The organism is Pseudogemmobacter sp. W21_MBD1_M6, assembly GCF_052119585.1.
Lineage (GTDB): Bacteria > Pseudomonadota > Alphaproteobacteria > Rhodobacterales > Rhodobacteraceae > JBGQOJ01.
Genome location: NZ_JBGQOJ010000011.1, coordinates 55,331 through 110,770, shown reverse-complemented (window position 1 = coordinate 110,770; position 55,440 = coordinate 55,331). Strand labels below are relative to the sequence as shown.

The window sequence follows — 55,440 nt, the reverse complement described above, 5'->3', positions numbered from 1 at the left end:
ATTATGAGTTGTATAGGGTGATCGACGGCTTCGGATTCCTGCGGTCTGCCGCGAGGTGGGCGGAATGGGGCGCGGCTTTGGCCGGGAACGCGGGCGATGTGATGTGTCCGGTTTCGAGGCTGGCGTCGGTTTATCATATGATTCAGTTATAAGGTATCAATGTCACATAGAAATAATAGCCTGGACATGCGGCACGGTTTTACCTGTTGTATGGGGCGGTCGGTTCCTTTCGCCCCTTCGGTCCGCATATGATATCCTGCCTTGTGATCGACCTTATGGACCCCGTGATTGTCGCGGTTTCGGCTGTGTGGCTGGGGCTGGTGTTTCTCACCGTCTGGGTGTGGGGGCAGCATGACTTTCCGGGAAAAGCGACCTTTCTGATCACCCATCTTGCAATGCTGTGGTGGCTATTGGCCGCCCTGCTGGAACTTGGGTCCAGCGGGGTGGAATGCAAGGTTTTCTGGGCGCAGGCCGCCTGGCCCGGTATCGTGCTTATGGTCACCGCCTGGACCCTGTTCCTGTTCGACTATGCCCTTGGACAAGAGCGGAAATTCAAGCGGTGGCGGCACGCCATCTTGTTCGCGGGGCCTGCCGTCATTGCCGGAAGCGCCATCAGCAATGGCTGGCATCATGCCTTCTACGGCCCGCAAACGCGGCTTGTCGATCTGTCGGGGCGGATGTCGGTGGTCTATGATCACGGGCCGCTGTTCTATGGCGCGATTGTCTATAACTACCTGTTGATCATGGCACCGGTCATAATCGCATCCCTTGCCGCGCGGCGCGCCCTGCCGGGGGTGCGGGGGTTCTTCGGCATGCTGTTGCTGATCACCCTTGTTCCGATTGCCGGCAATCTGGCCTATGTCATTGGCGGGTTCACGATCGCCGGGTTCGATCCGACGCCGTTCACCTTTACCTTTGTTCTGGCGGCATTCAGCTGGATGTTGGCCAACAACCGGATGATGGACATCCACGCCATCGCCCGCGATCTTTTGTTCTACAACACGAAAAATCCGATCATAATTATGGATTCTGACGGCTCGGTTGCCGGATACAATCCCGCAGCGCGGGGGGTCTTTGACCTGCATCTGCCGTTGCCGTTCACGGTATCGGCACGGCTGAAGGGAATTGGCCCGGTTGTCACCCAGCTTTTCACCACCGGACATCTTGTGCAGAACGAGCCGATGATGTGGAACGGTCGCTGGTTCGCCCCGCAGGCCAAAGTCATCTATAGCCCGCTCAGCCCGTCCAGGATTTCGATGGGCTGGGTCGTGACCTTTGTCGATGTCTCGACGCAACAGCGCGATGCCGCCGCATTGCGACAGGCGGCAGAGCAGGCCAGAGCGGCAGACAGGGCAAAATCGCAGTTCCTGTCCACTGTCAGCCACGAACTGCGCACCCCTTTGACCTCGATAAAGGGTTCTCTTGATCTGCTGGATGCCGGTGTGGTGGGCGAGGTTCCGCAAGAGATGAAGCGCCTTCTGACCATTGCCAGAAGCAACAGTAACCGCCTGGCCGCGTTGATCGACGATTTGCTTGATCTGCAAAAAATCGAGACAGGGGAACTGACCGTCGATCTGGTTGCCGTTGATATGGCACAGCTTGTTCAGGACTCGGTCGAGGCCTGCGAGGGCTTTGCCAGTTCAATGAACGTCACGATTGTCACCACAGGGACAGAGCAGCCGCTGTATGTGAAGGGCGATCATGGCAGGTTGATGCAGGTTTTGGGAAATGTATTGTCCAACGCGTTCAAGTTTTCCAACAGCGGCGGATCGGTCGCGGTGTCTTTGCAATCGCACGATGCCGGGCTTTGTCTTTCGGTGCGCGACAACGGGATCGGGATGCCGGACAACGTCGAGGACAAGGTCTTTGGCCCCTTTTCGCAGGTGGACGCGTCGGACACGCGGAAAAAGGGCGGGTCGGGGCTTGGGTTGAACATCACCCGCCGCATTCTGGAAAAGCATCACGGCACCATCGACTATGTCAGTGAACTGGGCGTGGGGACGACATTCTTCATCACTCTTCCGACGATTTCGCCCGACGCGCTTTGATCCGGGGCGCAACAGTCGGGCGGGACGCGGTGCCTGTTCGGGCACCTTTGTCCAATAGTTTTTTTCAGCGCTTCTTGACCATTATTGTCAGGTGGAATATGCACATATTGCCCGAGCGGGCGTTGTGTAATGGTAAGACCTTAGCCTTCCAAGCTAAAGACACGGGTTCGATTCCCGTCGCCCGCTCCAATTTCATAAATGTTCTGGAAACGATGCCCTGCGATGCGTTGAACTGCCGGATTGCGCCTTTGGCCCCGTCGAAATCCAGGCGCGATTGCCCCCGCGACGATCCTGCGCTTGCCGCTTGCGTCGCGCGTCTTTATGTCTGACCCAAATATTCAAAGGACAAACCTTATGGCCGCGAAACCGGGCACCAGTGAAGAAGAGCGCGCGAAGTCAAAGAAGATCGGCGCGTTGCAGGGGTTGATGCCCTACATAAAGCCCTATCGAAAGCTGGTTGCGCTGGCGGGAATGGCGCTGGTTCTGACGGCGTTTGTCTCGCTTTCGCTGCCGCTTGCGGTGCGGCGGGTGATCGACGGATTCGACACCAAAGAGGCCGGCCTGCTGGATCAGTATTTCGGCGCGGCCCTTGCGCTTGCCGCGCTGTTGGCGGTCGGCACCGGCCTGCGGTATTATCTGGTGACCCGTCTGGGCGAACGTGTGGTTGCCGATATCCGCACCTCTGTCTTTGATCGCGTGATCGGGATGAGCCCGACGTTCTACGAAAAAATCATGACGGGCGAGGTGCTGAGCCGGATCACAACTGATACGACGCTGCTGTTGTCGGTGATCGGGTCCAGCGTGTCTGTCGCCCTGCGCAACGTGCTGATCTTTTTCGGCGGTATTGTTCTGATGCTTCTGACCAGCGCCAAGCTGACGGGGCTGGTGCTGTTGATCGTGCCTGCGGTTGTCGTGCCGATCATCGTTCTGGGGCGACGGTTGCGGGTGTTGAGCCGTGAAAATCAGGATTGGATCGCGAATTCGTCCGGTAACGCATCAGAGGCGCTGTCCTCGGTCCAGACCGTCCAGGCGTTCACCCACGAGGCGCAGAACCGCAAATCATTCTGGGACGTGACCGAGAAATCTTACATTGCCGCGCAAAAGCGGATCGGGACGCGGGCGATCATGACCGTCATCGTGATCTTTCTGATTTTCACCGGTGTTGTCGGTGTTCTATGGATCGGCGCGCGCGATGTGCGGGCTGGCGTGATGAGTTCGGGCGAGCTGGTGCAGTTCCTGATTTACGCGATCATGGTGGCGGGCGGCGTTGCCGCGCTGACAGAGATCTGGGGCGAATTGCAGCGCGCCGCCGGCGCGACGGAACGTCTGGTCGAGCTGTTGACCGTCGAGGATACCGTCGATGATCCCGATCACCCCGTGGCGGTTCCCGACATCCGGCAGGGCACGATAGAGTTCGACAACGTGGTCTTTCGCTATCCTGCGCGCCCGACGCAGGCGGCCTTGAACGGCATCAGCGTTACGATCCAGCCGGGCGAAACGGTCGCCCTTGTCGGGCCTTCGGGCGCGGGGAAAACGACGATCATCCAGCTTTTGTTGCGGTTCTATGACCCGACAACGGGGGCGATCCGGTTGAACGGTGTCGATCTGCGCGACATGGCGCGGGCGGAATTCCGCAAGCATATCGCGCTGGTGCCGCAGGACCCGGTGATCTTTGCCGCAAGTGCGCGGGACAACATCCGCTTCGGTCGCCCCGAGGCCAGTGACACCGAGGTCGAAGAGGCCGCCAAGGCCGCTGCGGCGCATGATTTCCTCAGCGCCTTGCCCGAGGGCTACAACACCTATGTCGGAGAGCGCGGCGTGATGCTGTCGGGGGGGCAAAAGCAACGGATCGCCATCGCGCGGGCCATTCTGCGCGATGCCCCGATCCTGTTGCTGGACGAGGCGACATCGGCGCTGGACGCCGAAAGCGAACGCGCGGTGCAGACCGCAGTCGAGGCAATGGCCCGCGACCGCACGACGCTGATCGTCGCGCACCGTTTGGCGACGGTCAAGAAGGCCGACCGCATTCTGGTGTTCGAGGCGGGGCAGATCGTGGCCGAGGGCACGCATGACGCGCTTGTGGCCGAAGGCGGGCTTTATGCACGGCTGGCGCGGCTTCAGTTCACAGAGGGGCTTGCAGCGGAATAACGGCTGTTTCGCTGCGTCACGCTTGATCGGCGTCGGGTTTCCCCGCATTTTCCCCATAACAAGAATGCCTCAAGGGCAGTGGGGAGGAGACCCGAATGACCAATTTTGCCACCCGAGCCGAGGTTGCGGCCTATGAAAGCGCGTTGTCCTGGAAGGATCGCGCACCCGCCGTCACGTTGTATGAGTACCTGACCAAGACCGCGACGGCCCATGCGGACCGGAACGCGATCACCTTCCAGTTGTTCTCGGGTCCGAAAGACAAGGCGGAAACGCTGAACTGGCGCGGGTTCCACGGCAAGGTCACGCAGGCCGCGAACCTGTTCCGCGGTCTGGGGATAGAGAAGGGCGATGTGGTCGCCTATCTTTTGCCGAACTGTCTGGAAACGGCGATCACCCTGCTTGGTGGGGCCACGGCGGGAATTGTGAACCCGATCAACCCCTTGCTGGACGCCGAACAGATCGCCGCAATCCTGCGCGAAACCAACGCCAAGGTTCTGGTCACCCTTCGCGCCTTTCCGAAAACCGATGTGGCGCAAAAGGCGGCCGAAGCGGTCGCCATGGCGCCGAATGTACGGACGGTGCTGGAAGTCGATCTTTTGCGCTATCTGACGCCGCCGAAATCGTGGATCGTGCCGCTTGTGCGCCCGAAAAACCCGGTCGCGCATACCGCCAGAGTGCGCGATTTCAACGCTGAACTTGGCAAGCAGAAGACCGCGCTGACCTTCGAGGATACGCCCGAAGACCGCGTCTGCGCCTATTTTCACACCGGCGGCACCACGGGGATGCCAAAGGTCGCACAGCACCGTTTTTCGGGGATGATTTATAACGGTTGGCTGGGCAAAACGCTGCTGTTCAAAGAGACGGATACGATCATCTGCCCCTTGCCGCTGTTCCATGTGTTTGCCGCCTATCCGGTCATGATGTCCTCTGTCGCGTCGGGGGCGCATGTGGTGTTTCCGACCCCTGCGGGCTACCGCGGCGACGGGGTGTTCGATAATTTCTGGAAGCTGATAGAGCGTTGGAAGGTGACATTCGTCATCACGGTTCCCACGGCGATGTCGGCCCTGATGCAGCGACCGGTGGATGCGGATATCTCGTCTTTGAAAACCGCGTTTTCGGGGTCGTCGCCTTTGCCGGTCGAGCTGTTCCGCCGGTTCGAGGCCGCAACGGGCGTGACGCTGGTCGAGGGGTACGGGATGACAGAGGCGACCTGCCTTGTGTCGATCAACCCCTATCACGGGGAAAAGAAGATCGGGTCGGTTGGCCTTCGCTTTCCCTATACGGATATCAGGATCCTGCATTGCGATAGCGGTGGCGCGATCATCCACGAGTGTGGGGTGGACGAGGTCGGCGAAATCTGCGTTTCGAATCCCGGCGTTTATGACGGGCACACCTATACAGAGGCAGACAAGAATATCGGGCTTTTTGCCGATGGCAAATGGCTGCGCACCGGCGATCTGGGGCGGATGGACGCAGAGGGGTATCTGTATATCACCGGCCGCGCCAAGGATCTGATCATTCGCGGCGGCCACAATATCGACCCCGCCGAAATCGAAGAGGCCCTGATGGGGCATGCCGCCGTTGCCTTTGTCGGTGCGATCGGGCAGCCCGATATCCACGCGGGCGAGGTGCCCTGCGCCTATGTCGAACTTGTGGCGGGGGCCGAGGTGACGCTGGAGGAGTTGATGGAATACGCCAACGCCCATGTGCACGAACGGGCCGCGCAACCCAAGTACATCGAGATCCTGCCGGAACTGCCAAAGACCGCTGTGGGCAAGGTGTTCAAGCCGGATCTGCGCAAGATGGCAATGACCCGCACCTACAACGAGGCGCTGGCGCGGGCAGGGATTGCCGGGCATGTGAGCACGGTCGTAGAGGATAAAAAGCGTGGGCTGGTGGTGAAAATCGCAAGAACCGGCGCGGTGTCCGATGCGGAGATGGCCGGTGCCCTGGGCAGTTTCACGCGGCCATGGGATTGGGTGTGAGGTAACGGCGGCGCCTTCGGCGCCATTCCTTCTGGCACTTCGTGCGGTTTCGCGCTCCGCGCGGGGATATTTTTTCCAAAAAGAGACAAGCGGGGGCGGCTAGTAGAGCCCCGCGCTGCGTGCCCTGAGCCGGACGAGAGCCAGAACGGTGTCGATGGTCGGGGTCGGTGTTTCGGTCAGCCGCCCCAGTTCCGCGACGGCGGCGACCAGCGCGTCGATCTCCATCGGGCGGCCTGCGTCAAGGTCTTGCAGCATCGAGGTGCGGTGCGCCCCGACTGCGGCACCGCCATCGATCCGCCGGTCCACGTCGATGGGGAATTTTACGCCTAGAGTCTCGGCGATCTGTTGGGCCTCGATCATCATGCTGCGGGCGACCGCGCGGGTTCCGGGATCGGTGCACAGGACGTCGAGCGTGGCGTGGGTCAGCGCCGAGATCGGGTTGAATGACAGGTTCCCCCAAAGCTTTACCCAGATTTCGTCGCGGATGCGCGGGCGGACGGGGGCCTTTAGCCCTGCGGCGGTCAAGACCTGTGACAGGGCAACGGCGCGGTCGGATCTGGAGCCGTCCGGTTCGCCAAGGGAAAAGCGGTTGCCCTCGATGTGGTGGATCACGCCGGGGGCCGGCACTTCGGCAGCCGGATAGACGACACAGCCCAGCACCCTATCGGGACCAAAGCCGTTCCACTGGGCATCGCCCGGATCGACAGAGGCGAGGCGCGTGCCGTCGAGCGGGCCGCCGATGCGATGGAAATACCACCATGGCACGCCGTTCACCCCGCTGACGATTGTGGTGGTGTCGTCGATCAGCGGTTGCATTGCAGGCACCAGCGGCGGAACGGAATGTGCCTTGAGCGTGACGATGACATAGTCCTGCGGGCCAAGGTCGGCCGGGGTGCCGGAGACATTGACCTTGTGGGTCGTGCGCACGCCGTCCTCGATCAGGGTCAGGCCATTGGCCTGCATGGCGGCCAGATGCGGGCCGCGCGCGACAAGGCTGACATCTGCGCCCGCCTGTGCCAGTTTCGCGCCCATATAGCCGCCGATTGCGCCTGCGCCGAAGATGCAGATTTTCATGGTCTTCCCCCTTATCAGGCTACGCCGACCAGCCCGAGTTTTTCCGCAAGGCCGATGCGTTGCATCTTTCCCGTCGCCCCTTTGGGGATCTCGTCAAGGATGACGATCCGGCTTGGCACCTTGAACGCGGCAAGTCTGGTGGCGGCGAAATCGCGGATGTCGCGTTCTGTCGCCTGCATCCCGTCACGCAGGACAACGGCGGCTGCGACCTCCTCTCCCAGTTTGGGGTGGGGCAGGGCAAAGGTCACGACCTGTTGCACGGCGGGGTGGTCCATCAGGGTGGCGTCCACCTCTAGCGGGCTGATCTTTTCGCCGCCCCGGTTGATGATCTCTTTCAGGCGGCCTGTCAGGCCAAGGTAGCCCTGCGCATCGAAGGCGCCCTGATCGCCGGTGCGGAACCAGCGCGCACCCTCTGCCATGAAAAACGCCTTTGCGTTGGCCTCTGGGTTGCCCTCATAGCCGGGGGTGACATTGAGGCCGGAAATGACGATCTCTCCCGTTTCGCTTTCGGTTAGCAGGCGGTCGTCGGCTTCATGTGCGATGCGCACCATCGGGCCGGCTGCAACCCCGACCGACCCCGGTTTCTGCATGCGCGGCGGCAGCGGGTTCGACGCCATCTGGTGTGTGGCCTCGGTCATGCCGTAGCCCTCGATCACGGGGGCGCCAAAGGTGTCCTGCAGGGCGATCATGACCTGCGGCGGCAGCGAGGCGGACGACGAGCGCAGGAACCGCAGATTGGCCTGCGCGATCGTTTCCGCGTTACGCCCCGCGCGGGTCAGGATCGCCTGATGCATTGTCGGCACGGCGGTGAACCATGTCGGTTGCGACACATCCAGCCAGCCAAAGAATTTCAGCGCGTCAAAGCCGGGGGCGCACCAGACCTGCCCGCCGGATGACAGCGTGGCGCTGACGGCGGCGATAAGCCCGTGGATGTGGAACAGCGGCATGACATTCAGGCAGCGGTCTGCTGAAGTCAGGGCAAGCGAGGCGGTGATGTTCGCGGCAGAGGCGGCGACGTTGGAGTGCAGCAGCGGCACGATCTTGGGGCGCGAGGTGGTGCCGGATGTGTGCAGGATCAGCGCGATGTCGTCATGGGCGGCGGGCGCGGTATCGGGTGCGCCACCTGTGGCGACCGCATCGGTGCCTTCGGCGGTCAGGGAAAAGCTGCCGGCGGGTGCGCTGGCATCGAAGGACAGTCGCAAAATGATCAGGCCATGGGTTCTGGCCGCAGGCAGGGCGGGGCCGTCATAACCTTTGGGGATCACAATCGCCTTTGCCTTCAGATCGGACAGGTAGAAATCGTATTCCTCTTGCGTATAGGCGGGATTCAGTGGCGCGGTTGTGGCGCTGGCAGCAATGGTCACAAAGGCTGATGCCATCTCTGGCCCGTTCGGCAGGACGATCGCGACGCGGTCCCCCCGGCCCACGCCCGCAGCATGAAGCGCCGCAGCCGTCGCCGCCACCTGCGCCCGAAGCCCCGCATAGGTCAGCCATGGGCGGCCCGGCGCACCGATCGCAAAATCCGCGTCGGGATGTCCCGCAAAAAGAGAGGTCAACGTCTGAGTCATGCGCAGGGTCCATCCTTTGTCGTTCAGGGCGCGGGGTATTTGCTTTGTCACTGGTGCAATTGAGCAGGGGAAGTTGGTGAAAAACAAGACTTAGTTGAGTCTTGGTTCCGTCGGGCCACGCCTGAAGACGGCTGGCAAGGGAGTGGGCTGTATGGATCTGGCCATTGGAACGGCACGGCCCGCGGCATTTTCCGGGCAGATCCTGTGTGGTCGCGAGGGGGGCTCGGACCCGGTTTAGGGCTTTTTGCTTCTTTCCACGGCATATATCCGTCTGTGCGTATATGCACACGAGGGCTGCGAATGCCCGTTTTCCCTATTCAATCACATATAAGGACAGTGGATCGTGATGCACTGTAACAGGCCCCGAACCCTTTGGATGTGAATTCCCCTTATTTGCGGGGGTTTTGATCCAGTTCCGGATAAAAGCGAAAAGTTTCATGCACATAGCCCCAAGATTGCGTGAGCGGCCGCGATCCAAGCGTGATTTTCATTCTGACTGCGGAAAGACCAGATTGAACTCATCGGGCCAAACGACGGACCCGACGAAAGACAGAAACCTTGAAAGGACTATATTATGAAACGCTTTATCATCGCTTCCCTGATCACCTTGGGTGCCGCAACTGCCGCTTCGGCCATGACGGCCAATAATGAGCTGTCGCAGGGTCAACTTCTTGAAGTGCGGATGATCGCACCGACTGCGGATGTGTCGAACCTGACGCTGTCGCAGGCGTTCCAGATCGAGACAATTCTGGCCAACGACAAAGACAACGACGTTGCCAAGAACGGCGCGATCCACGCGGTCCTGAACCGTAGCTGATCAGCCGGTGCACATCAGGCGGCCCTTCGGGGCCGTCTCAAATACCGACAAAAGCGGGTGCTGTGATGGCGCCTGCTTTTTTCTGCGTTGAGCGGCGCACGCAACAGCCCGTCGACAATCTGTATGTCGGTCGTTCTTGCGGTTAGGGGGGGGGTGGTGCTGTAGGGGAGGATTGAACTCCCGACCTCGTCATTACCAATGACGCGCTCTACCACTGAGCTACTACAGCATCGTCTGTGTGGCGGGTGATTAGACGGAATTGACTTATCGTGCAAGGGCAATCTGGACCCTTTTTGCACCCTGCGCTACAGAGTGTGCTATGGAAAAGAAAACAGCGAAACCATCCGGCCCAAAAGCGCCCCCCACCCGCGACGAGCGGCTGAAAGCGGCGTTGAAAGCCAATATGGCAAAGCGTAAGGCACAGGCTCGGGCGCGAAAACCCGACAGTAAAGAGCAAGGGTAGGGCAGGTTCATGGATTCGATCATCGTTAAAGGCGGCGGAGAGCTGCGCGGCCAGATCCCGATTGCGGGGGCCAAGAACGCCTGTCTGACCCTGATGCCTGCGACACTTTTGTCGCACGAGCCGCTGACCCTGACCAATGCGCCGCGCTTGTCCGACATCGCGACGATGACGCAATTGCTGCAATCGCTGGGTGCCGAGGTGACAAGTATGCAGGGCGGTCAGGTGCTGGCCATGTCCAGCCATGACATCCACAATCACACGGCGGACTATGATATCGTGCGCAAAATGCGCGCGTCGATCCTTGTTCTGGGGCCGATGCTGGCCCGCGACGGTCACGCGATTGTGTCGCTGCCGGGGGGCTGCGCCATTGGCGCGCGCCCGGTCGATTTGCACCTGAAGGGGCTAGAGGCGCTGGGCGCGGTTCTGGACCTGAAGGACGGCTATGTTCATGCCGAGGCGCGGGGCGGGCTAAAGGGGGCGACGTTCGAGTTTCCCGTCGTGTCTGTCGGCGCGACCGAGAATGTGCTGATGGCGGCGACGCTGGCCAAGGGCACCACCGTGCTGAAAAACGCCGCCCGTGAACCCGAGATCGTCGATCTGGCGGAATGCCTGATCAAGATGGGCGCGCAGATCGAGGGGCATGGCACCTCTACCATCACCATTCAGGGCGTCGACAGCTTGGGCGGCGCGACGCATCCCGTTGTGACCGACCGGATCGAGCTGGGTACCTATATGCTGGCCCCTGCGTTCTGCGGTGGCGAGGTCGAATTGCTGGGGGGGCGCATCAATCTGGTGGGCGCGTTCTGCGAGAAACTGGATGCCGCCGGGGTCGATGTCACGGAAACCCCGCTGGGCCTGAAGGTAAAGCGCAGCAATGGCCGCGTAAATGCGGTTGACGTGGTGACCGAACCTTTCCCCGGCTTCCCGACCGATTTGCAGGCGCAGATGATGGCGCTGCTGTGCACCGCCGAGGGCACGTCTGTTCTGGAAGAAAAGATATTTGAAAACCGCTTTATGCATGCGCCGGAATTGATACGCATGGGGGCCAGAATCGACGTTCATGGCGGACATGCGACAGTCACCGGCGTGGACAAGCTGAAGGGGGCGCCGGTTATGGCGACAGACCTGCGGGCCTCGGTCTCGTTGATCCTTGCCGGGCTTGCGGCAGAGGGCGAGACGATTGTGAACCGCGTCTACCATCTTGATCGCGGCTACGAGCGGGTCGAGGAAAAGCTGCGCGCTGTCGGCGCGCATATCGAACGGGTGAAAAGCCAATGACCGAAGATGCACGGTTCGAGGACGGACGCGAGGCACCGCTGAACCTCAAGGCGCTGGACCCAGAGGATCTGGTGATCCTGTCCAGCCTTGCGCAGGATGCGGTGTTCCCCGGATTTGAAATGACATGGCAGCGCGGGCCGCGCCGCTTTGCCATCCTGCTGAACCGGTTCCGCTGGGAAGATGCGCCAGCGGCAGAGCGTCGCAAGCGCCCGTTCGAGCGGGTGCAATCGGTTCTGATGATCGAAGACGTGCTAAAGGTCGTGACCCAAGGCGTTGATCCAAAAGACAAAGACACAGTTCTGTCGCTTCTCGATATCTCGTTCGAGCCGGGCGAGGACGCCGCAGGCCGCATTGTTCTGACGCTGGCGGGCGACGGGGCCATCGGGCTGGATGTCGAATGTCTGGATGTGACGTTGAAAGACGTGACGCGGCCCTATGTTGCCCCGTCGAAACACGCGCCAGAGCACCCGGAGTAACCACATATGCCGCAGTTTCTGAATGTGACCGCCCCCGGTTTCGACGAAGCCTTTGCCGCACTTTTGACGATGAAGCGCGAGGATAGTCCCGATGTCGATGATGTCGTGGCCGGAATCATCGCGGATGTCCGGGCGCGGGGGGATGCGGCCGTTATCGAACTGACGGAAAAGTTCGACCGACTGGCCCTGACGCCGGAAACGATGGCGTTTTCCGCCGGGGAAATAGAAGCCGAATGCGCCAAGGTCGGGCCAGAGGATCGCGCCGCCCTGCAAATGGCCGCCGACCGCATTCGTGCCTATCACGACCGCCAGATGCCAGAGGACCAGTCGTGGACCGACGACACCGGCGCGATGCTGGGCTGGCGCTGGACGCCGGTTTCTGCCGCCGGTCTTTATGTGCCGGGTGGTTTGGCCAGCTACCCCAGTTCGGTCCTGATGAACGCGATACCGGCCAAGGTGGCAGGCGTGCAGCGTCTGGCGATTGTGGTGCCGACGCCGGATGGCATCTGCAACCCGCTGGTTCTGCTTGCGGCACGGATCGCGGGCGTTGACGAAATTTACCGCATCGGCGGCGCACAGGCGATTGCGGCGCTGGCCTATGGCACCGAAACCATCGCGCCGGTGGACAAGATCACCGGCCCCGGCAACGCCTTTGTGGCGGCGGCAAAGCGGCGGGTGTTCGGCAAGGTGGGCATCGACATGATCGCGGGACCGTCGGAAATTCTGGTGATCGCGGACCGGCACAATGACCCCGACTGGATCGCCGTTGACCTGTTGTCACAGGCGGAACACGACGAAAGCGCGCAATCGGTCCTGATCACCGATGATGCGGGTTTCGGTCAGGCCGTCGCGGCGGCGGTCGAAAAGCGGCTTGAAACCCTGGAACGGCGCAAGATCGCGGGGGCAAGCTGGCGCGATTTCGGCGCGGTGATCGTGGTGCGCGATCTGGACGAGGCGGCGATGCTGTCGAACCGCATGGCCCCTGAACATCTGGAACTGTGCGTCGAAGACCCCGATGCGCTATCGCTGAAAATCACCCATGCCGGCGCGATCTTTCTTGGCGCGTGGACCCCCGAGGCGATCGGCGACTACATCGGCGGGCCGAACCATGTGTTGCCCACGGCGCGGTCGGCGCGGTTCTCCAGCGGGCTGTCGGTGATGGATTTCATCAAACGCACGACGCTGGCCAAAATGACCCCCGAAGCCCTGCGTGCCATCGGCCCTTCGGCCGAACGTCTGGCGATATCCGAAAGCCTCGAGGCGCATGGCCTGTCCGTTCGTGCCCGCCTGAACCGATTGAACGAGGGCACCTGATGACGTCACGTCTTTGCCATATCGAGATAGATGACCGCGGCCTTGGCCGCCCCACGCCCGAAATCGAGCAGGAGCGCAAAGTCGCGATTTTCGATCTGCTGGAGGAAAACGCGTTCGAACTGCCATCGCGCGAGGACCGGATTGCACCCAAAGGGCCGTATCGGCTGAATCTGGCAATCCGCGAGGGGCGGCTGGTGTTCGACATCACCACGGGGACCGGCGAAAAGGCGGCAGAATTCCATCTGTCGCTGGGACCGTTCCGGCAGGTGGTAAAGGACTACTTCCAGATCTGCGAAAGCTATTTCGACGCGGTGAAAAAGCTGCCGCCCAGCCAGATAGAGGCGATCGACATGGCGCGGCGCGGCATCCACAACGAAGGCGCGCGCGTCTTGCAGGAACGGCTGGAGGGGAAGGCGGATATTGACATGCCCACCGCCCGCCGCCTGTTCACCCTGATCTGTGTTCTGCATTTCGGGGGTTGATGTGACAGACGCGCCGCTTCCCTCTTCGGTGTTGTTTTGTTGCGACCACAACGCTGCCCGTTCGCCCATGGCCGAGGGGATCATGAAAAAGTTCTACGGCCAGAAGACCTATGTGCAATCCGCCGGCGTCAAGAATGACCTGGAGATCGACGGCTTTTCGGTTTCCGTCTGCGCCGAGATCGGCGTGGAATTGTCGCGCCACAGGTCACGGTCCTTTGACGAGATGCAGCAATGGGGCGATGACCTGTCGGGGTTCGATCTGATCATTGCACTGTCCCCCGCCAGTCAGCGCTGCGCGCTGGACATGACACGTCTGGCGCATATCGAGGTGGAATACTGGCCGATTCTGGACCCCACGGGCCTTGGCGAGGGGCGCGAAAGCCGTCTTTCGTCCTACAGGCAGTCTCGCGACCAGATCATTAACCGTATTCTGGCGCGCTTTGGCCCGCCTCTGGAAGATGCAGGCGCGGCCTGAGGGGCGGGCGATTCTGATGCCTTTGCGGCGGATCGGGTCTGAAACCGGTCAACTTGGGCGCTATTCGCGTCACAAAGGCGAAATTGCCCGTAACTATGCCTTGAAAACCGGCGACTTCCGGCGCATTTAGACATTCGTTCGCAGACAGCGGACATCGCAACAACGGAGTGAACATGGCCAAGGAAGACACGCTCGAATTTCCTGGTGTCGTGAAGGAACTCCTGCCGAACGCGACATTTCGGGTCGAGCTTGAAAACGGCCATGAAATTATCGCTCATACGGCAGGCAAGATGCGCAAAAACCGCATCCGTGTTCTGGCTGGCGACAAGGTACAGGTCGAGATGACCCCCTATGATCTGACCAAGGGTCGGATCAACTATCGTTTCAAGTAGCGCAGTGCGTCTTGTACTGGGCTCTGCAAGCCCGCGCCGGAAGGATCTTCTGGCGCAGCTTGGGCTATTGCCCGATGACATCCGCGCCCCCGACATCGACGAAGACCCGACAAAAGGCGAACTGCCGCGCCCCTATTGCGCGCGCATGGCCCGTGAAAAGGTAAAGGCCATCGTGGCCGCCCCCGACGAGGTGGTGATCTGCGCCGATACAACCGTGGCTTTGGGGCGGCGCATTCTTGGGAAACCCAAAGATGCGGGGCAGGCGGCAGAGTTTTTGCTGATGCTGGCCGGTCGGCGCCACCGTGTGATCACGGCTGTGGCGGTCAAGCATGGCGAACGGGTCTGGGAACGCGATGTCGTGACCACGGTCAAAATGAAGAACATCAGTGATGCGGAACTGAACGCCTATCTTCTGTCCGGCGAATGGCAGGGCAAGGCGGGCGCGTATGGCATCCAGGGCGCCGCAGGTGCCTTTATTCCGTGGATCAGCGGATCCTTTACCGGCGTTGTGGGCTTGCCCCTTGCCGAAACTGCCACACTGCTTGCCGCAGCAGGCTACCCCATCACCGGAGATCGCCCATGATAGGCCGCGTTGTCGCCCTAGACCAGATCGGTGGCCGCACCGCCGCCGCCTTGATCCACGAGGGGCGCCTGGACGACCTTCTGATCGACGGCCCCGAGGATGGCGCGCCATCCCCCGGCTCTATCTTTCGCGGCATTGTCGATCGCCCCCTGAAAGGGCAGGGTGGGATTTTTCTGCGTCTACCCGATGGCGAAAGCGCGTTTCTGCGCAATTCCAAGGGCCTGACACCCGGTCAGCGCCTTCTGGTGCAGGTCACGGGGTATTCCGAGGCCGGCAAGGCCGTGCCGGTCACCGACCGCCTGCTGTTCAAAAGCCGCTACGCGATTGTCACACCCGATGCGCCGGGTCTGAACATCAGCCGCGTGATCAAGGACGAGGACAAGCGCGAGGAGCTGCTCGGGCTGGCCCATGACGTTATTCCCGAGGGCAATACCTTCGGTCTGATCCTGCGCTCGTCCTGCGAGTTCGGCGACGAGGACGAGATTGCCACCGATATTGCCGAAATGATGGATCTGGCCGCAGCCGTTCTGGCCGATGCCGAAGGGGACGCCGAACTGCTGCTGGACGGGGCCGACCCGCTTATGCTGGCCTGGCGCGAATGGTCCGACCCGAAACCGGCAGAGATTGCCACAAAGGCCGGAAGCTTTGCCGATCTGGGTGTGCTTGACGCGATCGACGCGCTGTCCAGCCCGCGTGTCGAACTGGCGAACGGTGCCTATATGTATGTCGAACCGACCCGCGCGCTTGTGGCGGTTGACGTGAACACCGGCGGCGACACTTCGCCTGCCGCCGGGTTGAAGGCCAATCTTGCCGCCTCGCGCGAATTGCCACGTCAGCTTCGGCTGCGCGGTCTTGGCGGTCAGGTGACGGTGGATTTCGCACCGATGACCAAGAATGACCGCAAACAGCTGGAACAATCCCTGCGCGGCACGTTCCGCAACGACCCGATAGAGACAGCCCTTGTCGGCTGGACTCCGATCGGGCATTTTGAGCTGCAACGCAAACGCGAACGCCTGCCCCTGACGGATATTCTGCCCCTATGACCTGCCCGATCTGCGCCAAGGATACAGATCCGAAATACCGGCCTTTCTGTTCGAAACGCTGTGCGGATATTGATTTGGGTAAATGGCTGACCGGATCTTATGCCATCCCTGCGGACAGCCCCGAGGATGTCGAGGAGGCCGAACAGGCCATGCAGAACGTCCCTCAGAAACCCCACTGAACCCCTTGATTCACCGGCGGATAAAAAGCCGGTGAAAATCTGCAAATGCCTCTGGACAGCCCCGCCATCACCGCCTAAAACACGCGCACCCTGAACGAGTATCGTTCTCCCGTGCCCGGGTAGCTCAGGGGTAGAGCAGTGGATTGAAAATCCTCGTGTCGGTGGTTCAAATCCGCCCCTGGGCACCATTTTACTTTACAGAATGTCGCATCTCGCGTCGCACTAGGTGCCGGCGCGTGGAATGACGTCTACCGCCTGTTCGCTGCGCTGGCCGCCTGCCGCGCGCAGAATTCCCTTTACCGGAGAGACATCGTGGTAGTCCCGTCCGCGGGCAACGACGATATGGTTCTGGCCTGCGGTCACGGCATTGGTGGGGTCGAACTCCACCCATCCTGCCCCTGATCCGCACCATGCCCGCACCCAGGCGTGCATCGCGTCCGCGCCCTCTAGCCGGGCCTGACCGGGGGGCGGTTGCGTGCGCAGGAATCCGCTGACATAGCCCGCCGGAATACCAAGCCCGCGCAGGCAGGCGATCATCACATGCGAAAAGTCCTGACAGACGCCGTGCCTGTTGGCAAAGGCCTCGGTCATCGGGGTTTCGACCGTGGTGGCCTTCGGATCAAAGCGCATGTCGCGGTGCAGCGCCGTGCCGACGGCCAGAACCGCGTCCAGCGTTGTCATGTCGGGGGCAAGCTGTGCGCGGGCATAAGCGGTCGTTTCGTCCAGCAGGGGCACCCGCGCCGAAGGTGCAAGGTAATGCACAGGGGCATCGGGGCCAAGATCGCGGCAGGCGGCAGTGTCGGTGGCCAGATCGCGCAGGCGGCAGGACTGCGTGGGCAGGGCCCCCGTTGCCAGCCGGTCAACGCGGGCATGCAGGTTCAGAACGATGTCTTTGTGCGGCGTGCGAAACGCGAATTCCACCGCGTTGTTGCCGAAGAAATCGGTTCGGTCCAGGCGCTCTGACGGTTCGGGCGAAATGTTCAGGTGACCCAGGACAAGGCGTTGTTCCGCAGGAAGATCAAGCGGCAGCAACCGTGCAAGGTGACGCCCGCCGCTGGCCACGCCGGCGTAGACATAGCTGATGCGCAGAATGGTATCATAGATCATCGCACCGCTCCTTTATTGCAGGTATGCCAGTGTCAGCGCGTCCGACAGGCCCAGAATATCGGCCCGCACCGCGCGCAATGCAGAACTGTCCATCGTTTGGGGTGCCTGAAGCGTGACAAAGGATTGCACGGCAAGCACCTTGCGCCCGAAATCGCTAAGCTGGCCAAGGTCGTCGCCCGCGCCCAGTCGTTCCGCCTGCGCCAGAATTTCGGTCAGGTTGTAAAGAACCGACCGCGGGTTTCTGGCATCAAGGCCCAGCAGGTCCACGACGCTGTCGCGTTGGGTCGTGACGCCATAGCGCTGGCGGTGGGTCATCGAGATATCGCCAAGCTCGACCGCAAGATCAAGCGCGCCATCGGGCGCCAGAGGGTCGCCAAACCGCACAAGGATGTCGGCAAGGTTGGCGGCCCGTTCCAATGCGCGGCCAATACCAAGAAACCGCCAGCCTTTTGCATGATACATGTTTTCATGGACGAGGCCGGAAAATCCGGTGATCTTGCGCAGCAGAACCCCCATGGCAAGGGCCGCATCATTGCCGGTGGTGGCGGTTTGCACCATCGCGCCCATTGTCTTGTCCAGATCCTGCAGTGCGGCCCAGCCATCGACAGAAAACCGGTCGCGGATCTGGCTGGCGCTGTTCACGGCGGCCGCCATTGTCTTGCGCAGCCCGTCGGGGATCGGGTCTGCCGGATCGACGCCGTTGTCCCGCAGGCAGGCGCGCATGGCAACCAAAAGGGCGGTGTCGTCGCTCAACGCCTCGTCCAGCCGCGCATTATAGGCGCGGGTCAGGCGCAAAAGGCCCTCGGTGCGCTCGATGTAACGGCCAAGCCAGAACAGGTTGTCGGCGGCGCGGCTGGGCAGCCGGATCGACGGCGCGCGGACAAAGGGTTTCTGCGGGTCGTCCAGCATCGACGCATCATTGACCCGCTGATCGCTGACAACCCAGACATCCGCGACAGAGCTGCCGTTCCGCATGGCGATGGCGCTGGTGTCATGCGAGGTGCCGATACGGGCGAACCCGCCCGACATCACGGTCCAGCCCGTAGCCGTGCGGGCCAGAAACACGCGGATCGACATGGGGCGCGGCACAAGGGCGCCGTTCTCATAGACCGGCGTTGTCGACAGCGTCACCAGTTCCTGCCCGACCAGCGATGCCCCGTCACGGGCCAGCCAGTCATCCACGCTCAGCCCGCCCGTTCCGTGGGTTTTGCCGCCAAGGGCATAGGCCCCGTCGGATTCAAACGGCAGGCGTGTCGATAGCGCCGGCCCCACCATCATTCTGGCGGCATTGGCGCGGACATGAGCCAACTCTTTGGCCTGACCGCACCACCATGTCGCGATATTGGGGATTTTCAGCGCCTCGCCGGTCAGCGCGCGGCTGATGAGCGGCAGAAAGGCCATCATCGCCTGCATTTCCAGCACGCCAACGCCCAAGGCATTGACCATGGTGACATTGCCCTGCCGGATTGCCGACATCAGGCCGGGGGTGCCCAGTTGCGATTGTTCCTCCAGTTCCAGCGGATCGGACCAGATCGCGTCCATCCGCCGCCAAAGCACATCCACAGGCGCAAGACCCGAGACGGTGCGCAGCTTCAGCTTGCCGTCCTCGACGGTCAGATCCTCGCCTTCCATCAGGGTCAGGCCAAGGTATCGCGCGATATAGGCCTGTTCGTAATAGGTGTCGGTCAAGGGGCCCGGCGTCAGGATGCCCAGTTCACTGGTGGGATCGGTGTGCAGCCCGTGCAGCGCCTTGCGCAGGGATTTGAAGAACCCGGCAAGCCGGTGAACATTGGCCCCGCGATAAAGGTCGCGAAAGATGCGCGTGCTTGCCACACGGTTTTCCAGCGCGAACCCCGCGCCCGACGGTGCCTCTGTCCGGTCGCCCAGCACCCACCAACGCCCGTCAGGACCGCGCCCGATTTCGAACGCGATAAAGTGCAGAAACTTGCCCGATTGCGGCGTCACCCCCACCATAGGCCGCAGCCATTGCGGGTTTTCCGCGATGACCTTGGCGGGCAGGTGCCCCTCGGCCACCAGCCGATTGGGGCCGTAAAGATCGGCGGCGACCATCTCCAGCAGATCGGCGCGCTGGGTCAGGCCTTCGGCGATCTGCTGCCATTCGGTGTCGGGCAGGATGATCGGCAGCGGGCTAAGGGGCCAGTCGCGGGTGGCGATGTTCTTGTCGCCGTATTTGCGAAAGAACACACCCGCGTCGCGCAGATACTGGTCGCCCCGCCCGAAGTCGCGCAGGATGGCTTCGGGATCCCGCGCGGACAGGTGGTTGATCAACCCGGCCCATGCGGGGCGCATATTCCCCGCAGAATCCACAAGCTCGTCCGGCACACCGTCAAGGGTGCGATACGCCGCCAGCAGGCGGGGCACCGTGCCGGGACGCGCCCGATCCTGCATCACAGGCCGGGCGCACGCCGCAGATCCAGCGTCATCGGGAATTCCGGATGCGGTGTCTCTGGCACGGGCTCGAACGGGCCGGTAGTATGGCCCAAAGGTTCGAACCGCGCCAGCCTGCGCGCCTCTGCCTCGTTGCCGTTCACCGGGAAGGTTTCGTAGTTGCGACCGCCCGGATGGGCGACGTGATAGACACAGCCGCCCAGCGATTTTCCGGTCCATGTGTCGTAGATGTCGAACGTCAGCGGCGCGTTGACCGGCAGAGCCGGATGCAAGGACGACGCAGGCTGCCACGCCTTGTAACGCACACCGGCAACGGCGACGCCTGCGGTGCCGGTCTTTTGCAACGGCACGCGGCGAGTGTTGCAGGTGACGATATAGCGGTCGGGGTCCGCGCCGGTCAGTTTGACCTGCAACCGTTCGACGGAACTGTCGGTATAGCGCACCGTGCCGCCGATCGCACCGGTCTCGCCCAGCACATGCCAGGGCTCCAGCGCCTGACGCAGCTCCAGCTTGACGCCCTCGTATTCGACCTCGCCGCAGAAGGGGAACCGGAATTCCGCCTGCGCCTCGAACCATTCGGCCTGCATGTCGAACCCGTGCTGGCGCAGGTCACGCAGGACTTCGCTGAAATCCTCCCAGACGTAATGCGGCAGCATGAAACGGTCCTGCAACGTGGTGCCCCAGCGGGTCAGATTGCCGACCATCGGCGTTTTCCACATCCGTGCGATGATGGCGCGGATCAGCAGTTGCTGCGCAAGGCTCATGCGCGGGTTTGGCGGCATTTCGAAGCCGCGGAATTCGACCAGACCCAGACGCCCTGTGGGGCCATCGGGTGAATACAGCTTGTCTATGCAGATCTCGGCGCGGTGGGTGTTTCCGGTCACATCGACCAGAAGGTTGCGCAACAGGCGGTCCACCAGCCATGGCATCGGCGGCGTCCCCGTGTCGGGATGCGGGATCTGGTCCAGCGCGATTTCCAGCTCGTACAGGCTGTCGTGCCGCGCCTCGTCGATGCGGGGGGCCTGCGACGTCGGGCCGATAAACATCCCCGAGAACAGATAGGACATCGCCGGATGGCGCTGCCAGAACAGGATCAGGCTGCGCAGCAGATCGGGGCGTCGCAGAAACGGGCTGTCGATCGCGGTCGCGCCGCCGACAACCACATGGTTGCCGCCGCCGGTTCCGGTGTGCCGTCCGTCGATCATGAACTTGTCGGCGCCCAGACGGATCTGGCGGGCTTCCTCATAGACGGCCTCGGTGGTGGCAACGCAATCCTGCCAGTTCGACGCGGGGTGGATGTTCACCTCGATCACGCCGGGGTCGGGCGCCACGCGGATCACGTTCAGGCGTGGGTCGTTCGGGGGGCCGTAGCCCTCGATATGGACCGGCATCCCCAGCTTTTTCGCGGCGGCCTCTGCGGCGGCGACCAGTTCAAGATAGTCTTCGACCTTTTCCACCGGCGGCATGAAGATGCACAACCGCCCGTCGCGGGGTTCGACCGAAATCGCGGTGCGCACCGCGCCGCCCAGATCGCTGATCTTTTGCTCGATCCGGTCCTGCACCGGTTCCGACGCGGTAAAGCTGGCACGGTCCTGCGTATGCTGGGCCAGCGGTTCGGGTCGGGCGAAATCGGGCAGGGCACCGCGTTCGTCGAAGGGGTCGGCGGGGTTGATATAGGGGTAATCGGACGCGCCGACATGCGGCAGCGACCCCAAAGGCAGGCGGTAGCCCACGGGGCTGTCCCCCGGCACAAGATAAAGGTTGCCGCGCCGCAGGTTCCATTTCTCGGATTTCCAGCCATGGCCCGCCGCGCGGGACTGCCAGCGCTGCACCGGCAGCACAAAGCCCGACGGTTCGGTCAGGCCGCGCCCGAAGACCCGCGCGATTCGGTGGCGTTCTTCGGGGTCTTTCAGTTCGGAATTCTGCGGGGTGACGTTTTCGGGCAGGTTGCCCTCTTTCAGGATCCATTCGGCGGGGTCTTCATAGGCGGGCACAACGTTTTCCGCAGGCACGCCCAGTTCTTCGGCGATCGACCCCAACAGCGTGTTCGCGTTTTCGGGGGTGACATTGCCGTCAGCACCTTCTGTCGCGATCAGATCAGGGTTGGACCAGACCGGTTTGCCGTCGCCCCGCCAATACAGCGAAAAGGTCCAGCGCGGCAGGGTTTCCCCCGGATACCACTTGCCCTGACCGTAATGCAGGAACCCGCCGGGCGCGAAGCGGTCGCGCAGACGGCGGATCATCTGGTCGGCAAAGACGCGTTTGGTCGGGCCGACGGCGTCGGTGTTCCACTCGCCCGCCTCGAAGTCGTCGATCGACACGAATGTCGGCTCTCCGCCCATTGTCAGGCGCACGTCGCCCTCGGCAAGGGCCTGATCGACCTTGTGCCCAAGGGCGTTCAGCGCATCCCATGACGCATCCGAGAACGGTTTGGTGATGCGCGGATGCTCGGCCATGCGGGTGACCTGCATGTCAAAGTCAAAGCTGACCTCGGCGTAGCTGGCCATGCCCGAAATCGGCGCGGCCGTGCAGTAATGTGGGGTGGCGGCCACGGGAATATGGCTTTCTCCGGTCAACAGGCCAGAGGTGGGGTCAAGCCCGATCCAACCGGCGCCGGGCAGGTAAACCTCGCACCAGGCGTGCAGATCGGTGAAGTCATGCGTTGCCCCGGCGGGGCCGTCGATGGCCACCAGATCGGGTTTCAACTGGATCAGATAGCCCGATACGAACCGCGCGGCAAAGCCCAGATTGCGCAGGATCTGCACCAGCAGCCAGCTTGTGTCGCGGCACGATCCACAGCCGGTTCCAAAGGTTTCCTCGGGGGTTTGCACACCGGGTTCCATGCGGATGACATAGCCGATGTCGGCGGACAGCTTGGCATTCAGCCCGACCACGAAATCCACAGTGCCGGTCGGGGTGCGCGGGATCTTTGCCAGATACCCGGCCAGATGCGGGCCAACGGGTTCGGGCGTTTTGTAGATCACCAGATCGGGGTCGATGTCCTCGGGGTAGGTGAACGGCCACTGCTGCGCGCTTTCCTCGACGAAAAAGTCGAAGGGGTTGTAGACCGTCATATCGGCAACAACATCCACCTCGATCTTGAACTCTGTCACGGGGTTCGGGAACACATAGCGCGCAAGCCAGTTGCCGTAGGGGTCCTGCTGGTAATTCACAAAGTGGTCGGACGGGCTGACCTTGACCGAATGCGACACGACCCGCGTGCGACTGTGCGGCGCGGGCCGCAATCGCACGATCTGGGGGCCCAGCGTGACGGGGCGGTCATATTTGTAGTGGGTAAGGTGGTAAATGCTTGCAAGGACGGACATAGGCACCGATCGCTAAAGGGTTGCTGTTGATTTTGTCTCACAGATCGCCGGTGTCCACCATCGTTTATTGGCGGGACCGGTGCATTGCGCAGGTCCGGTCACCCTAGCGGGCTTCGCCGATTGTTTTGCCAGCTATGTTCGTGTAATGAGCGCGTGTTGGAAAATTTGCCTGAATTATAGGCGCCTTGTCCGCCCCTGCGCATCTTATTGGCATGCGCCCGATCCGAGCCTTTGAAAGGGTATGTAATGTCTTTGGAATCCGATCTGACAGGCCGCAGCGGCGGCGCCTGTGAACTTTGCGGCATGCAAAATGCCCGCAGCGCCTGTGATGTGCCCCCGGATGCCGACGGTTCGGCAGACACGGCGATCCTTTTGTGCCGCACCTGCCTGAAAGGCGTCACCGGAGAGATCAGCGACGACCCGCATTGGCGCTGTCTGACCGAAGCAATATGGAGCACGATCGCCCCCGTTCAGGTCACGGCCTACCGCCTGTTGCAGCGCCTTGCCGCAGAGCCATGGGCGCGGGACACACTGGAAATCGCCTATCTCGACCCCGAGGTTCTGGCTTGGGCCGAGAAAAGTGCGGCCAGCGACCTGCCAGAGGTCGAGCATCGCGATGCGAACGGTGTTTTGCTGGCTGCCGGCGATACGGTGACCCTGATCAAGGATCTTCCGGTCAAGGGCGGCGGTTTTACCGCCAAGCGCGGCACGGCTGTGCGCGGGATCGCGCTTGTTCCCGACAACGCCGCCCATATCGAAGGCCGCGTGAATGGGCAACATATCGTCATTCTGACCGAGTTTGTGAAAAAGTCTGGTTAAGATTCTTCGGATAGTGTCTGTTTTACACACTGGACACGAAACATAAGGATTACGGATGAGACTGCTCAGGATAATCGGTGCGGGCGCACTGGCACTTGCCATGTTTTGCGCCGCACCGACCTATGCCGCCAGCTGCAAGGTGGACACCTCGAATGCGACGATGGCGCAGGCACAATCGCAGTTGAATGCGCTTCGCAAGGCGAATGGCCTGCGCCCGCTGGGGGTGTCCGCGAAATTGACAAAGGCCGCCGAAGGGCATGCTTGCGCGATGGCGACACAGGGGTTTTTCGCCCATGTCGCGCCCAACGGGTCCAACCTGAAGTCGCGGGTCAAGGCTGTGCGCTACAGGTTCTGCTTTGGCGCTGAAAATCTGGCGCAGGGGCAAAAGACGATGCCCGTGGTCATGGACGCGTGGATGAAATCGACGGGGCACCGCAAGAATCTGCTGGCAAGAAAGGCAAGTGAATTCGGGCTGGCCGTGGCAAGCAGCCCGACCGGGCCATACTGGGTGCTGGTGATGGGACGGGAATGCTAGTCCGGTCCGGCGCTAGATATCCATCCACAGGGTCACGGGGCCGTCATTCGTCAGGCTGACGGCCATATCCGCGCCGAATTCGCCGGTTTCGCTGGTGATGCCCAGATCGCGCATCCGTTCTACGAAATATTCGTATAGCGCGCGTCCCTGCTCTGGCTTTGCGGCGGTGGAAAACCCCGGCCTGTTCCCGCCAGAGGTATCGGCAGCCAATGTGAACTGGCTGACAATCAGGGCCGAGCCGCCGGTGTCAAGGATCGACCGGTTCATTTTGCCGTCGCAGTCTTTGAAAATCCGCAGTTTTGAAATCTTGGCGGCCAGCGCATCGGCGTTCGCCTTTGTGTCGCCCTGCATCGCGCAGACAAGAACCAGAAGGCCGGCACCACATTGGCCGATCACAGCCCCGTCCACAGCCACGCTTGCGCCGGTCACACGTTGCAGCAGCGCCCTCATGCCAGGTCTGCGGCCGTCGGCGGGTTTGCCCCCGCGCGGCTGACTGTCACGGCAGCGGCCCGCACCCCAAGGGTCAGCGCGTCGCGCAACGCGGCGTCGCTGAGGTTGGACAGGCTGGTCTTGTTTAGCGCGCCAGCGGTGGCAAAGGATGCCAGAACGCCCGCGTTGAACGTATCGCCCGCACCAACGGTATCGACCACCGCGACGGGTGTTGCGGCCACATGAACGCTGTGGTGTTTGGTGTATCCGGTGGCACCTTTTGCGCCCTCGGTGATGCAGACCAGCGACGGACCCTTGGCCAGAATGCCATGGGCCAGTGTCGCGATCTCTCCCTCGCCCTCAAGCCAGTGCAGATCCTCGTCCGACAGTTTGACGATATCGGCCATCGCAATCATCTGGGCGATGCGAGAACGATAGGTGTCCTCGTCGGTGATGAAACCGGGGCGGATGTTGGGGTCGATCATGGTAACCCGCGACGGGGCCTCGCGCGTCATCAGCGCCTCGTAGGCAATGCCGCAAGGTTCGACCATCAGGCTGATGCCGCCGAAAAACAGCGCCTCGATCTCGTCGGGCAGAGCCGGCAGATCGTCCGGCGTCAACAGGCGTCCGGCTGTGTTCTCGTCGTAAAAGGCGTAAGTGGCCTGACCGTTGACCAGTCGCACAAAGGCCAGCGTGGTCGGGCGGTTCGTCACATGGGCCAGATCACAGCCGACGCCGCTTGCCGCCAGCGTCTCGCGCAGGACGTCACCGAACAGGTCGGACGACAGGCCGGAAAAGAAACCGGTTTTCGTGCCCAGACGACCCAGCGCGATCGCCGTGTTGAACACCGCACCACCCGCATAGGGGGCAAAGGCCGGTTCACCCGCAACAGAGCGACGCGGCAGCATGTCGATAAGGGCTTCTCCGCAGCATAGGATCATCTGGATTCCATTCCGTTAGCGCTAACTTCCATGCGTAATACTCAATTCACCCGTATTACGCAACTATCGCTGCGCGGCGAAATACCCGACCGCAGCCGCAATCAACGCGCCGACGATTACCGCAAAGGCAATCTTCCATGCGGACCACGGGCGTTCACCCTGCACCGATCCGGTGCGCCCGTTGACGACAAAGCGGAACGTGCGTCCACGGTATTTATAGGCGGCCATCCACACCGGCAACAGGATGTGTTTGAAGGTGATCGCGCTGACATCGGTGTCGATCCGGTGAATCCGTTGCCGGTCGCCGCCGATGTCGAACTTGACGTCCCGCTCTATCACGCGGTCCATATAGGCGCGCGCCTCGGTCAGGCCGTCGTCCAGATCAACGGTATAGGCCTCGGCGCGAAAGCCGGCCAGAACCTCTGGCGCATAGGGTTCCAGCGCGGACAGATCCCAGGGGGCCAGTGCGTCGGTGAACCGTTTCGGCAGGGATGTCGACGCCAGCACAAGCACGTCGTCGAAGAACCGCGCGACGCGGCCACTGGCAGGGGTCCAGCGGACCTTTTGCACCTGCACCTGCTGCCGCTTGCCATCGCGCATGACCGTTTGCGTCTCGTAATACACGGTGCCGCGCTGGCCCGAATAGCGGCTTTTGGTCTGAGCGTCGTAGGTCCAGTAGGGCACATAGATGCCCTCCATCCGGCGGCCTTTGCGGGCATAGTCCTGCAACCCGCCGGGCGCGAACCACAGGCGGCCCAACCATCGGTTCATCGCCTCCTTTGCCTCGCGTTCTGTCAGGGCGAAGGGCAAAAGGGCGCGGGGCTTGATGTGGCGGTTGATGCCGGTGTCGGTGACATAGGGCGCCGCGCAAAACGGGCATTCGGCGGCGTGGATCGCCGCGTCGAATTCAACGGCAGCCCCGCAATTGGTGCAATTCAGAACGCGGGTTTCCTCGATTTCCGCAGCGTCCAGCCCTGCCAGCCCGGCGCTGTAGTCGATCTCGCGGATCGCCGCGCTGGCCCGCCCCAATCCTTCGATCGGGGCGGTATTGCCGCAATGGTCACAGACCAGACGGTCCTCGCCGGGGGCAAAGCGCATGTCGGACCCGCAGGCATCACAGGGAAACCGGTGTTCTTGCAAAGGCGCGTTCATCGGCCGGATCAGGCCTTTGGCGGGGGCGGCGGCATGACGGTAAAGAGTTGCGCCAGTTCCATCACCTCGTCGGCGGGTTTCCAGCCGTCCTGCCCGGCGGTCCAGACCAGCGAGTCACGCTTCAGCCCGCCTTCGGTGACCATGCGCCCCATCGAGGCCTTGGAAAACGGCCCCTTGGTTTCGCCGGATTCGGCGATGTGCCAGACGTGCTCGACCGGGGCAGGGGGGGGCGGCGGTGCGGCCTGCGCCTGCGGTGCTGCCCCCCATGGCCCCTGATTGGCCATCTGGCCCGCCATCGCCATGCCCAGCCCCATGCCAAGACCGGCCCCCATGCCGCCGCCGCCACTTGGGTTGCTGGCCGCCGAGGTCATGGCCTCGGCTGCGGAATACTGTGTGAACTTGCCCAGATCACCGGCCAGTCCCACCGACGTCCGTTTGTCCAGCGCCTCTTCGACGGCGGGGGGCAGGCTGATGTTCTCGATGTAAAGTTCGGGCATCGACAGGCCGTACCCTTCCAGCGTGCCGCTGATTTCCTTTGCAATCAGCTTGCCCAGATCGGCGGTATTGGCGGCCATATCCAGCACGGGAATTCTGGCATTGGCGATGACGCGGCTGAATTCCTGCACGATGATGTTGCGGATCTGAAAGCTGATCTCGTCCATGGTGAATTCGCCGTCTGTGCCGACGATTTCAATCAGGAACTTCGCAGGGTCCGTCACGCGGATCGAATAGGTGCCGAAGGCGCGGATGCGCACAGGGCCGAATTCGGGGTCGCGCAGGATGATCGGGTTCTTGGTGCCCCATTTCAGATCGTTGAACCGCGTCGTGTTGACGTAGTAAATCTCTGATTTAAAAGGGCTTTTGAACCCGTGGTCCCAATGCTGCAGCGTTGTCAGGACCGGCATGTTGTTGGTTTCCAGCATATAAAGGCCCGGCGTGAACACATCCGCCAGCTGCCCCTCGTGCACGAAAACCGCCGCCTGACCCTCGCGGACGGTCAGCTTGGCGCCGTATTTGATCTCGTGGCCCTCGCGCTCGAACCGCCAGACCATCGTGTCGCGGGTGTCGTCGGTCCATGCAATGACGTCGATAAATTCGCCGCTTAGAAAATCAAAAATACCCATGAAATATCTCCTTGGTCTGGCGTTGGTCTTGTCAGCTTTCGCCGCCCATCAATTCGCGGGCAATGATGTCTACAATCGGTCTGGCTTCGGCAAGTGTCATGCCGGTGCGCAGACGCCGATCATACAGGATCTTCAGCATCAGTTCATCCTGCGTTGTCAACAGGCCGAACTCTTCGTCGTCGTTGAAGATAGAGGGCCGCGCGGCGGGGCTGTCATTGGCAAGGCCCAGCCCCTGCGCAATTTCCTCGTGGATGCACGACAGGCGCAAAAGGTCGGGGTGTTCCCCCCGGATCACGGCCACGGCGCGGGTGTAGGACGAACTGCCTGACCCTTCGGAAAACGCGAAGACAAGGCATAGCGTGGATTGCGGCAGTTCGGTGATCGTGCGCAGCGCACTGTTGTCGATGCCGGGCACAAGGGCGCGCAGGCGGGGCGCGATTGCCTTGCGCTCGTCCTCGTTCAGGACAAGCACATGGAAGTTCGCGCCGCTGCTGGCCTGCGTGGCGGGCAAGCCGCTGATCCGCGACAGGCGGTTGACATAGGCCGTGATGCTGTTGCGGTCGCGAACCCGTTGATCGGCAGGGACAGTCGCGCCGAATTCCACCTGCATGCGCACAGGCGTGTCCCAGCGGCGCAGACGGCTTTCGGTTTCGCGGGCCAAAAGGACGCCGCCGCGGCTGATGTATTCATCATACAGCGCGATGCGGACAAAGTTGTCCGCCAGCATCCGCGCGGAAAACGGCACATCCGGCCCGCCGCCGTCGGTGCGCAACAGTCCCTGCGATACCAGATCGTTTTCCAGACGGCGGAAACTGGCGGCCATCGCGCGGCTTTCAGCCGATTGCACCTTGGGCGCATCCGGTGTTGCGGGTGCTATCGCCGGACGCATGGGCGGAATCGGTGACGGCCTTACGCCCATGCCCTCCTCGCATCCTGCCAGCCCGATCAGGCTGGCAACGACAAGCGCTGTGGATTTGAGGCGGGCATGTCGCACGATTGCGTCTTAGCTGTTCGGGACGGAGGTTCCGGTGTTGAAACCGGTCTTGTCGTCGCGTGCCTTGGCGCTGGCCAATGTGTCGCGCAGCTCTGCCTCCATCTTCTTCAGCTCTTCCTCGGCTGCGGCCCGCTTGGCCTTGCCCGCGTCGGCGATTTGCAGGCTTTCGTTGATGGTCGCGATCAATTCGGCATTTGCGGTTTTCACTGCCTCGATGTCGAACACGCCGCGCTCCATCTCCTCGCGGATGATCTTGTTGGCGCTGCGCAGGTTCTTGGCGTTCGCGGTCAACAGCTCGTTCGTCAGGTCGTTGGCCTCGCGCACAGCGGTCGCGGCCTCGGCAGAGCGTTGGATCGTGACGGCCTGTGCCAGTTGCGTTTCCCACAGCGGCACGGTGTTGACGAGGGTCGAGTTGATCTTGGTCACCAGCGATTTGTCGTTTTCCTGAACCAGACGGATCGACGGCAAGGATTGCATGGTCACCTGACGCGTCAGTTTCAGGTCATGCACACGGCGTTCCAGATCGTCGCGGGCAGAGCGCAGATCGCGCAGCTCCTGCGCCTGCATCACGGCCTTGTCCTCGGCCGCTTTGTCGACCAGCTTTTCCTTGGCGGGGATGGTCTTGTGATCCAGTTCGTGAAGTTTCTCTTCGCCAGCCGCGATGTAAAGCGCCAGCTCGTCGTAGAAATCCAGCGTCTTTTCGTACAGCACATCCAGCGACTTGATGTCTTTCAGCAGCGTGTGTTCGTGCTTCAGCAGGTTGTCGCTGATCTTGTCGATCTGGCCCTGCACGGTTTCGAACTTTGCCACGAATTTGGCGAAGGGAGCAGAGCGGCCCAGCAGCTTTTCCCACCAGGACTGCTGGCGGCGCACGTCCAGTTCGCTGACGGAAAAGCCGCGAATGGTGGTGACGATGTCGCGCAGGCTGTCGCCCGCAGGCCCGACATCCTTGTTGCGGACGTCGGCCAGCATTGTCTGGCTGATGACCTGCAATTCGGCCTGTGCGGATGACCCGAAGGACACGATGGAATTCGTGTCGGCCATGTCGATCTCGTCCATCCGCTTTTTGATTTCGGCGGCGACGGGTTTCGGCGCGGTTGCCATCACGACCAGCTCTGTCGAGGGGTCGGGCAGCACAACGGCTGTCACTTCCTCGACCAGCATCAGGTCTCTGGCTGCTTTCTCACGAATAGAATCAGTCATTATTTACCCTTTTCAAATTATCTGGCGCGCACGCCGTCGCGCTGCAATCGCTCGCGCAGAACTTCGATTTCAATATCCAGATCGGAACGGTCATCCAAAAGCATCGCCTTTGTCTGCGCGTTGATATGGGATTCCAGATCGTCCAGCAGCGCCTCGTAGTCGCTGCGGGCCTTCGCATCACGGTTGCGCGCGTAAAGGTCGGCGAATTTCACCGTCGCGTCACGGGCCCCCATCAGATAAACGGTCATGAACTTGCGCGCGCTGGTCAGGTCGCGCGGGTCTTCCTCGATTGTGCGGAACATCTGTCGGGCGACGGTCTGGAAGCGCTCGACGCGGCCTGTCATCTTGCGATCGCCCGCGCGTTTGATCGCATCGGACATGCCCGCCAGATAGTTTTCGGCCTCGCCCACGGCCCGCGCGACGCGGTCGGACTGAAAGCTGTCGATCCCTTCCATGCCCTTGTCGCGCAGGGGATCGGGGCCAAAGGCAAACCCGTGCAGCACGACACCCAGTACCGCGTAAATGATCGGGGCGGACAGGCCATCGGGCGTTGCCAGACCGGCAAGCCCGAGGCCCGCGCCGGTCAGCACGCTGGCGATCATCTTGCGGGGCAGGGCTGGGCGGCGCGCCACTTTGCGGGCATCATAGGCGTCCTGCGCGAACAGCCCTTCGCGGGTCAGCCATGCGGCCAGCAAAAGCACACCACAGGCGGCCAGATTCAGCGCAAGTTCTGTGGGGCTGCCAAAGAACGCGCGAAAGGCCAGCGGCAGCGGAATGAAGAACAGCAGATTGGCGCGGCCCCCGACACGGGTCCGGCGCTTGCCGTGGAACGGGTTCGCAGGGGCAGGGTCGGTGGTGCCGGAAGGGGTGCTTCGGCTGCCGTCAGGGCTGTATTTTCCGCCAAACCGTTCGGCCATCATGCGCCTCCTGTCACAGCGACATAAAGGGTCAATGCAACAAGGAGAACATATGCCAGTTTCTGCAAGCCAGTTTCCGACATCAAAACCCCCGAAACAATAATACGCCACAGATATAGGCGATGCCCCGCCGCCTTGCTAGCGTTAACGCCAAGGAAAGGCAGGGTTTGCGGGGGTTTCCGCCGCTATGCCGCTTATTTACGCGTCGGGGGCTTGCGCGCGGGGCGCGGTCCGCCGGGTTTTCTGCCCGTTGGTTTGTCGTCCTCGGGTTTGGTATCCCACGGCTTTGCGTTGGCCGGTTTGGTGCCGCCCGTCCTGCCTGCGAAAGCCTTACCCGCGCCCGCCTTAGCGGCGCCCGTCTTGCCTGCGTACGCCCTTGGGCCAGTCGGACCCGTGGTTCGTGCCCCTGTTGGACCTGTCCCTGTCGGGCGCGGCCCGCCGGGCTTGCCGCCGGCAGGTTTGCGCGGCCCGCGCACCAGTTTCTTGGTTGCGGTGCCGGTATCGTCCAGCGACAGGGGCGCCATGCCCAACTGGTCGCGCATGATACGGGTCTTGATTTCCTGAACCTCGCCCGACTGCAATTCACCCAGCTGGAACGGGCCATAGCTGACGCGGATCAGGCGGTTCACTTCCAGACCTACGGCCTCAAGCGCACGGCGGATCTCGCGGTTCTTGCCTTCGCGCAGGCTGATGGTCAGCCAGGCGTTTGTGGTTTTCTGGCGGTCGATCGACACCGCCATCGGCTGGAATCGTTCGCCGTCGATGGTGATGCCCTTGCGGATCGGCTCGATCACATCGTCATTGGGTTCGCCTTTGACGCGGACGCGGTATTTCCGCACCCAGCCGGTCGAGGGCAGTTCCAGCTTGCGCTTGATCTCGCCGTCGTTGGTCAGCAGCATCAGACCTTCGGAGTTCAGGTCAAGCCGCCCCACCGACACAACCCGTGGCATATCTTCGGGCAGGTGGTCAAAGACCGTGTCGCGGCCCTTTTCGTCGCGCGCGCTGGTCACAAGGCCGGTGGGCTTGTTGTACATCCACAGGCGCGGGGGTTCTGGTTCGCCCACGGCTTTGCCGTCGCAAACGATCTTGTCTTTCGGGCTGACGTTCAGCGCGGGGCTGTTGATGACCTTGCCGTTCACGCTGACGCGTCCATCGGCAATCATCCGCTCCGCATCGCGGCGGGACGCAAGACCCGCGCGGGCCAATACTTTGGCGATCCGGTCGCCTTTGGGTGTCTCTGTGCTCATTTGCATCGCATAGCGCGGGTTGCGGGAAATAGAAAGCGGCTTGGCAAGGGCGCATGGATTGGGCACACCCGTTTCATGACCCAATTCACCAGCTACATGCATATCGCCCTGCAAGAGGCCCGCGCCGCTGCCCTGCGGGGCGAGGTGCCTGTGGGCGCGGTCCTTGTCGCGCCGGGGGGGCAGATCGCAGCACAAGCGGGAAACCGGACGCGGGAACTGAACGATCCGACGGCACATGCCGAAATCCTGGTCATTCGCGCCGCCTGCGCCGCGGCCGGGTCGGAACGTTTGCCGGGTTATGTGCTTTATGTGACGCTGGAACCCTGCGCGATGTGCGCCACGGCAATGTCCGCCGCCCGCATCGCGCGGCTTTACTATGGCGCTTCGGACCCGAAATCAGGCGGGGTCGAAGGGGGGCCAAGAATATTCGAGCACCCGCAATGCCATCATGTGCCAGAGGTCTATGACGGCATCGCGGGCGCAGAGTCCGCAGCGATTCTCAAACAGTTTTTTGCGAACCGCCGCCTGGGCTAAGGGCGGACCGCCGTCAGATCGAAATCGGCTGCATCACCTGCGGCTCGATCACGTCTACCCCCGCCAACTCTGCCTTCAGCAGGTCCGCCGATTGCTCCAGCAGCGGAAAGGTCCGGTAGTGGCAGGGAATCACCGTCTTGAAGTTGAAGAATGTCTTGGCCGCATAGGCCGCGCGCCGCATATCCATGGTGAAATGCCCGCCGGCGCACAGAATGCCGATGTCGGGGGCGTGCAGGTCGTTGAACACCTTCATGTCGGCCATGACATCGGTGTCGCCGGTGGCATAGATCGTGTGGCCTTCGCCCGAAATCATGAAACCCGCCTCCGATCCGGCATAGACCGGGCCGTTGTCGGACCCGACAGATGACGAATGCACCGCGTTGACCAACGTCACCGACACTTGCCCCAACTTGACCGTGCCGCCCTTGTTGAAGCCGACGGTCTTGATGCCCTCTTTGGCTTCCCACCAGCTCATCAGGTCATAAATCCCGACCACGGGGATATCCAGTTCCCTTGCAATCGCCAGACTGTCGCCGGTGTGGTCGCCGTGCCCGTGGGTCAGCAGGATATGGGTGGCCCCGCGGATCGCCTCGGCGCGGTTGCCGGCGGGGAACATCGGGTTGCCGGTCATCCATGGGTCGAGCAGCAGAACCTGATCCGCGATCTCGATCCGGAAACCGGAATGTCCAAGCCATGTGATTTTCATATGTGCCTCCATCAGCCATTCGGTCAACAGGGTAGCGCGTAAATGGCCGGTGTCACGTGCGATCCTGCGCCAGACGCTTGCAGCCAACCCGTGCGGGCGGTAAACGCAGGTCAAATAGAACGGAGACATATGATGTCGATCGACACGGACACCGCCCGCCGCGTGGCAAAACTGGCCCGCATCAAGGTAGAAGAGGCCGCTTTGCCCGCATTGGCGGCAGAGCTTTCGAATATCCTCGGCTTTATGGAGCAGCTGAACGAAGTGGACGTCGAGGGCATCGAGCCGATGACCTCTGTCACGCCGATGCGCCTGAAACGGCGCGCGGACGACGTCACCGACGGCAACCAGCAGGCCGCCGTCCTGTCGAACGCGCCCGATGCGCGCGAAGGTTTCTTTGCTGTGCCGAAGGTGGTGGAATGATGACCGCACTGAATAAACTGACCATTGCCGATGCCCGCAACAAGCTGCGCGCCGGGGACATCACTTCCGTAGAGCTGACAGAGGCCTGCCTTGCCGAAACCGTCACATCGGGCAAGCTGAACGCCTTTGTGCACCACACCCCCGACATCGCGCTGGCGCAGGCAAAAGCCGCCGACAAGCGGATCGCGGCCGGGGACGCGCCCGATATGTGCGGCATTCCGATCGGCATGAAAGACCTGTTCTGCACCAAGGGTGTCGCATCGCAGGCGGGGTCTGCCATTCTGAACGGGTTCAGGCCGGAATACGAATCAACCGTCAGCCAGAACCTGTGGGATGCGGGCGCGGTCATGCTGGGCAAGCTGAACATGGACGAATTCGCCATGGGCTCCAGCAACGAAACCTCGACCTATGGCGATGCGGTCAGCCCGTGGCGCCGCACCGGCTCTGACGTGGCGCTGACCCCGGGCGGGTCGTCGGGCGGGTCTGCCGCCGCTGTTGCCGCCGATCTGTGCCTTGCGGCGACCGGCACCGACACCGGCGGGTCTATTCGCCAGCCCGCCGCCTTTACCGGCATCGTGGGGATAAAGCCGACCTACGGGCGTTGCTCTCGTTGGGGCGTTGTCGCCTATGCGTCCAGTCTGGATCAGGCGGGGCCGATGACCAAAACCGTGCGCGACGCGGCGATCATGCTGGGCGCGATGGCCAGCCACGACCCCAAGGACAGCACCAGTTCCGACCTGCCCGTTCCCGACTTCGAGGCGGCGCTGACTGGCGACATCCGAGGCAAAACCATCGGTATCCCCAAGGAATACCGCATGGACGGCATGCCGTCCGAGATTGCAAAGCTGTGGGATGACGGCACCGCCATGCTGAGGGACGCAGGCGCCAAGGTGGTCGACATCAGCCTGCCGCACACCAGATACGCGCTGCCGGCCTACTATGTGATCGCCCCCGCCGAGGCCTCCAGCAACCTTGCCCGCTATGACGGGGTGCGCTACGGCCACCGCGCCAAGCTGGCCGCAGGCGACGGCATCACAGAGATGTACGAGAAAACCCGCGCCGAAGGCTTTGGCGCGGAGGTGCAGCGCCGCATCATGATCGGCACCTATGTGCTGTCCGCCGGTTTCTATGACGCCTACTATCGCCGCGCGCAGCGAGTGCGCACCCTGATCAAAAAGGATTTCGAGGATGCCTTCGCGCTGGGCGTCGACGCGATCCTGACGCCCGCGACCCCCTCGGCGGCCTTTGGGCTGGGCGAGATGAAGAACGCCGATCCGGTGCAGATGTATCTGAACGACGTGTTCACGGTCACGGTCAACCTTGCGGGTCTGCCGGGCATTTCTGTGCCCGCCGGAACCGACGCGCAGGGGCTGCCGCTGGGCCTGCAATTGATCGGTCGCCCTTGGGAAGAGGGCGATCTGCTGAATCTCGCGCATGTGCTGGAGCAGGCCGCAGGGTTTGTTTCCAAACCGGCGAAATGGTGGTAACCAGCGCCGAAATGCGTTTTTAAAGGGGCATCCCATGCGGATTGTGCTGTCGGTTGTTTGTCTTGGCCTACTTGCTGCCTGCCAACCCAATGTGCCGGATTCCGGCGCGGGTGTCGGGTTCGAAAGCTATACCGACTACGAGGCGCGGCGGGCGCAGCGCGACGAGGCGCTGAACGCCGGCCCCGGCGCGCCCATGCCCATCGCGACAGCGCAAACCGACGCGGCCCCCCGGACGCTCGGGCAGGAGGCCATGGCGGTGCTGGGCACGCAAACCCCCGCCGACACCCAGCCAGCGGCGACTGCTGCGGCTCCGGTCGCGGCGTCCGACAACTCCGGCATCTCGGACGAGCAGGATTTCAAAGCCGTCACAGGCCGCGAATCAATCGAGAGCGACCGCGAGCGCATCGCCGAGAACCGCGCTCAATATCAGGAAATCGCACCAACAGCCGTGCCGACCCGCAGCGGCACCACCGGGTCCAATATCGTCGAATTCGCCCTGAGCAGCACAAACCGTGTCGGCGAGACGATCTACAAACGCTTCGGCCTGCTGACCGAGGGGCGTTACAACCGCGCCTGTGCGAAATTTGCGGCCCCCGATCTGGCGCAGATCGCGTTTCTGGATGCGGGCGGGCCGAAACGGGACCGCATTGGCGTGGACCCCGACGGCGACGGATTTGCCTGCTCATGGGATCCGCAACCCTTTCGCAACGCGAAAAAGTAACGCGTGCAGCAGGTCTCGCCGAACTGCGGTCCCCGCAGGGACAGGGCCGTGCCGGACCTGATCGTCCTTCACTATACCGCGATGGCCAGCACCGCAGAGGCAAAAGACCGCCTCTGCGATCCCGCATTCGAGGTGTCCGCGCATTATCTGATTTCCGAACAGGGCACTGTTCTGCCTTTGGTGCCCGAAGACCTGCGGGCGTGGCATGCGGGGGCGGGGGCGTGGGGCGGCGTCACAGACATCAATTCCCGCTCGATCGGGATAGAGATGGCCAATATGGGCAACACCCCCTTCAGCGCGGCGCAGATGGACGCGCTGGAGGCACTGATGCGGGGTATCATGGCCCGCTGGCGCATCCCGCCCGAACGCGTCATCGGCCATTCCGATATGGCGCCCGGGCGCAAGATCGACCCCGGCCCGCGCTTTGACTGGCGCAGGCTGGCGCGGCAGGGCCTGTCGGTCTGGCCCGCGACAGACGCCGCAGCGCAGGCCGCCCCCGATCAGGTGGCGTTCGTGGCCGCCGCCCGTGCGTTCGGCTATACATACAGCACTGATCCCGCCCTTGTGCTGCAAGCGCTGCGCCTGCGCTTTCGTCCCTTTGCGACCGGCCCGCTGGACGCGGCGGATATGGGGTTGATGCTGGCCCTTGCGCACGCCTTCCCCGTTGACCCGCGCGCGCCAAGCGCCTAAGTCAACTTTGCGCGGATGGCTGGGTGATCGCGGGTGGCAACATCCGAGGAAAGTCCGGACTCCATGAAGCAAAGGTGCCGGGTAACGCCCGGCTGGGGTAACCCAAGGGAAAGCGCCACAGAAAACAAACCGCCCGTTCGAACCAGAGGTTCGCCAATGGAGACTTTGAACGGGTCAGGGTGAAACGGTGGGGTAAGAGCCCACCGCGGGACTGGCAACAGAACCGGCACGGCAAGCCCCACCTGGAGCAATGCCAAATAGGGACCTCGCGGGGCGCAAGCCCCAGGGCTGCTTCAGCCCAGAGGTCCGGGTTGGCAGCTGGATCCTGTTGGTAACAGCAGGGGTAGAGGAATGATCGCCCAGAGGTGGCAACACCTTGGACAAAATCCGGCTTATAGGCCGTCCGCGCACTTGAATACCTGTTGACTCGGCTGTTGGGCCAAGTAAAAGGCGGGTTCACGAGATTACACGAGCGGCCTTGGTCGCCACGTAGAGGAGCCCAGTTATGGCTAAACCGACCACGATCAAAATCCGCCTGAACTCCACCGCGGATACCGGCCACTTCTATGTGACCAAAAAGAATGCCCGTACCATGACCGAAAAAATGGTCGTGAAAAAGTATGACCCCGTTGTGCGCAAGCACGTGGAATACAAAGAAGGCAAAATCAAGTAAGCCAGACGGCTTGCATGATACAGCTTCAGGCCGCGCTTTGTAGCGCGGCTTTTTGCGTTTCGAATTGAACGCCTTGCCGTCTTGCGTCACCCTTATCCCTTGTGCGGATTGCCGGACTTTTGGGACAGTCAAGGTTGTCCGGCAAGGTCAATAGATGCGCAGGACCGGCTCAGGACGCCGTATCGGGCGTAATCCAGATAGAGGTGCTGAAACCGCAATGTCAGCCCCTGTTCGTCCGCCAGCGCCTGCATCCGCGGGTGCAGGTCGGCCCGTGGTGCCACATGGAACCGCGCCAGCCAGCGGTGCAACGCCCGCCGGAACCAGCGCGGCAGGCGGCTTTGGTCGCCGAAATCCACCACATGCAGTTCTCCTCCGGGGCGCAATTGCGTTGCGGCCAGGCGCAGGGCGCGGTCCCAGTCGGGGATCATCGACAGGCTGTAAGACAGCACGACGCGATCGAATCCGCCCGCCCCGAACAGCGCCTCTCCGTCGAAATCGCAGGCATCGGCACGGGCCAGCTGTGCGCGACCGCCCAGCTTTGCCCCGGCGGACAGCAGCATCTGGTGCGAGATATCCAGACCGAACAGGGCGCATCCCGGATATTTTCGCGAAATCCGCGCAAGGTTGCGGCCTGTGCCACAGGCGATGTCCAGCACCCGCCCGCGCGGCGGCGGTGCCAGATCGGCAACCAGCCTATCGCGGCCCAACAGATAATAGCGCCGCGTGATATCGTAGACCCACCGCTGATAGCGATAGGTGCGGTCCATCAGTTCGGCATGCGAGACGGTATCGACCATTGTCGCTATCCCTGAAAACGGTAGAGGTGGAAACCACCGTAGATCGCCGACCGGTCCTGCGCAAAGCCGGTTTCCGATGCGTCGCGGTCATAGCCCCAGCGGTCCAGCAGCAAGGGCGCAACCTTGCCCGGCAGGATGTCATCGGCCCCACCGGTGCGAAAGATGACCCGCGCCCCCGGCTGTGCCGTGCGGGTGATCTGATCCCACAGCGCGTTCAGTTGCGCGCCCGTCATCCAGTCCTGCGCATCCAGCAAAACATAAGCGTCCAGCGACGCGGCGTCGCGCTCTGCCAGCAGGTCGGTCATCGAGCGGTTCACCACCGACACGCGGGCGGCCCCCGTGGCGATCGTTTCGAAATTCTGCGGCTCCAGATAGGGCGGCAGCGACTGCGACGTTCCCGGTTCGTAGGCGCGGTTGAAGGCCTGCCAGGCAAAGTAGTTCTGGTGGATCGGGAAATCACAGGCAAGTTTGCGGACCCGCTCTTTCAGAACCGGCAAGACGTCGCCCCCGCCGTCGGCTGCAAGTTTGTCGTATTGCGCGGGCGGAATGCCCAGCCCGAACAGCGACGCGCGCCGCCGCACCAGCCACCGCACCGGACCCGCATCCAGCAGCGGCGCGATGCGTGTATCGAAGAACCGCTTTTGCTCCTCTGGCGTTTGAGCCGCCAGAAGCGGGGCGTAATCCAGCCCGCCCAGCCATGATGCAAAATGGACAAGGCCAAGGAACCGCCCCAGCAATCCGAATTTGTAAAACCCCCGGTTGAACATCGAAATGCGGCGACGCCCCATCACTCGCCCGTTCCAGTAGGCCCGCGTTTCGGGGTCAAGGCGCGGTGCAAGCACACGGTCGTAGACCGCCGAGTTTCCGGCGCGGTCCGCCCGACCGAAGAAGTCGAAGAATTCCGCCTGTGACAGATGCTGTGCGGCAGCGATCTTCAGCCGTCCCAGCGCCACATGGGCGGGCGACAGATCGACTGCGGTGACCGAGCCGGGCCGCGCCGTCAGATAGGACATCGCGTTGCAACTGCCCGACGCGATGCAGAACACATGCTCTCCGGGGGTAAGGTCAAGGGCCGCCATATCGGCAACGGGGTCTTCCCAGATCTGGGCATAGACCAGGGATTCGAACAGGCGGGAAAACAGCCGTTCCAGCAGGCCCGTGGCATTCAGTGCGCTGTTCTGGTGAACGGCTGCGCCCAGTTGTTGCGTGATGTCGGGGGTATCGGTCATCATGGCTAGGCCACCTCTTTTTCCTTGGCTGTGGTTCCGTTCCGGCGTCCGGCCCTGCGATTGGCCGGCAGGGCGTCGCGTGCGCGCATTTCTGCGGCCCAGTCGATCAGATGCAGCGAGCCGTCCATGTGCTCCACGACTGCGGTGCAACTCTCGACCCAATCGCCGGTGTTGATGTAGTCCAGCCCGCCGATTTTGCGGATGCAGGCGCGGTGGATATGCCCGCAGACGATGCCGTCATAGCCCTTGCGCCGCGCCTCGTCGGCCAAGACCTGTTCGTATTCGCTGATGAAATTGACCGCCTGCTTGACCTGCTGTTTGGCCCAGTTGGACAGCGACCAGTATTGCCCGCCCCAAAGCCGTTTGGCCCTGTTGACCCAGGTGTTGAGCCATAGCGCGCATTCATATGCCCGGTCACCGACATGGGCGAGCCACTTGGCGTTGACCACAATGGAATCGAACTGGTCGCCATGGGTGACCAGCAGCCGCCTGCCGTCCGCTGTGACATGCGGCACGGTTTCCATCACCTCGACGCCGCCGAAATGCGTGCCAAGGTAATTGCGCAGCACCTCGTCGTGATTGCCGGGAATGTAGTAGATCGTCGTTCCGCCCTTGGCGCGGGCCAACAGTTCCTGAACGACGTCGTTATGGCTTTGCGGCCAGAACCAGCCGCGCTGCAACCGCCAGGCATCGACGATGTCGCCGATCAGGTAGATCGTGTCGGCCCGGTTTTCCCCGAGGAAATCCAGTAACATCCCGGCCTGACAACCAGAGGTGCCAAGATGAACGTCGGAGATAAAGATTGCCCGATGCCGCACTGATCATTCCACCCGCTGTGTGTCCTGACCGGGTTTTACCGCAGCTGTAATTCGGAAATGTGACAGCCAGACCCTTTTGCCGACCGGGCAAGGCCGAACGAAGGGCGCGCCACGCCCAGACATATTGATTGGGTCAGAGAAACGAAAAACCCCGCCAAACCTGGGTTTGACGGGGGTGAGTCTTTTAAGCTGTCAGGCCGGAAGGTTATTCGCGGTTGCCAAGGAAGCTGAGCAGGAACATGAACATGTTGATGAAGTCCAGATAGAGGTTCAGCGCCCCCATGATCGCGGACTTACCCAGCCATTCGCTGTCCATCGCATGCGCGTGTTGCAGGTAGTCGGTCTTGATCTTTTGTGTGTCATAGGCCGTCAGACCCGCAAAGATCAGAACACCCAAGGCCGAAATTGCCAGATGCACAACGGGCGATCCAAGGAAGATGTTGACGATCGACGCCAGCAGCAAGCCCACGACGCCCATGATCAGGAACGATCCCCAACCCGATATGTCCTTTTTCGTCGTATAGCCGTAAAGGCTTAGACTTGCGAAGGCCACCGAAGTGATCAGGAAGGTCTGAACGATGGAAAAGCCGGTGTAGACCGCAAAGATATAGCTGATCGACACACCCATCAAAGCCGCGAAGGCGTAGAAAAACAACTGCGCGCCGGCGGCCGACAGTTTGTTGATCATCGCACCGAAGGCAAAGACCATGATCAGCGGGGCAAACATGACCAGCCATTTCAGCGGCGTGCCGAAGATGGCCTGAACCAGCATCTCGTTGGTGCCGACGGCCCAGGCCGCACCCGCCGTCAGCAACATGCCAACCGACATGGTGCCGTATACTTTGTTCATATGGGCGCGAAGCCCTGCATCGATGTCGGCGGTCCGTATTCCGGCACCGGTGCGCATCGTCTTGAATTCAGCCATTGGACGCCTCCAGGTTATTCCATAGCGGCGACCATTACAGAGCGGCCGCCTTCTGAGTGGAATATCGGTAGAAGTGGCCGCGATTTCAAGTAATTCATGCCCGAAAGAGTCATGAATTCATTGAAAGGCCCGAATTAGCCAAGCCAGACGGCAGGAAGGCTCCAGACGGGGCGATTTGCCTCGATCTGCGCGGCGCGCCGGGTGAGGCCGATATCATTAAGCGCGCGGTCGTCCAGACGGGACAGCGCACGGCGGCTGCGCCATGCGTCAAGGGCCAGCGCCACAATGCGGGCGACAGTGCCCGCGCGGGGCATCGAAAAGATCGGAGCTTGGATTCGGGTCAGGGTTGTCATTTTGCGTCTCGTTCCACGATTTGGCCACATCGGGTGGCCGCCTATTTCTGTTGCTCTGTTTCGGCTTTTGTGGTCCATTTGTAAAATGAATGTTTATTAGCTTAAGCATCAAGGAATTTGATATGCCAAGAAACATCGACATGACGGCCCTGCGCTCGTTTGTGGCTGTGGCCGAGGTGGGCGGGGTGACCAAGGCCTCGGGGTATCTGAACCTGACCCAGTCTGCGGTGTCCATGCAGTTGAAGCGGCTTGAGGAACAGTTGGGTATCCAGCTGATGGACCGCTCTGCGCGGACCATTGCGCTGACCACTGCGGGCGAGCAGTTGCTGGGCTATGCGCGGCGGATGCTGGCATTGAATGACGAGGTATTCGGGCGGCTGACCCATCAGGCCTTTGAGGGCGAGATCATTCTGGGGGTTCCGGCGGATATCGTTTACCCGGCGATTCCGCAGGTGCTGCAACGGTTCAATGCCGACTATCCCCGGATGAAGGTGCAGCTTGTCTCGTCGAACACCCGCAAGCTGATGGCGCAATTCGCGCGGGGGGAATGCGATGTGATCCTGACAACAGAAGACAGCTGCGGCGCGGGGGGCGAAACGCTGACCGTGCTGCCGCTGGTCTGGATCGGGGCGCCCGGCGGTTCGGCCTGGAAGACAAGGCCCCTGAGGTTGGGGTTCGAAACCGGGAACATCTTTCGCCAGGGTGTCGAAGCGGCGCTGGACGGCGCGAATATCCCGTGGGAAATGGCCGTCGATTCAGAATACAATCGCGCGGTGGAGGCCAGTGTCAGTGCCGATCTGGCGGTGCATGTGGTCATCGGGGGCACAGAATCACCCTATCTGGAGCGGATAAATCACGGCGGCGCCTTGCCGGAACTGAACTCGCAGCAGATCAATCTGTATCAAGCAGATCTGGCGAAGGAAAAAGTGGCGAATGATCTGGTGGCACTGTTGCGTCAGGCCTATCGCGCGCTTTGATCCTGTAGACGCGCGTTGCGCGATTGCTTTCGTCTCGCCCCTGCGTGCGCAGGGGCTCGGGCTGCGCTGCGCGCGGCGGATATTTTTTCCAAGAAGAGGGCCAAGCAGAAAAAAGAGTCAGATCTCCACCACGACCTTGCCTGTCGATGTTCGGCTGCGCAATGTTTCCAGCGCCTGTGCCGTCTGGTCCAGCGGGAAGCGGTGGCTGATGTGGGGGTGTAGTTTTCCTGCCTCGAACCAGCGGAAAAGCTGCGCGAGACTGTCGGTCAGGACATTCGGTGCGAAGGTCAGATAACCGCCCCAGTAATGGCCGATGACGGTGATGTTCTTGACCAGCAGGATGTTTGCGGGGATCGCGGGGACATCGCCGCTGGCGAAGCCGATGACGATCACCCGCGCCTCGGGGTTGCAGGCCCGCAAGGCCGCATTGAACTGATCGCCGCCGACCGGATCATAGACGACATCCGCCCCGCCGAGGGCCTTGACCGCCGCGCGGATATCGTCGGTGTCGCTGTCGATCAGGTGATCGGCCCCTGCGGCCCTGGCCACAGCCAACTTGTCGGCGCCACGTGCACAGGCGATGACCCTGGCCCCCATCAGCTTGCCGATTTCCACTGCCGTCAGCCCGACGCCCCCCGCCGCACCGAGCACCAGAAGTGTTTCACCCGCCCGAAGCTTTGCCCGATGATCCAGCGCCACATGCGAGGTGCCATAGGCCACCTGAAACGCGGCGGCCTGTGCCGCTGACATCGCGTCGGGAAGGGGGACGCAGCGCGTGGCGGGAAAACATCCGTAGTCCGCCAGCCCGCCGCTGCCCGCAAAGACGGCGACCCGTGTGCCGACCTTTGGCCCTGTGACGCCCTCGCCAAGCGCGTGTATCGTTCCCGCAAGTTCCATCCCCATGGTCAGGGGCAAGGGCGGTCGTTCCTGATACTGGCCCTTCATCATCAGAAGATCCGCGAAGTTCAGCCCGCAGGCCTCTATTTTGACGCGGGCTTCGCCTGCCGCAGGTTGGGGAATCGCCAGTTGCGTCAGTCCGGGCGGGGCATGAAACGAGGTGATCTGAAAGGCGCGCATAATATACTCCATAGGATAAGCTAAGCCTAACGATGGCCCCTGCGCAGGGCCAGCCCTGTCTTTCGGGGGGGGTGCCGCGGCCTTTCCGCGCGCGGCCCCGGAAACGCGTGATCAACTTGAAATGCATTGATTTTCAAAGGATTCGCGTCTCTATGGTGGTGAGGCGAACGATTGGTGGGCCAATTCACCCTGAAGCTGTCTAAAAAGACAGGTATTTTGTCCCAATTGTTAGTTTGAAACGAGACGTTTCGTCTGTATCATGATCCGATTACTACGATGTTTCCGCATTAGTTCGTGAATTTCAGGGCCATTCGCCTGTGAGGTTCGATCCGAGAAAGAGGAGTGCCAGAATGACCCACCCCGTTGATGTCCATGTTGGAAAAAGAGTCCGCCACCGGCGTTGGATGGTCGGAATGACCCAGCAGCAGCTTGCGGAAAAAGTCGGGATCAAGTTCCAGCAAATCCAGAAGTATGAAACCGGCATGAATCGCATCAGTGCGTCGCGCCTGTGGGATATCGCCGCGACGCTGGGTGTGCCGGTCAGCTTCTTTTTCGAAGGTGTCGAGGCCACGAAGGCAACGACGGGGCCCAATTCCAGCCTGCCCAATGACATCCTTGCCGACAAAGAGGCGCTTGAACTGGTGCGGTCCTATTATGCGATCCCGGAAAACCAGCGCCGGCGTTTGTTCGACCTTGCGCGTGTGCTAAGCGACGTCGCGTAGCCGAACCATGCTTGACCCGTTCCTTGTGTCGCGGTACCGGCGGTCACAGGGAACGAAAAGGGCCGCCGCGAGATGACATTTATCACTGCGATTGAACAGACGTCATTGCTTGGGGCCGCGCACGCGCTTGCCGATGCGGCGCGCATTGCCACCTTGGCGCATTTCAGATCCGACGCGCTGACCGCAGAGACCAAATCGGGCGCGCATTTTGATCCGGTCACCGTTGCGGACCGTGCGGCAGAACAGGCGATGCGCGATATCCTTGCGCAGCTTCGGCCTGACGACGGCATTCTGGGCGAAGAGTTCGGGCCGGTCGTGGGAACGTCGGGGCTGACATGGGTGCTTGACCCGATCGACGGAACGCGCGGTTACCTGTCCGGCACTCCGACCTGGGGCGTTCTGATTGCCGTTCAGGCCAGCGCGGGTCCGGTTCTGGGTGTGATCGACCAACCCTATATTGGCGAGCGGTTTGTCGGCGGGTTTGGGCTTGCTGAAATGACCGGGCCGATGGGGGGCCGTCCTTTGCGCACCCGTGCCGCCCGCGCCCTGGACCAGACAATCATGTTCACCACCTTTCCAGAGGTCGGAACCGCGACCGAGGGGCAGGCCTTTCACGATCTGGCAGGGCAGGTGCGTCTGGTGCGATACGGGATGGATTGCTATGCCTATGCGCTGATCGCCAGCGGCCAGATCGACCTTGTGGTCGAGGCCGGTCTGCAGGCCTATGACGTGCAGGCCCCGATCGCCGTGATCGAGGCCGCAGGCGGCGTCGTCACCGATTGGCAGGGCAGGCCCGCGCACAACGGGGGCCGCATTCTGGCCGCCGCCAATCCTCAGGTCCACGCCGCGGCCTTGGCTGTTCTCTCCGGCTATTGACCATCGGCGCAAGGCCGGGGCTTGCACAGAAGGATGCACCGCGATTAGGATATACGCGCATGTCAGGTCCTTCACTCTCCCTTCTGCTGGCAATGTTGCACAGGTTCACCGAAGGGGGTGACCCCGCAATGTGGAAACTGTGACATGCCCGATATTCTGATCCGGAACGCCGATACCCTTTTGACAATGGACGACCAGCGCCGCGAGATTTCCGGTGCCGATATCCTGATCCGCGGCGGCGTTATTGCCGCAGTGGGGCAGGGGCTTGTGGCCGTCGGCGCGCAGGTTCTGAACGCGGGCGGCTGCGTTGTCACACCCGGTCTGGTGAACACCCATCACCATCTCTACCAGACGCTGACCCGCGCCGTGCCCGGCGGGCAGGATGCGCTGTTGTTCGGCTGGCTGCAAACGCTCTACCCGATCTGGGCGCGCTTCGGGCCGGATGAAATGCGCAGCTCTGCCCTGGTGGGGCTGGCCGAACTGGCGCTGTCGGGATGCACGATGTCCTCGGACCATCTGTATCTTTACCCAAATGGCGCGCGGCTGGACGATACCATCGACGCGGCGCAGCAAATCGGCCTGCGGTTCCATCCGACGCGCGGCGCGATGAGCATCGGCGAAAGCGATGGTGGCCTGCCGCCCGATAGCCTGGTCGAGCGCGAGGCGGATATCCTGACCGACTGTATCCGCGTGATCGACCGGTTCCACGACGCCTCTGACGGCGCGATGGTCCGCGTGGGGGTCGCGCCGTGTTCGCCGTTCTCGGTCAGCCGCGAGCTGATGCGCGACGCCGCGATTCTGGCCCGCGACAAGGGCGTGATGATGCACACCCATCTGGCCGAAAACGACGAAGATATCGCCTACTCACTGGAAAAATTCGGCTGTCGTCCGGGGCAATATGCCGAAGATCTGGGTTGGACCGGTGACGATGTCTGGCACGCCCATTGCGTGAAACTGGACGCAGCCGAAATCGACCTTTTCGCGCGGTCCCGCACCGGTGTCGCGCATTGCCCCTGCTCGAATTGCCGCCTTGGATCGGGGATCGCGCCGGTGCGCAAAATGCGCGATGCCGGCGTCAGGGTCGGGCTGGGGGTGGATGGATCGGCATCGAATGACGCGGGCAATCTGGTGGCCGAGGCGCGGCAGTCCATGCTGTTGCAGCGGGTCGCGAACGGGGCCGACGCGATGAGCGCGCGCGAGGCGCTGGAGATCGCGACGCGCGGCGGTGCGGCGGTTCTGGGGCGCAGCGATTGTGGCCAGATCGCCGTGGGCAAACGCGCCGACATTGCGGTCTGGGATGTGTCTGGCATCGAAAGCGCGGGCAGTTGGGACCCCGCCGCGCTGCTGCTGGCGGGTCCGACCCGTGTGCGCGACCTTTTCGTCGAAGGCCGCCGCATCGTGGCCGAGGGCCAGATCGCCACAATCGACCTGCCGCGCGCGATCGAGACCCAGAACCGTCTTGCCCGCAGGCTTATGTCCTGACGCTCTCTCTTTTTGGTAAAAATATCCTCGCCGAAGGCGTCTTTTTCCGGCCGTCGTCAGGACCGACGCAAGCCGGTCTCGACCAACATGCCGCGCCGTTTCGCCTCGTAGTAATAGCCCTTGGCATACCACATCACCGCGCGGTCATAGCTTCCGTCCGATAGCAACCAGGCGCCGCGCAGGTATTTCACGGCGTATTTCAGATTGGTGTCCGCATCCAGAAGCCCGTCCGGCGATCCCCGGTAGCCCATCGTTCCGGCGGTCGCAGGCAGGATCTGCATCAGCCCGTAATAGGGACCGTTCCGCGCGGCGGGGCGGTGTCGGCTTTCGCGGATCACGACGCGGTGGATCAGCGGCGCGGGAACCTGGTAAAGGGCGGCGTATTTGTCGATCAGGGCGCGCAGTTGCGGGGTTTCGTTCGGATGAAGCGGACCGCGCGATACCACATCCGGTGCCGCATCCCGTGCACGGGGTGACCCGCAGCCGGCCAATCCGGCAAGGAAAAGGGCAAGGGCGGTGCGGCGGGGGATATCGGTCATGGGCCTCTCCTGATGATAGGGTCTGATATCGGGCGAACGCGCATCGGGAAAGCCCCTGAATGCCACTGGGCGAAGCTTTGCCTGCCAGCCGCGCGCCCGGATCGGTCAGGATGCCGCCGGACCATACCGAAGGTGCGTATCTTTGGCCGCAGTTTTCTGCTAGAGTGCGGGTCGGGCGTTATGCCTCGAAAGCCGTCGTTGCCTGCAAACGGATGCTCTGTTTATTTTTGGGTGCGTCAGTCAGTGTTTTTCAATCCGTTGTCACGGGTCTATTTCAAAACCCGTATAAAGGCCGCGCCGTCTGGTCTTTGATGTCATGTGTCCGCATTTCTGAAACCTGTCTTCGCCGCATCGGTCGGCGATTTTCCCCGGGGGGACTTTCTATGCCATTCTATATGTTTCAGGCCCGTTATACTGCTGCCGCTCTCAAAGAGATGGTGAAAAATCCGCAAGACCGCGAAGCCGCGGCGCGCCCGCTGATCGAGGCATTGGGCGGCAAGCTGCACCACTTGTTCTTCTGCTTTGGCAGCGAGGATATCGTGGCCCTGATCGAGGGGCCGAATGACGAAATGATGGCGGCCGGCGCATTGGCTGTCGGGGCATCGGGCGCGTTCAGTAGTGGATCGACGACCAAGCTGATGACCGCGCAGGACGCAATGAAAGCGATGCAAAAAGCGGCAACCGCCAGCAAAAGCTACAAGCCTGTCCTGACGTCGTAACACCGCAATACCGCGTCCCTGCGACTGGCCTGGCCTGCGTCGGGGGGACGCGGTTGTGTTTTGTTACGCCCTGTGCAGAACGCCGCCCACATAGGTTGCGACGACGGCGCGGTCGTCGCCCATCATGATCGTTGGAAACAGCGCCTCCCACAGGGTTCCGGCGCGGGTGACCGATTGCGCGATGGCGGGTGTCGAGGCCAGATCATGCACCACGATATCCGCCTCCATCCCGGCCTTCAAGTTGCCGATCTTGTCCTCCATCCGCAGGGCGCGGGCCGATCCGCAGGTCGCCAGCCACCACAGTTGCGCGGGGTGCACTGCGGTGCCGCGCAACTGCGCGATCTCGTAGGCGGCCGCCATTGTGCGCAGCATCGAAAACGATGATCCGCCGCCGGTATCGGTGGCCAGCCCGATGCGGTGACCCCTGGCCACAAGCCCTGCCAGATCAAACAGCCCCGACCCGATGAACGTGTTCGAGGTCGGACAATGGATCAGGCTGGCGTCAACCTCGCGCAGGCGATCCTTTTCGCGGTCCGTCAGGTGGATCGCATGACCGTAAAGCCCGTTCGCCCCCAAAAGCCCGTGCGCCTCGTAGGTGTCGAGATAATCGCGCGCAGCGGGGAACAGCGCGCGGACCCATGCGATCTCGTCGGTCTGTTCCGACAGATGCGTCTGCATCAGGCAGTCAGGATGTTCCGCCCATAGTGCGCCCATCGCCGACAGCTGTTCCGGGGACGAGGTCGGCGAAAACCGCGGGGTGATCGCATAAGACAACCGCCCCCGCCCGTGCCACTTTTCCAACAGCGACTTGCTGTCATCATAGGCCGATTGCGGCGTATCGCGCAGCCCTTCGGGGGCATTGCGGTCCATGCAGGTCTTGCCCGCGACAATCCGCTGGCCCCGCGCCAGTGCCGCCTCGAATATCGCATCGACACTGACCGGATGGATGGTGCAATAACTGGCCACGGTGGTTGTGCCCCGCGCCAGCGTCAGATCCAGATAGCGCCCGGCGATCTCGGCGGCATAGGCCGGATCGGCCAACCGCATTTCCTCGGGAAAGGTATAGGTGTTCAGCCAGTCGATCAGGCGCTTGCCCCAACTGGCGATCATCGCGGTCTGCGGATAATGCACATGGGCATCGACGAAGCCCGCCGTGATCAGCGCCTCGCCGTAATCGGTGACACGCACCGCTGGATGCGCCGCGCGCATCTTGTCGGCCAGCCCCGTGGCCACGATCAGCCCGTCCCGGATCAGCACCGCCCCGCGCCGCTCAAGGCGGCACGCCTCCTCTGGCGGCAGGGCGAACGGATCCCCCGAAAAGGCCAGTGTCTGACCCAAAAGCAGCTGTGCGTTGTCCATCATATTTCCTTACATGAAAAATGACAGTAAACCCGCATTCGGCAATGGTAAATCCGCATCACCCCTGTTCCCCTTCACAGCATGCGGTTAAGGTGCGGCAATGGATGCAAGGGGGCAGAAAATGAGCGACGATATTCTCGAAATCGACGAGCATGACGAAAACGCCTACCGCATGGACAAAGACACCGCCGCCGCGCTGCTGGACGCAGTCGAGGCAGGTGATTCCGCCCTGCTGGACGAGCTGTTCGAGCCGTACCACGCCGCCGACATCGCCGACTTCATCGAGCAGATCGACAGTTCCGACCGCAAGGCGCTGATTGCGCTGTGGTCCGGCGGGATCGACGGCGAGATCCTGTCTGAACTCGCGGAATCGGTGCGCGAGGAGGTCATCGACTATCTCGCACCCGAAGCGCTGGCCGATGCCGTAAGGGACATGGATTCCGACGATGTTGTTGATCTGGTCGAGTTTCTGGACAAGCCCGAACAAGACGCCATTCTGAACGCCCTTGGCGACGCGGACCGTGTCGCTGTCGAAAAGGCGCTGTCCTATCCCGAATATTCCGCGGGCCGCCTGATGCAGCGCGAGGTCGTCATGGGGCCAGAGCATTGGACCGTTGGCGATGCGATCGACTTCCTGCGCAGTCAGGAAGAACTGCCCGACGAATTCTACCATATGATTCTGGTCGATGCGCGGCTCAAGCCGGTGGGGCAGGTGACCCTTGGCAAGTTGCTGGGCTCTGCCCGCGCCACAAAACTGACCGACCTGAAAGAGGAAAGTTTTCGCACCATCCGGGTCACCCAACCCGAGGGTGACGTTGCCTATGCCTTCAACCAGTATCACCTGATTTCCGCGCCCGTGGTGGACGAGGACGACCGCCTTGTCGGTGTCATCACCATCGACGATGCGATGATCGTTCTGGACGAGGAAGCCGAGGAAGACATCCTGCGTCTGGCCGGTGTCGGCGAGGGCACCCTGTCGGACCGCGTTATGGAGACAACCAAACAGCGCCTGCCATGGCTGGCGGTCAACCTTGTCACCGCGATTTTCGCCTCGCTGGTGATCAGCCAGTTCGAGGCGACGATTGCCCAGTTCGTGGCGCTTGCGGTTCTGATGCCGATCGTGGCCTCCATGGGGGGCAACGCCGGCACACAAACCCTGACCGTTGCCGTGCGCGCGATTGCAACGCGCAACTTGACCTCGTCGAACGTCTGGCGGGTGGTCCGACGCGAGGTGATGGTGGGCCTGATCAACGGCATCATCTTCGCGGTGATCATGGGGCTGGTCGGTGTGGTCTGGTTCTCCTCTCCGATGCTGGGGCTGGTGATCGCCGTGGCGATGGTGATCAACCTGGTGATCGCGGGGCTTGCGGGCATTCTGGTCCCCGTAACGCTTGAAAAGGTCGGTGTCGATCCGGCCCTTGCTTCGGGGGCCTTTGTGACAACGGTGACTGATGTCGTGGGCTTCTTCGCTTTCCTCGGGCTGGCGGCGATGGTGTTGTTGTGACCGCTCTCGCCGATCAAAAGGCGCAGGCCCGCGCTGCGGCTTTCGCCCGCCGCGAACAGGCCCATAAGGCAGGACAGGGCGCAGAGGGCGCGGCCCTGTTGATGCAGGTTCTTGCACAGTTTCACGGCAGGATCCTGTCAGGCTATATGGCCATGCGGACAGAAATCGACCCGCTGCCGGCGATGGCCGCGCATCGGGGGCAGGTCTGTGTGCCGGTCATCAAGGCCCGCGCGCACCCGCTGGAATTTCAGGAATGGACGCCCGACGCGGTCCTGCTCGACGGGCCCTTCGGCGCGCGCGTGCCGCAAAACGGCGCGATCCTTGAACCCGAGGTTCTGATCGTCCCGCTTGTGGCCTTCGATGCACAGGGCAACCGTCTGGGCTATGGCGGTGGTTTCTATGACCGCACCCTGCAAAACCTGCGCGCCCTGCGCCCGACCATCGCAATCGGCTTTGCCTATGCTGCGCAACAGGCCGATGCCCTGCCGCTTGAAGCCACCGATCAACCGCTCGATTTCATCGTCACGGAAACCGGCATTCTTGACTTTCGCAGTTCCGCCACGCGCATTTAAGGGTCAAGGCAGCCCCTCTTTTTGGTTCAAATATCCGCGCCGCAGGCAAAATCCCGAGCGGTAGCGAGATAATAAAAATCGCGCGGAACGCGCGGCCTTTGGATTACGACCTTTGGATCAAAGCGGCCAGATCAACGGGATCAGCGCGCTGGCCGTCAGACCGAGCAGGATGTTCAAAGGAATGCCGACGCGCATGTAATCGGTAAATTTATACCCGCCGGGCCCGTAGACCAGCATGTTGGTCTGATACCCGATCGGTGTCGAAAAGGCAGCCGAGGCGGCGAACATCACCGTCACGACAAGCGGCCTCGGGTCCAGCCCCAGCGCCAGCCCCAGTTCTATCGCGATCGGCGTCAGGATCACCGCGACCGCGTTGTTGGAGACCACTTCCGTCAGGACCGAGGCCAGCACATAGACCGCCAGAATCACAAAGAACGGGTGCAGCCCGACCAGCGAGGGGCTGATCGCATCGACGATCAATTTCACCGCCCCCGATGTTTCCAGCGCTGCGCCAACCGCCAGCATCGAGAAAATCAGCGCCAGAAGCTTGGCCTCGATAAACGAAAACGCCTCTTCCGCGTCGATGCAGCGGGTCAAAAAGATGATGGCGACGGCGACAATTGCCAGCACCAGAATGGGGCCAACCCCGAGGGCGGCCAGAATAACCACACCCGCCAGCGCGCCGACCACAATCGGGGCATGGCTGCGGCGATAGGCCTTCACCGACGGATGGGTGATATCCACCAGCTCCATATCGACCGCCAGACGCTCGATATCCTCGGCAGACCCTTCCAGCAGCAGGGTGTCGCCGATCCGCACGATCAGGTCCTCCAGTTGCCGCCCGATGTTCTGGTTCCTGCGATGCACCGCCAGCGTATAGACGCCGTAGCGGCGGCGCAGACGCAGCGACCCCAGCGATCGGCCGATCATCCGGCATCCCGGTGTGATCAGCACCTCGACGGTGGTGGTCTGCACCGAGGACAGCTTGTCCACCATGCGCAGATCCTTGTTCTGCTGTAGGCCCAGAAGCTCTGCCATTTCCGTGCGCAGCACGACGCGGTCACCGGCCTCCAGCGCGACAGCCACCAGATCGCGCCGCAACGAGGCGTCACCGCGCAGCACGTCGATCACCCGCACGCCCTCGCGTTTGAACAGGTCCACGTCCATCACCATCTGGCCGATCAGGTTGGAATCCTCGGGCAGGGCCACCTCGGTGAAATACTTCATCTTGCGCCGGTCGCTCAGCATCACGCCCATCGACTGGCGATCGGGCAGCAGGCGGCGCCCGATGAAACCAAGATACAGCATGCCGATCAGAACCTGCACCGCACCCAGGGCCGAAATCTCGAAAATCCCGAAGGGCTCCATGCCCTTGGACCGCGCAACGCCGTCCACCAGCAGGTTGGTCGAGGTGCCGATCAGCGTCAGCGTGCCACCCAATATCGCCGCATAGCTGAGCGGGATCAGCAGCTTGGATGCTGACACTCCCATTTTCCGCGCGACCTGCACGAACACGGGGATCATCACCACCACGACGGGGGTGTTGTTCATGAATGCGCTGGCAATCGCGACAAAGGCGAGCAACCCGATCAGCGTGACCGTGGGCCGCTTGTCCACATGCTTTTCCGCCTGTTGCGTCAGCCATTCCAACGCGCCGGTGCGCACCAGCCCGCCCATGATCAGGAACATCGCGGTGATGGTCCAGGGGGCGGGGTTGGACAGAATGGTCAGGGCTTTTTCGTACGGCAAAATGCCCAAGGCCAGCACGCTGGCCGCCCCCGCAATCGCGATGACCTCAGCCGGATACCGTTCGCGCACAAACATGATCAACATGATGACGACGATCGAAATGGTCAGAACGGACGAGGTTTGGGGCGAAAACGCAATATTGAACATTCAGAATGGCCCTTGGGACGTGTCAGCCCGCATCATTACCAAGTGTTACTGGCGGCACAAGGGCGGCGTTGCGGCGCGGCTGGACCAGAAACAGGCCGATGAACATCAGGACAAGGGCGATCCAGATATAGCCGGAATAGCTTTCGCGCAGCAAAAGCATCGACCAGCCGAAACCGGCAGCGGTCACCAGATAGGCGACCTGTGCTGCGAATACCGCGCCGGCGCGCCCGATCAGCCAGACATACCCAGTATAGGCCACGATATTCAGCAGCGAGGCAAGCACGATCGCAAGATCGGGCCGCGTGTAAGGCGCAAGCGGGCTGATCCAATGCCCGCCCAATACCGCAGGCCCAATCGACATCGCCATGCCCAGCGCGGTCGAGGCAAGCAGGATCTGGATCGGGTCCGCATCGGCTTGCGCCATCCGCGTCACAAGGGTTCCCTCCAGCCCGTAAAAGAACGGCGCGATCAGGGCGATGGGGATAAAGGCGACCATGGCGCGGTCCGGCAGGCTGGCCTGTGGCCCTGCGATCACAACAACGGCGGCAACGCCCAGCAACAGCCCGAACACGCGCTTGGCCTCGAACCGCTCGCCGCCGAAGGCCAGCGCGATGGGAAAGGCGAACATCGGCACCAGCGAAATCAGAAGCGCGACAAGCCCCGCAGGCAGATAGACCGCCGCCTGATAGGACGCGACAGAGGGCAGGATCGTGCCAACGACCGCCACCGCCAGATACAGCCGCAGGTGGGGCGCGCGCAGGACCGGCCATTTGCCCCGCACAATCGTCGCGGCCAGCAATACGGCAAAGGCAATCGCCTGATTCCAGAAGATGATACCGAAATGACGATACCCATCCGACACCGCGATCTTGTTCAGCGGAAAGGTCAGACCCCAAATGATGCCCAGGCCCAGCAGAACTGCGAATGGCATCGCTTTGGCCCGCGTCATGGGGTGGCCTGTTCCAGACGCCCGCCTTCGCGGATCATGCGGATGACCTTGGGAAGGCCGGTGCGGTCGTCGGTTTCCATGTAAAAGCCCGACAGCGTCGCCTCTCCCGTTGCGGGGACAAAACGGGTTTTGCCCATGCCGGTGATAAAGCGGCGCATCGGTTCCTCTTTGTCCATGCCGATCACGGAATTATAGTCGCCGCACATGCCGGCATCGGTCAGATAGCCGGTGCCGCGCGGCAGGATCTGCGCGTCGCTGGTGGGCACATGGGTATGGGTGCCCACAACCATGCTGGCGCGGCCGTCGCACCAATGGCCCATGGCCATCTTTTCGGATGTCGCCTCGCAGTGCATGTCGACCACAACGGCCTGCGCCAGACCGCCAAGCGGATGCGCCTTAAGTACCTGGTCGACGGCGGAAAACGGATCGTCGAAGGGGCGCTTCATGAACACCTGCCCCAGAACCTGCGTTACCAGCACTTTACGCCCGCCGGTTGCGTTAAACAGGCGATATCCCTTGCCTGGTGCGGTTTTGGCGAAATTCAGCGGGCGGATGATGCGGGGTTCCTGCTCGATGAAGGTCAGCATGTCCTTCTGGTCAAAGCTGTGATCGCCCAGCGTCAGGCAATCGGCCCCCGCCGCAAGCAGGCCCTTGGCGTGGTCGGCGGTCAGCCCCGCGCCACTGCTTGAATTCTCGCCGTTGACCACGACAAAATCGAGTTTCCATTCGGCACGCAGCTTTGGCAGACGATCCGCAATCGCCTGACGGCCAGCGCGGCCCATGACATCACCTAGGAACAGAATTTTCATGGCCAATGACCTAGGCCCGCGCGCCCGGATGGGCAAGCCCCGATTGGCCTACAAAGGCCAGAACACAAGGATCGACGG

At 62.2% G+C, this 55,440-nt stretch carries 55 protein-coding genes, 3 tRNA genes and 1 other RNA gene (1 of these 59 running past the window's edge); 32 read left to right on the top strand and 27 right to left on the bottom strand.

Going from position 1 to position 55,440, the window contains the following annotated elements; all coding sequences use genetic code 11:
• Positions 1 to 248 precede the first annotated feature (248 nt).
• From ACEN2R_RS12715 to ACEN2R_RS12700, 4 genes are all read left to right on the top strand, one after another.
• Positions 249 to 2,048: a histidine kinase N-terminal 7TM domain-containing protein gene (locus tag ACEN2R_RS12715; RefSeq protein WP_442042731.1), complete on the top strand. Its 1,800-nt coding sequence runs from the start codon at positions 249 to 251 to the stop codon at positions 2,046 to 2,048.
• A 115-nt stretch (positions 2,049 to 2,163) separates the two neighbouring features.
• A tRNA-Gly gene (locus tag ACEN2R_RS12710) sits at positions 2,164 to 2,237 on the top strand.
• A 165-nt stretch (positions 2,238 to 2,402) separates the two neighbouring features.
• Positions 2,403 to 4,196, top strand: a complete 1,794-nt coding sequence (locus tag ACEN2R_RS12705; protein ID WP_442042729.1) for an ABC transporter transmembrane domain-containing protein — start codon at positions 2,403 to 2,405, stop codon at positions 4,194 to 4,196.
• A gap of 95 nt (positions 4,197 to 4,291) precedes the next feature.
• Positions 4,292 to 6,181, top strand: coding sequence for an acyl-CoA synthetase (locus ACEN2R_RS12700; RefSeq protein ID WP_442042727.1), 1,890 nt, complete (start codon positions 4,292 to 4,294; stop codon positions 6,179 to 6,181).
• Positions 6,182 to 6,280: 99 nt separating this feature from the next.
• Here the strand turns inward: ACEN2R_RS12700 and ACEN2R_RS12695 are convergent, their stop codons facing one another.
• Positions 6,281 to 7,255 (bottom strand): 2-dehydropantoate 2-reductase, encoded by a 975-nt coding sequence (locus ACEN2R_RS12695; protein ID WP_442042725.1) that lies wholly within the window; start codon positions 7,253 to 7,255, stop codon positions 6,281 to 6,283.
• A 14-nt stretch (positions 7,256 to 7,269) separates the two neighbouring features.
• Positions 7,270 to 8,823: an acyl--CoA ligase gene (locus ACEN2R_RS12690; RefSeq protein WP_442042723.1), complete on the bottom strand. Its 1,554-nt coding sequence runs from the start codon at positions 8,821 to 8,823 to the stop codon at positions 7,270 to 7,272.
• A gap of 574 nt (positions 8,824 to 9,397) precedes the next feature.
• Between ACEN2R_RS12690 and ACEN2R_RS12685 the strand changes: the two genes are divergently transcribed.
• The gene (locus ACEN2R_RS12685; protein WP_442042721.1) at positions 9,398 to 9,640 is read left to right on the top strand and encodes a hypothetical protein; all 243 of its coding nucleotides are present in this window, start codon (positions 9,398 to 9,400) and stop codon (positions 9,638 to 9,640) included.
• A gap of 154 nt (positions 9,641 to 9,794) precedes the next feature.
• Here ACEN2R_RS12685 and ACEN2R_RS12680 read toward each other — a convergent pair.
• Positions 9,795 to 9,869 (bottom strand) — tRNA-Thr (locus ACEN2R_RS12680).
• Positions 9,870 to 9,959: 90 nt separating this feature from the next.
• Between ACEN2R_RS12680 and ACEN2R_RS12675 the strand changes: the two genes are divergently transcribed.
• From ACEN2R_RS12675 to ACEN2R_RS12625, 11 genes are all read left to right on the top strand, one after another.
• Positions 9,960 to 10,103, top strand: a complete 144-nt coding sequence (locus ACEN2R_RS12675; RefSeq protein WP_442042719.1) for a hypothetical protein — start codon at positions 9,960 to 9,962, stop codon at positions 10,101 to 10,103.
• A 9-nt stretch (positions 10,104 to 10,112) separates the two neighbouring features.
• Entirely contained in the window at positions 10,113 to 11,381 is a 1,269-nt protein-coding gene (murA, locus tag ACEN2R_RS12670) for a UDP-N-acetylglucosamine 1-carboxyvinyltransferase (protein WP_442042717.1), read from the top strand.
• On the top strand, positions 11,378 to 11,857 hold the full coding sequence (locus ACEN2R_RS12665) for a DUF2948 family protein (RefSeq protein WP_442042715.1): 480 nt from the start codon (positions 11,378 to 11,380) through the stop codon (positions 11,855 to 11,857). The genes murA and ACEN2R_RS12665 overlap by 4 nt, the downstream gene beginning before the upstream one ends.
• A gap of 6 nt (positions 11,858 to 11,863) precedes the next feature.
• Positions 11,864 to 13,171 carry a histidinol dehydrogenase gene (gene hisD, locus ACEN2R_RS12660; RefSeq protein ID WP_442042713.1) on the top strand — a complete coding sequence of 436 codons (1,308 nt, stop codon included), beginning with the start codon at positions 11,864 to 11,866 and terminating at the stop codon, positions 13,169 to 13,171.
• Positions 13,171 to 13,653: a UPF0262 family protein gene (locus ACEN2R_RS12655; RefSeq protein ID WP_442042711.1), complete on the top strand. Its 483-nt coding sequence runs from the start codon at positions 13,171 to 13,173 to the stop codon at positions 13,651 to 13,653. The genes hisD and ACEN2R_RS12655 overlap by 1 nt, the downstream gene beginning before the upstream one ends.
• Before the next feature lies 1 nt (position 13,654).
• Positions 13,655 to 14,128 carry an arsenate-mycothiol transferase ArsC gene (locus ACEN2R_RS12650; RefSeq protein ID WP_442042709.1) on the top strand — a complete coding sequence of 158 codons (474 nt, stop codon included), beginning with the start codon at positions 13,655 to 13,657 and terminating at the stop codon, positions 14,126 to 14,128.
• Positions 14,129 to 14,301: 173 nt separating this feature from the next.
• Complete coding sequence (gene infA, locus ACEN2R_RS12645) at positions 14,302 to 14,520, top strand: translation initiation factor IF-1 (RefSeq protein WP_005978431.1); 219 nt, start codon at positions 14,302 to 14,304, stop codon at positions 14,518 to 14,520.
• Positions 14,521 to 14,524: 4 nt separating this feature from the next.
• Positions 14,525 to 15,103, top strand: a complete 579-nt coding sequence (locus tag ACEN2R_RS12640; RefSeq protein ID WP_442042706.1) for a Maf family protein — start codon at positions 14,525 to 14,527, stop codon at positions 15,101 to 15,103.
• Entirely contained in the window at positions 15,100 to 16,146 is a 1,047-nt protein-coding gene (locus ACEN2R_RS12635) for a ribonuclease E/G (RefSeq protein ID WP_442042704.1), read from the top strand. Before ACEN2R_RS12640 ends, ACEN2R_RS12635 begins: the two co-directional genes overlap by 4 nt.
• Entirely contained in the window at positions 16,143 to 16,325 is a 183-nt protein-coding gene (locus ACEN2R_RS12630; protein WP_442042702.1) for a DNA gyrase inhibitor YacG, read from the top strand. The genes ACEN2R_RS12635 and ACEN2R_RS12630 overlap by 4 nt, the downstream gene beginning before the upstream one ends.
• Positions 16,326 to 16,438: 113 nt before the next feature.
• Positions 16,439 to 16,513, top strand: a tRNA-Phe gene (locus ACEN2R_RS12625).
• A 34-nt stretch (positions 16,514 to 16,547) separates the two neighbouring features.
• On the opposite strand, the gene ACEN2R_RS12620 is transcribed toward ACEN2R_RS12625, so the two are convergent.
• From ACEN2R_RS12620 to ACEN2R_RS12610, 3 genes are read right to left on the bottom strand one after another with little or no spacing between them, the layout of a single operon-like run.
• Positions 16,548 to 17,432 carry a transglutaminase family protein gene (locus ACEN2R_RS12620; protein WP_442042700.1) on the bottom strand — a complete coding sequence of 295 codons (885 nt, stop codon included), beginning with the start codon at positions 17,430 to 17,432 and terminating at the stop codon, positions 16,548 to 16,550.
• A gap of 12 nt (positions 17,433 to 17,444) precedes the next feature.
• Positions 17,445 to 19,841 (bottom strand): circularly permuted type 2 ATP-grasp protein, encoded by a 2,397-nt coding sequence (locus ACEN2R_RS12615; protein ID WP_442042698.1) that lies wholly within the window; start codon positions 19,839 to 19,841, stop codon positions 17,445 to 17,447.
• A complete protein-coding gene (locus ACEN2R_RS12610; RefSeq protein ID WP_442042696.1) occupies positions 19,841 to 23,167 on the bottom strand; it encodes a transglutaminase family protein in 3,327 nt (1,108 codons plus the stop codon). The genes ACEN2R_RS12615 and ACEN2R_RS12610 overlap by 1 nt, the downstream gene beginning before the upstream one ends.
• Positions 23,168 to 23,413: 246 nt before the next feature.
• Here ACEN2R_RS12610 and ACEN2R_RS12605 point away from each other — a divergent pair, with 246 nt between their 5' ends.
• Together ACEN2R_RS12605 and ACEN2R_RS12600 are read left to right on the top strand one after the other, a co-directional pair.
• Positions 23,414 to 23,986 carry a PhnA domain-containing protein gene (locus tag ACEN2R_RS12605; protein WP_442042694.1) on the top strand — a complete coding sequence of 191 codons (573 nt, stop codon included), beginning with the start codon at positions 23,414 to 23,416 and terminating at the stop codon, positions 23,984 to 23,986.
• Positions 23,987 to 24,041: 55 nt separating this feature from the next.
• Positions 24,042 to 24,521: a CAP domain-containing protein gene (locus tag ACEN2R_RS12600; protein ID WP_442042692.1), complete on the top strand. Its 480-nt coding sequence runs from the start codon at positions 24,042 to 24,044 to the stop codon at positions 24,519 to 24,521.
• Between the two features lie 12 nt (positions 24,522 to 24,533).
• Here ACEN2R_RS12600 and dtd read toward each other — a convergent pair whose 3' ends face one another.
• From dtd to ACEN2R_RS12560, 8 genes are all read right to left on the bottom strand, one after another.
• Complete coding sequence (gene dtd / locus ACEN2R_RS12595; RefSeq protein ID WP_442042690.1) at positions 24,534 to 24,971, bottom strand: D-aminoacyl-tRNA deacylase; 438 nt, start codon at positions 24,969 to 24,971, stop codon at positions 24,534 to 24,536.
• A complete protein-coding gene (locus tag ACEN2R_RS12590) occupies positions 24,968 to 25,891 on the bottom strand; it encodes a carbohydrate kinase family protein (RefSeq protein WP_442042688.1) in 924 nt (307 codons plus the stop codon). The genes dtd and ACEN2R_RS12590 overlap by 4 nt, the downstream gene beginning before the upstream one ends.
• Positions 25,892 to 25,954: 63 nt before the next feature.
• On the bottom strand, positions 25,955 to 27,043 hold the full coding sequence (locus tag ACEN2R_RS12585) for a primosomal protein N' (replication factor Y) - superfamily II helicase (RefSeq protein ID WP_442042686.1): 1,089 nt from the start codon (positions 27,041 to 27,043) through the stop codon (positions 25,955 to 25,957).
• An 8-nt stretch (positions 27,044 to 27,051) separates the two neighbouring features.
• Complete coding sequence (locus tag ACEN2R_RS12580; RefSeq protein WP_442042684.1) at positions 27,052 to 28,167, bottom strand: SPFH domain-containing protein; 1,116 nt, start codon at positions 28,165 to 28,167, stop codon at positions 27,052 to 27,054.
• A gap of 31 nt (positions 28,168 to 28,198) precedes the next feature.
• Positions 28,199 to 29,164: a DUF2927 domain-containing protein gene (locus tag ACEN2R_RS12575; protein WP_442042776.1), complete on the bottom strand. Its 966-nt coding sequence runs from the start codon at positions 29,162 to 29,164 to the stop codon at positions 28,199 to 28,201.
• Between the two features lie 6 nt (positions 29,165 to 29,170).
• On the bottom strand, positions 29,171 to 30,364 hold the full coding sequence (locus ACEN2R_RS12570; RefSeq protein ID WP_442042682.1) for a toxic anion resistance protein: 1,194 nt from the start codon (positions 30,362 to 30,364) through the stop codon (positions 29,171 to 29,173).
• A 17-nt stretch (positions 30,365 to 30,381) separates the two neighbouring features.
• Positions 30,382 to 31,281 (bottom strand): 5-bromo-4-chloroindolyl phosphate hydrolysis family protein, encoded by a 900-nt coding sequence (locus tag ACEN2R_RS12565; protein WP_442042680.1) that lies wholly within the window; start codon positions 31,279 to 31,281, stop codon positions 30,382 to 30,384.
• A gap of 194 nt (positions 31,282 to 31,475) precedes the next feature.
• Positions 31,476 to 32,528 carry a pseudouridine synthase gene (locus ACEN2R_RS12560; RefSeq protein ID WP_442042678.1) on the bottom strand — a complete coding sequence of 351 codons (1,053 nt, stop codon included), beginning with the start codon at positions 32,526 to 32,528 and terminating at the stop codon, positions 31,476 to 31,478.
• A gap of 75 nt (positions 32,529 to 32,603) precedes the next feature.
• Here ACEN2R_RS12560 and ACEN2R_RS12555 point away from each other — a divergent pair, with 75 nt between their 5' ends.
• Complete coding sequence (locus ACEN2R_RS12555) at positions 32,604 to 33,062, top strand: nucleoside deaminase (RefSeq protein ID WP_442042676.1); 459 nt, start codon at positions 32,604 to 32,606, stop codon at positions 33,060 to 33,062.
• 13 nt (positions 33,063 to 33,075) lie between these two features.
• Here ACEN2R_RS12555 and ACEN2R_RS12550 read toward each other — a convergent pair whose 3' ends face one another.
• Positions 33,076 to 33,768: a metal-dependent hydrolase gene (locus tag ACEN2R_RS12550; RefSeq protein WP_442042774.1), complete on the bottom strand. Its 693-nt coding sequence runs from the start codon at positions 33,766 to 33,768 to the stop codon at positions 33,076 to 33,078.
• 132 nt (positions 33,769 to 33,900) lie between these two features.
• Between ACEN2R_RS12550 and gatC the strand changes: the two genes are divergently transcribed.
• From gatC to rpmG, 6 genes are all read left to right on the top strand, one after another.
• Positions 33,901 to 34,188 (top strand): Asp-tRNA(Asn)/Glu-tRNA(Gln) amidotransferase subunit GatC, encoded by a 288-nt coding sequence (gene gatC, locus ACEN2R_RS12545; RefSeq protein WP_442042772.1) that lies wholly within the window; start codon positions 33,901 to 33,903, stop codon positions 34,186 to 34,188.
• Positions 34,188 to 35,675, top strand: coding sequence for an Asp-tRNA(Asn)/Glu-tRNA(Gln) amidotransferase subunit GatA (gene gatA / locus ACEN2R_RS12540; RefSeq protein WP_442042770.1), 1,488 nt, complete (start codon positions 34,188 to 34,190; stop codon positions 35,673 to 35,675). The genes gatC and gatA overlap by 1 nt, the downstream gene beginning before the upstream one ends.
• A gap of 34 nt (positions 35,676 to 35,709) precedes the next feature.
• The gene (locus ACEN2R_RS12535; protein WP_442042674.1) at positions 35,710 to 36,396 is read left to right on the top strand and encodes a hypothetical protein; all 687 of its coding nucleotides are present in this window, start codon (positions 35,710 to 35,712) and stop codon (positions 36,394 to 36,396) included.
• Positions 36,397 to 36,453: 57 nt separating this feature from the next.
• On the top strand, positions 36,454 to 37,086 hold the full coding sequence (locus tag ACEN2R_RS12530; protein WP_442042768.1) for an N-acetylmuramoyl-L-alanine amidase: 633 nt from the start codon (positions 36,454 to 36,456) through the stop codon (positions 37,084 to 37,086).
• An 11-nt stretch (positions 37,087 to 37,097) separates the two neighbouring features.
• An RNA gene (gene rnpB, locus ACEN2R_RS12525) (RNase P RNA component class A) lies at positions 37,098 to 37,497 on the top strand.
• Between the two features lie 94 nt (positions 37,498 to 37,591).
• A complete protein-coding gene (gene rpmG / locus ACEN2R_RS12520) occupies positions 37,592 to 37,759 on the top strand; it encodes a 50S ribosomal protein L33 (RefSeq protein WP_008034579.1) in 168 nt (55 codons plus the stop codon).
• Positions 37,760 to 37,887: 128 nt separating this feature from the next.
• Here rpmG and ACEN2R_RS12515 read toward each other — a convergent pair whose 3' ends face one another.
• The 5 genes from ACEN2R_RS12515 to ACEN2R_RS12495 form a co-directional block, all read right to left on the bottom strand.
• Complete coding sequence (locus ACEN2R_RS12515) at positions 37,888 to 38,556, bottom strand: class I SAM-dependent methyltransferase (RefSeq protein WP_442042671.1); 669 nt, start codon at positions 38,554 to 38,556, stop codon at positions 37,888 to 37,890.
• 5 nt (positions 38,557 to 38,561) lie between these two features.
• On the bottom strand, positions 38,562 to 39,785 hold the full coding sequence (locus tag ACEN2R_RS12510; RefSeq protein WP_442042766.1) for a DUF3419 family protein: 1,224 nt from the start codon (positions 39,783 to 39,785) through the stop codon (positions 38,562 to 38,564).
• 5 nt (positions 39,786 to 39,790) lie between these two features.
• Positions 39,791 to 40,603 (bottom strand): UDP-2,3-diacylglucosamine diphosphatase, encoded by an 813-nt coding sequence (locus ACEN2R_RS12505; protein ID WP_442042669.1) that lies wholly within the window; start codon positions 40,601 to 40,603, stop codon positions 39,791 to 39,793.
• A gap of 205 nt (positions 40,604 to 40,808) precedes the next feature.
• A complete protein-coding gene (locus ACEN2R_RS12500; protein ID WP_442042667.1) occupies positions 40,809 to 41,528 on the bottom strand; it encodes a Bax inhibitor-1/YccA family protein in 720 nt (239 codons plus the stop codon).
• Between the two features lie 134 nt (positions 41,529 to 41,662).
• Positions 41,663 to 41,881 carry a DUF1127 domain-containing protein gene (locus ACEN2R_RS12495; RefSeq protein ID WP_442042665.1) on the bottom strand — a complete coding sequence of 73 codons (219 nt, stop codon included), beginning with the start codon at positions 41,879 to 41,881 and terminating at the stop codon, positions 41,663 to 41,665.
• A 122-nt stretch (positions 41,882 to 42,003) separates the two neighbouring features.
• Between ACEN2R_RS12495 and ACEN2R_RS12490 the strand changes: the two genes are divergently transcribed.
• The gene (locus ACEN2R_RS12490) at positions 42,004 to 42,858 is read left to right on the top strand and encodes a LysR family transcriptional regulator (RefSeq protein WP_442042663.1); all 855 of its coding nucleotides are present in this window, start codon (positions 42,004 to 42,006) and stop codon (positions 42,856 to 42,858) included.
• A gap of 117 nt (positions 42,859 to 42,975) precedes the next feature.
• Here the strand turns inward: ACEN2R_RS12490 and ACEN2R_RS12485 are convergent, their stop codons facing one another.
• Positions 42,976 to 43,935, bottom strand: a complete 960-nt coding sequence (locus ACEN2R_RS12485) for an NADPH:quinone oxidoreductase family protein (RefSeq protein ID WP_442042661.1) — start codon at positions 43,933 to 43,935, stop codon at positions 42,976 to 42,978.
• A 350-nt stretch (positions 43,936 to 44,285) separates the two neighbouring features.
• Here ACEN2R_RS12485 and ACEN2R_RS12480 point away from each other — a divergent pair, with 350 nt between their 5' ends.
• The 3 genes from ACEN2R_RS12480 to ACEN2R_RS12470 all read left to right on the top strand — a co-directional run bounded on the left by ACEN2R_RS12480 (position 44,286) and on the right by ACEN2R_RS12470 (position 47,015).
• On the top strand, positions 44,286 to 44,657 hold the full coding sequence (locus ACEN2R_RS12480; protein ID WP_442042659.1) for a helix-turn-helix domain-containing protein: 372 nt from the start codon (positions 44,286 to 44,288) through the stop codon (positions 44,655 to 44,657).
• Positions 44,658 to 44,729: 72 nt separating this feature from the next.
• Positions 44,730 to 45,533, top strand: coding sequence for an inositol monophosphatase family protein (locus ACEN2R_RS12475; protein WP_442042657.1), 804 nt, complete (start codon positions 44,730 to 44,732; stop codon positions 45,531 to 45,533).
• A 144-nt stretch (positions 45,534 to 45,677) separates the two neighbouring features.
• On the top strand, positions 45,678 to 47,015 hold the full coding sequence (locus ACEN2R_RS12470; RefSeq protein WP_442042655.1) for an 8-oxoguanine deaminase: 1,338 nt from the start codon (positions 45,678 to 45,680) through the stop codon (positions 47,013 to 47,015).
• Positions 47,016 to 47,071: 56 nt separating this feature from the next.
• On the opposite strand, the gene ACEN2R_RS12465 is transcribed toward ACEN2R_RS12470, so the two are convergent.
• Positions 47,072 to 47,554, bottom strand: coding sequence for a transglycosylase SLT domain-containing protein (locus tag ACEN2R_RS12465; RefSeq protein ID WP_442042653.1), 483 nt, complete (start codon positions 47,552 to 47,554; stop codon positions 47,072 to 47,074).
• Between the two features lie 383 nt (positions 47,555 to 47,937).
• Here ACEN2R_RS12465 and ACEN2R_RS12460 point away from each other — a divergent pair, with 383 nt between their 5' ends.
• Positions 47,938 to 48,273: a GYD domain-containing protein gene (locus tag ACEN2R_RS12460; protein WP_442042651.1), complete on the top strand. Its 336-nt coding sequence runs from the start codon at positions 47,938 to 47,940 to the stop codon at positions 48,271 to 48,273.
• Between the two features lie 63 nt (positions 48,274 to 48,336).
• Here ACEN2R_RS12460 and guaD read toward each other — a convergent pair whose 3' ends face one another.
• Positions 48,337 to 49,632, bottom strand: coding sequence for a guanine deaminase (guaD, locus tag ACEN2R_RS12455; RefSeq protein WP_442042649.1), 1,296 nt, complete (start codon positions 49,630 to 49,632; stop codon positions 48,337 to 48,339).
• Between the two features lie 121 nt (positions 49,633 to 49,753).
• Here guaD and mgtE point away from each other — a divergent pair, with 121 nt between their 5' ends.
• Both mgtE and ACEN2R_RS12445 read left to right on the top strand, forming a co-directional pair.
• Positions 49,754 to 51,136 (top strand): magnesium transporter, encoded by a 1,383-nt coding sequence (mgtE, locus tag ACEN2R_RS12450; protein ID WP_442042647.1) that lies wholly within the window; start codon positions 49,754 to 49,756, stop codon positions 51,134 to 51,136.
• On the top strand, positions 51,133 to 51,708 hold the full coding sequence (locus ACEN2R_RS12445) for a 5-formyltetrahydrofolate cyclo-ligase (protein ID WP_442042645.1): 576 nt from the start codon (positions 51,133 to 51,135) through the stop codon (positions 51,706 to 51,708). Before mgtE ends, ACEN2R_RS12445 begins: the two co-directional genes overlap by 4 nt.
• 117 nt (positions 51,709 to 51,825) lie before the next feature.
• Here the strand turns inward: ACEN2R_RS12445 and ACEN2R_RS12440 are convergent, their stop codons facing one another.
• The 4 genes in view from ACEN2R_RS12440 to ACEN2R_RS12425 are tightly spaced (at most 48 nt apart) and all read right to left on the bottom strand, a layout consistent with a single transcriptional unit that may run on beyond the window.
• On the bottom strand, positions 51,826 to 53,604 hold the full coding sequence (locus ACEN2R_RS12440) for an SLC13 family permease (protein ID WP_442042643.1): 1,779 nt from the start codon (positions 53,602 to 53,604) through the stop codon (positions 51,826 to 51,828).
• A gap of 22 nt (positions 53,605 to 53,626) precedes the next feature.
• Positions 53,627 to 54,553, bottom strand: a complete 927-nt coding sequence (locus ACEN2R_RS12435) for a DMT family transporter (protein ID WP_442042641.1) — start codon at positions 54,551 to 54,553, stop codon at positions 53,627 to 53,629.
• Positions 54,550 to 55,362 (bottom strand): TIGR00282 family metallophosphoesterase, encoded by an 813-nt coding sequence (locus ACEN2R_RS12430; RefSeq protein ID WP_442042639.1) that lies wholly within the window; start codon positions 55,360 to 55,362, stop codon positions 54,550 to 54,552. Before ACEN2R_RS12430 ends, ACEN2R_RS12435 begins: the two co-directional genes overlap by 4 nt.
• A 48-nt stretch (positions 55,363 to 55,410) precedes the next feature.
• Positions 55,411 to 55,440, bottom strand: the 3' portion of a protein-coding gene (locus ACEN2R_RS12425; RefSeq protein ID WP_442042764.1) for an SLC13 family permease. Its footprint extends 1,752 nt past the window's final position; the window shows 30 of its 1,782 coding nt (coding positions 1,753–1,782); the start codon falls outside the window, past its right edge; its stop codon occupies positions 55,411 to 55,413.

Coding starts and splice junctions, on each gene's coding strand:
- ACEN2R_RS12580 (WP_442042684.1), bottom strand. CDS start 28,167: ATGGGTATTTTTGATTTTCTAAGCGGCGAATTTATCGACGTCATTGCA.
- ACEN2R_RS12460 (WP_442042651.1), top strand. CDS start 47,938: ATGCCATTCTATATGTTTCAGGCCCGTTATACTGCTGCCGCTCTCAAA.
- ACEN2R_RS12550 (WP_442042774.1), bottom strand. CDS start 33,768: ATGAAAATCACATGGCTTGGACATTCCGGTTTCCGGATCGAGATCGCG.
- ACEN2R_RS12690 (WP_442042723.1), bottom strand. CDS start 8,823: ATGACTCAGACGTTGACCTCTCTTTTTGCGGGACATCCCGACGCGGAT.
- murA (WP_442042717.1), top strand. CDS start 10,113: ATGGATTCGATCATCGTTAAAGGCGGCGGAGAGCTGCGCGGCCAGATC.
- ACEN2R_RS12655 (WP_442042711.1), top strand. CDS start 13,171: ATGACGTCACGTCTTTGCCATATCGAGATAGATGACCGCGGCCTTGGC.
- mgtE (WP_442042647.1), top strand. CDS start 49,754: ATGAGCGACGATATTCTCGAAATCGACGAGCATGACGAAAACGCCTAC.
- gatA (WP_442042770.1), top strand. CDS start 34,188: ATGACCGCACTGAATAAACTGACCATTGCCGATGCCCGCAACAAGCTG.
- infA (WP_005978431.1), top strand. CDS start 14,302: ATGGCCAAGGAAGACACGCTCGAATTTCCTGGTGTCGTGAAGGAACTC.
- ACEN2R_RS12480 (WP_442042659.1), top strand. CDS start 44,286: ATGACCCACCCCGTTGATGTCCATGTTGGAAAAAGAGTCCGCCACCGG.
- dtd (WP_442042690.1), bottom strand. CDS start 24,971: ATGAGGGCGCTGCTGCAACGTGTGACCGGCGCAAGCGTGGCTGTGGAC.
- gatC (WP_442042772.1), top strand. CDS start 33,901: ATGTCGATCGACACGGACACCGCCCGCCGCGTGGCAAAACTGGCCCGC.
- ACEN2R_RS12615 (WP_442042698.1), bottom strand. CDS start 19,841: ATGCAGGATCGGGCGCGTCCCGGCACGGTGCCCCGCCTGCTGGCGGCG.
- ACEN2R_RS12630 (WP_442042702.1), top strand. CDS start 16,143: ATGACCTGCCCGATCTGCGCCAAGGATACAGATCCGAAATACCGGCCT.
- ACEN2R_RS12715 (WP_442042731.1), top strand. CDS start 249: ATGATATCCTGCCTTGTGATCGACCTTATGGACCCCGTGATTGTCGCG.
- ACEN2R_RS12620 (WP_442042700.1), bottom strand. CDS start 17,432: ATGATCTATGATACCATTCTGCGCATCAGCTATGTCTACGCCGGCGTG.
- ACEN2R_RS12605 (WP_442042694.1), top strand. CDS start 23,414: ATGTCTTTGGAATCCGATCTGACAGGCCGCAGCGGCGGCGCCTGTGAA.
- ACEN2R_RS12535 (WP_442042674.1), top strand. CDS start 35,710: ATGCGGATTGTGCTGTCGGTTGTTTGTCTTGGCCTACTTGCTGCCTGC.
- ACEN2R_RS12430 (WP_442042639.1), bottom strand. CDS start 55,362: ATGAAAATTCTGTTCCTAGGTGATGTCATGGGCCGCGCTGGCCGTCAG.
- ACEN2R_RS12565 (WP_442042680.1), bottom strand. CDS start 31,281: ATGGCCGAACGGTTTGGCGGAAAATACAGCCCTGACGGCAGCCGAAGC.
- ACEN2R_RS12500 (WP_442042667.1), bottom strand. CDS start 41,528: ATGGCTGAATTCAAGACGATGCGCACCGGTGCCGGAATACGGACCGCC.
- ACEN2R_RS12515 (WP_442042671.1), bottom strand. CDS start 38,556: ATGGTCGATACCGTCTCGCATGCCGAACTGATGGACCGCACCTATCGC.
- ACEN2R_RS12585 (WP_442042686.1), bottom strand. CDS start 27,043: ATGAACGCGCCTTTGCAAGAACACCGGTTTCCCTGTGATGCCTGCGGG.
- ACEN2R_RS12635 (WP_442042704.1), top strand. CDS start 15,100: ATGATAGGCCGCGTTGTCGCCCTAGACCAGATCGGTGGCCGCACCGCC.
- ACEN2R_RS12555 (WP_442042676.1), top strand. CDS start 32,604: ATGACCCAATTCACCAGCTACATGCATATCGCCCTGCAAGAGGCCCGC.
- ACEN2R_RS12675 (WP_442042719.1), top strand. CDS start 9,960: ATGGAAAAGAAAACAGCGAAACCATCCGGCCCAAAAGCGCCCCCCACC.
- ACEN2R_RS12610 (WP_442042696.1), bottom strand. CDS start 23,167: ATGTCCGTCCTTGCAAGCATTTACCACCTTACCCACTACAAATATGAC.
- ACEN2R_RS12600 (WP_442042692.1), top strand. CDS start 24,042: ATGAGACTGCTCAGGATAATCGGTGCGGGCGCACTGGCACTTGCCATG.
- ACEN2R_RS12435 (WP_442042641.1), bottom strand. CDS start 54,553: ATGACGCGGGCCAAAGCGATGCCATTCGCAGTTCTGCTGGGCCTGGGC.
- rpmG (WP_008034579.1), top strand. CDS start 37,592: ATGGCTAAACCGACCACGATCAAAATCCGCCTGAACTCCACCGCGGAT.
- ACEN2R_RS12475 (WP_442042657.1), top strand. CDS start 44,730: ATGACATTTATCACTGCGATTGAACAGACGTCATTGCTTGGGGCCGCG.
- ACEN2R_RS12700 (WP_442042727.1), top strand. CDS start 4,292: ATGACCAATTTTGCCACCCGAGCCGAGGTTGCGGCCTATGAAAGCGCG.
- ACEN2R_RS12470 (WP_442042655.1), top strand. CDS start 45,678: ATGCCCGATATTCTGATCCGGAACGCCGATACCCTTTTGACAATGGAC.
- ACEN2R_RS12490 (WP_442042663.1), top strand. CDS start 42,004: ATGCCAAGAAACATCGACATGACGGCCCTGCGCTCGTTTGTGGCTGTG.
- ACEN2R_RS12705 (WP_442042729.1), top strand. CDS start 2,403: ATGGCCGCGAAACCGGGCACCAGTGAAGAAGAGCGCGCGAAGTCAAAG.
- ACEN2R_RS12560 (WP_442042678.1), bottom strand. CDS start 32,528: ATGAGCACAGAGACACCCAAAGGCGACCGGATCGCCAAAGTATTGGCC.
- ACEN2R_RS12465 (WP_442042653.1), bottom strand. CDS start 47,554: ATGACCGATATCCCCCGCCGCACCGCCCTTGCCCTTTTCCTTGCCGGA.
- ACEN2R_RS12485 (WP_442042661.1), bottom strand. CDS start 43,935: ATGCGCGCCTTTCAGATCACCTCGTTTCATGCCCCGCCCGGACTGACG.
- ACEN2R_RS12695 (WP_442042725.1), bottom strand. CDS start 7,255: ATGAAAATCTGCATCTTCGGCGCAGGCGCAATCGGCGGCTATATGGGC.
- ACEN2R_RS12510 (WP_442042766.1), bottom strand. CDS start 39,785: ATGACCGATACCCCCGACATCACGCAACAACTGGGCGCAGCCGTTCAC.
- ACEN2R_RS12590 (WP_442042688.1), bottom strand. CDS start 25,891: ATGATCCTATGCTGCGGAGAAGCCCTTATCGACATGCTGCCGCGTCGC.
- ACEN2R_RS12495 (WP_442042665.1), bottom strand. CDS start 41,881: ATGACAACCCTGACCCGAATCCAAGCTCCGATCTTTTCGATGCCCCGC.
- ACEN2R_RS12685 (WP_442042721.1), top strand. CDS start 9,398: ATGAAACGCTTTATCATCGCTTCCCTGATCACCTTGGGTGCCGCAACT.
- ACEN2R_RS12570 (WP_442042682.1), bottom strand. CDS start 30,364: ATGACTGATTCTATTCGTGAGAAAGCAGCCAGAGACCTGATGCTGGTC.
- ACEN2R_RS12440 (WP_442042643.1), bottom strand. CDS start 53,604: ATGTTCAATATTGCGTTTTCGCCCCAAACCTCGTCCGTTCTGACCATT.
- guaD (WP_442042649.1), bottom strand. CDS start 49,632: ATGGACAACGCACAGCTGCTTTTGGGTCAGACACTGGCCTTTTCGGGG.
- ACEN2R_RS12665 (WP_442042715.1), top strand. CDS start 11,378: ATGACCGAAGATGCACGGTTCGAGGACGGACGCGAGGCACCGCTGAAC.
- hisD (WP_442042713.1), top strand. CDS start 11,864: ATGCCGCAGTTTCTGAATGTGACCGCCCCCGGTTTCGACGAAGCCTTT.